The organism is Streptomyces cyaneochromogenes (genome assembly GCF_003963535.1).
Lineage (GTDB): Bacteria > Actinomycetota > Actinomycetes > Streptomycetales > Streptomycetaceae > Streptomyces > Streptomyces shaanxiensis.
Window position 1 is genome coordinate 1,427,439 of record NZ_CP034539.1, and the last position, 56,995, is coordinate 1,484,433.

The following is a 56,995-nucleotide window of genomic DNA, read 5'->3' on the forward strand; positions in this document are numbered from 1 at the left end:
GATCTTGATGGCTTCGCGCACCACCGCCCTGCTGGTGTCCAGTGTCCGGGCGAGGTCGATCTCCGTGGGCAGCCGGTCACCCGGCGTCAGTCGCTCCTCGGCGATGTACGCGAGGATCCGCTCCGCCACGATCTCGTACCCGGGACGGTAGTCACGCCGCACGTCCGAGCCGACCACCCCCGCGGGCACGGCAGCAGGGACTTGAGCCGGCAAGGCCGCTTGGATCGCTGGCGTGTCGTCCATCCGCACTGCCTCCCGAGTGACTTCTGCTCACGCGACTGATCGCGGTGGAGCCGCATCATCGTAGCGCACAGAAGATATAAGTCGTACTCATTCTGACCAAGATCCATGGTGAGAGCCATGACCATCCGAGTGAAGAAACAACCCTTATCGGGCATGGATAGCGCAACTGCTCGCCCCTCACCGGAAATTCAGCCAAGGAACGCTGCACGCACCCTTGACGTACCACTCGATAAGGCGGCTAATTTCTTCCACGCCGGTCGCAGCACAGCCGCCTCTTCCGTTTCCGTCGAGTTTCCGGGCCGCCCAGCGTCGTCCCGGCTCGCGCCACTCGCCCACCCGCTCGAGCCGCCTGCCCCCCATCTGCTCGGGGCACCCGCACACCCAGTGGAGTGACTCATGACCGTCAACCAGTCCTCGTCCAGCCCGAAGAGAGCCCTCGGCAGGAAGCGAGCGGCATCGCTGGCCGGGTGCGCGGTCACGGTGCTGCTGACCGTGACGGCCTGTGGCGGCGGCACCGCCGGTACGACCACCAAGGACGGGTTCGCCCAGGCGCCGCAGAAGGACGGGGCGTTGACCGTCTGGGTGGACGCGACCCGTGTGGAGGCCGCGAAGCTCTACCAGCAGCAACACCCGGACGTGAAGCTGGACATCGTCACCTACGACGGCAACGCCAACGGCTCGAACTACCTCCAGACCAAGGTCCAGTTGTTCAACCGCACCGGCAAGGGGTGGCCGGACGTCGTGTTCAGCTCCCAGAACAACGAGGTGACCTGGGCCGTCGACGCGAAGTTCGCCGCTCCGCTGAACAAGGGCCTGATACCCGAGTCGACCCTGGGGAAGTTCGCCAAGGGCGCCAACGACGTCTGCACGGTGGACGGGACCCTGTACTGCCTGCGCAACGACCTCTCCCAGACGGTGCTCTGGTACAACGCGCCGCTGCTGAAGAAGTTCGGTTACACGGTCCCGACGACCTGGGAGGACTACCAGGCGCTCGGCGAGAAGGTCGCCAAGGAGCACCCCGGCTACCTCGTGGGCGACGCGGGTGACTCCTTCACCCCCGAGATCTACCTGTGGGCGAGCAAGTGCGGCGCCAACGACATCACCGGCCCCAAGTCCGTGTCGGTGAACACCACCAGCGAGGCCTGCACCAAGATGGCCAAGCTCATGGACGTACTGATCAAGAACAAGTCCATGTCCATCAGCGGCGTCTTCAGCACCGACTTCGGCAAGAACCTCGCCGACAAGGTCCTGCTCATGCCCGGCCCGGCCTGGTACGGCGGCGCGGTGTTCAGGGACACCTTCAAGACCCCGGCCAAGCAGATCGGCGCGGCGCCCATGCCGCAGTGGCAGGGCGAGACCTCGCCGTCCACCGGCAACGTCGGCGGCGGCACCTGGCTGCTGTCCCAGCACTCCACGCACATCAAGGCCGCCACCGACTTCCTGAAGTGGGTCACCACCGACAACGCCTACCAGGGCGAGAAGGCGCCGGGCTTCCCCGCCTACGCGCCGGCGGCCGAGGCCTGGCTGAAGGGACAGGACGCGGCCGGCTACTTCGCCACCGACCTGAGCGCCCTCAAGGACGCCTCCTCGCAGGTCTGGAAGGGCTGGGGGTCGGGCCAGTTCAGCCAGGAGGCGATCTGGGCCGCCACCGTCAAGCCCGGCCTGACCCAGGGCAAGACCATCGAATCGCTGCTGCCGGCCTGGCAGGACTCCATCGTCAAGTACGCCCAGTCCAACGGATACAAGGTCTCCCAGTGACCCTCACCCACTCCCAGGCCGGCTCTGCCAACCGGCGCCCTCGCGGCGCCGCCCGGCAGAGCCGGGCCGGCATGGCCTTCGTCGCCGCCTACGTCGTCCTGCTGATCGCCTTCGGTGTCCTTCCGACCGGCTACGCCATCTACTTCGCCTTCACCGACGCCGGGGGCACCTTCACCGGCTTCTCCAACTTCGTCACCACGGCGCAGGACTTCCGCTTCCTGGACGCGGTGGGCCATGTCGCCGTCTACCTCGTCTTCTGGCTGCTGTCCCTGGTGGTGTTCGTGGTGGCCCTGGCGCTGCTGCTGCACCGCCTGTCCTCGGGTTCCACCAGCAGGACGCTGCGTTTCTTCTACTACATCCCGGGAGCGCTCGCCGGCGCGGCGAGTGTGCTGGTGTGGCTGTTCATGCTCGACCCGACGGTCAGCCCGGCCAGTTCACTGCTCGAAGCACTGGGCTTCCACACCTTCGGCGAGGTGATCGCGCCCGGCAACCTGCCGGTGCTGTTCACGATCATCGCGTTCTGGACCGGTGCGGGCGGCTGGATCGTCGTCATGTACGGCGCACTCAACAACATCCCCACGGACATCATGGAAGCCGCCCGTATCGACGGCGCGAACGCCTGGCAGACCGCCTGGCACGTGCAGATCCCGATGCTCCGCAAGTGGATCGTCTACATGGTGATCCTGGCGTTCGCGGGCGGCGCCCAGCTCTTCGTCGAGCCGCAGCTGCTCTCCCTGGCCAGCGTGGGCACGGCCGGACGCGACTACTCGCTCAACCAGCTGACGTTCGACTTCGCCTTCCAGATGAACAACATCAACGGCGCCGCCGCGGTCTCGGTGGAACTCCTGGTCGTCAGTGTGTCGGCCGCCGCCCTCTTCGTCGCACGGTCAGGGTTCTTCGATGCCGACTAAAACCCCTGGTGGTCGAGTCGCCACCACAGCGAGCCGGGAGCGGGAAGCGCCCCGCATGAGCCGATCTCACCATCACCACGACCAGCCGCCGCACCGCCGCAGGCCCGTAGGGCACATGGCGTCCCGGCTGCTCACCGGATCCGTACTGGCCGCGTTCCTCGCCTTCTTCGTACTGCCAGTGCTGTGGCTCGTCCTCGCGGCGACCAAGACCGACCAGCAGCTCGTCCACGACAACCCGCTCTCCTTCGGCTCGTGGCACGCCTTCCAGGCCAACTGGGACGCGCTCACCGCCTTCCAGGACAACGCCGTCATGGAGTGGCTGGGCAACTCCGCCCTCTACGCGGTGATCTCACTGGTCATCACACTCGTCGTCGCCATTCCCGCGGGATACGCCCTGGCCATGACCGAGTTCCGCGGCCGGCACAGCCTGCTGATCGCGACCCTGGTCGTGATGCTCATGCCGAACGCCACCCTGGTGGTCCCGCTGTTCCTGGAGATCAACGCGGTGCATCTGATCGGCACCATGTGGTCGATCATCCTGCCGTACTCGTTCTACCCCTTCGGCGTGTACCTGACGTACATCTACTTCACCACCGCCGTACCCAAGGACCTGCTGGCCGCGGCACGTATGGACGGCTGCTCCGAACTGCGCGTCTTCTGGCACATCGCGCTTCCGCTGGCGACGCCGGTCATCGCACTCGTGGGCTTCTTCAGCTTCGTCGCCAACTGGACCAACTACTTCCTGCCCTACGTCATGCTCCCCGAGAGCAGCCAGATGCCCATCCAGGTGGGCGTCGGCACCCTGCTCAGCAACGTTCCGTCCTTCAACCCGGCCGTCGGCACCCTCGCGATCGAACGGCCGCAGCTGGCCCTGGCGACGCTCGTGGCCATCACACCGGTGCTGATCGTCTTCCTCTTCGCCCAGCGCTTCCTGGTCAGCGGGATGCTCGCCGGCGCCACCAAGGAATAGGCGCCAAGGAATAGCGGCTCGTCCCGGCCGTCGTCCCCGGCGTGCGCCGTCCCGCCACCCACCCCGAACGGAGATCCCCCATGCCCTACAGCTCCGCCGACCCCTCTTCGGCCGAGGCCACCCCCTGCGACCAGCCGGCCCCGCCACCCGAGATCGAGGCGGGGGTGCCGCTGCTCGAACCACCCGGTTGGGCCGTGGCCCAGAGGTCCCTGTTCGACCTCCTCGACCACGCCTGGCGGCGCTTCGCCCGCGACTTCACCGGCCCGGACGGACGGCTGAACTACACCGGGGCGCTGACCACCCGCGACGGCGTGGACGACTTCTACGAGGTGTTCTTCAACTGGCCCCAGCTCTACCTCCTCGGCGGCGCCGACGACCTGCTGCCCGCCAGCGAGAAGCACTGGGAGGGCGTGACCAAGCAGCTCACCGAACTGGACATGCTGCGCGTCGAGTTCGAGCGCGGTTACGACTGGTTCCACCAGGGAGAGAGCCTGCTCCTGCTCTACTTCCTGTGCATGGCCGCCCCCGACCGCTGGCATGAGCGCGCCCTGCGCTTCGCCGAGTTGTACGTCGACCCGGCCCACGGCAACTACGACCCCCAGCACCGCATCATCACCCGCCCGCACAACGGCAGCGACCCCGACCGCACGGGCCTGTTCGACGGCGACGTCTACCCCTGGCTCCAGAAGGAGGCCGACACCTACGGGTACCCGCTCGAGTGGATCCCCGAGGCGCAGGGCGGCCCGTTCCCGCTCTCCTCCGACCCGCGTCTCGGGGCGCAGATGCGCGACCGGATGGGCGTCGGCGACACCGCGATGAACCTCGCCGCGGCCGGTCTGGTCCTCAACGCCTGGATCCTGACCGGCGACGAGCGCTACCGCGACTGGATCGTCGAGTACGTCGGCGCGTGGCGGGAGCGCACCGAGGCGAACGACGGTGTCATCCCCGACAACGTCAGCCCGGACGGAGTCGTCGGCGGCCTCCTCGAAGGCCGCTGGTACGGCGGCCACTACGGCTGGTCCTGGCCCCACGGCTGGCACAGCATCGGAACCGCGGCCTGCGTGGCGGCGCTCGCGGCGGCGACGGTCACCGGGGACGACGACTTCCTGTCCATGGTCCGCACCACGCTCGACTCGCTCATCGCCCGCGGCAAGGTGATGCCCCACACCGAGGCGGACTCCAGCCTGCCCGCCAAGTGGGCGGTCGAACTCGGCCCGGACGCCGACATCCCCACGCTCCACGTGCCATTCCGGCACAACGACACCGGCTGGTTCGACTACAACCCGATCACCCCGCCCGTACCGGTGGCCCTGTGGCACCACTCGGCCTCGGACGCCGACCGCAAGCGGCTGGAGAACCTGCGCGAGGCCGAGGCGATCGACTGGCGCACCCTGCGGCCGTTCCGCTCCAAGGAGGAATCCGGCCACGAGAAGGCATGGTTCGCCTTCCTCGCCGGCGACGACCCCGGCTACCCCGAGCGCATCCTCGCCACCGCCCAGGCCCAGATCCGCCACCGCCTGCGCCGCATCGACCGCCACCGCGACCTGGACGTGCCCGAGGCCGACATCCACGTCTGGCAGCAGTCCAACCCCGTGGTCACCGAAGCCCTCGTCCAGCTGACCTGGGGCGGCTCCCAGGTGCTCTACAACGGCGGCCTGCAGCAGGCCCGGCTGCGCTACCACGACGCCGAGGCACGCCGCGCCGGCCTCCCCCAGGACGTGGCCGCGCTGGTCACCTCCATCGACCCCGAAGCGACCACCGTCGAACTGGTCAACCTCGCCCCCGAGACCGACCGCACGGTGATTGTCCAGGCCGGCGCCTTCGCCGAGCACACCATCACGGCCGTCCGGTACACCACCTGCCGGGACGACGGCTGGATCGGCGACATGTACGACTACGGCCACACCGAGCCCGTCGTCACCGAGGAAGAACTGTCCTGCGACAGCCCCTTCCTGACCGTCCGGCTGCCCGCGTCCACCCGGATCAAGCTCGTCCTGCGACTGGACCTGCGCGCCAACACCCCCAACTACCGCACCCCGTTCGACACCGACGCGGGCGAGCGAGCCCCCGGTACGGAAGAGAGCACGGCGTGAAGCGCATCGCCCAGACCATCAGGCTCCGGCCCGAGCACCGGGAGAGGTACCTCGAACTGCACTCCGCCGTCTGGCCCGGGGTGGAGGCGGCCCTGCACCGGGCGAACATCCGCAACTTCGGCATCTTCCTCCACGGTGACGTGCTGTTCGGCTACCTCGAGTACCACGGCGACGACTTCGAGGCCGACATGGCTGTCCTCGAAGCCGACCCCGAGACGCAGGAGTGGTGGAAACTCACCGACCCCTGCCAGGAGCCCTGGCCCGACCGGGGCGACTCCCGCCAGTGGACGGAACTGACCGAGATCTGGCACCTCGGCCCGCCCGGCGAGGACGCCACCGTCTGACACGGACCGCGCCGGACCGACCCGACTTGGAACCCGCCATGACCTCCGCCCCCGCCCCCGTTCTCATCGACGCGCACCACCATCTGTGGGACCTCGACCAGCGTCCGCAGCCCTGGCTCGACGACCCCGGCCTGACGTCGATCCGCCGCACCTTCACCCCCGACGACCTGCGTTCCACCGCGACCCGCTCCGTCGCGGGCCGTCACCTCCACGGCACGGTGGCCGTGCAGTGCGTGCCGGAGGTGCCCGAGACGGAGGACCTGCTCGCCCTCGCGGAGCGGGAGCCGCTGATCGAGGCGGTGGTCGGCTGGGCGGACCTCACCTCGCCGGCGATCGGCGACACGCTCGACCGACTGCTCGCCGGACCGGGCGGCCGCTATCTGCGTTCCCTGCGCCACCTCGTCCAGGGCGAGACGGACCAGGCCTGGCTGCAACGCCCCGATGTCGAACGAGGGTTGGCGGCGGCGAGGGACCGCGGGCTCTCCTACGACGTCTTGGTCCGCAGCCACCAGCTCGACCAGGCGATCCGGCTGGCCGTACGCTTCCCCGACCTGCCCCAGGTGCTGAACCACGCGGGCAAGCCGGACATCGCCGGGCGCCAACTCGCCGAATGGCGAGAGCAGGTGCGACGGCTGGCCGCGCACGAGCACGTGGTCTGCAAGCTGTCGGGCCTCATCACCGAGGCCGACCACGGCAGTTGGACCACCTCCGACATCCGCCCGGTCTGGGACGTGCTGCTCACGTCCTTCGGCCCGGACCGGCTGATGTTCGGCTCCGACTGGCCGGTCGCCAACCTCGCGGGCGGCTGGAACCGCTGGGCCGCCACCGTGGACGAACTGCTCACCGACTGCGCGGAGAGCGAGATCCACGCGCTCCTCGCCGGCACCGCGACCGCCTTCTACCGCCTCCCCGCCCGCGGCTGACGTACGGCGCTCGTGCCGAGAGGACTTTGGAGAAAACTGATGACACTTGCCGTCCACTACACGGCCGCCCGCAACCTGGACACGGCTCCCGCACCGAGTGTGGAGCCGGGCCCCGGCGAGGTGGAGCTGGCTCCCGCCTACGTCGGTATCTGCGGGACCGACCTGCACGGTGACCATGATGCCGCTGCGCTGGGACGGCACCTGCCCCGCCCGCCGTGCCGGTCACCAACACGTCTGCCAGCAGCTCGACTTCATCGGCATAGACTCCCCCGGCGCCATGCAGCAGCGCTGGACCGTACCCGCCTCCACCCTGATCCGCCTGCCGGAGTCGCTCGCACTGGACCGGGCTGCGCTCGTGGAGCCCACCGCGGTGGCCGTCCGCGACGTCGGCCGGGCGCAGGTCACCGAGGGCGAGAAGGTCGTGGTCGTCGGCGGTGGGCCGGTCGGGGTCCTGATCGCACTGGTCGCGCAGGCTGCCGGGGCCGAGGTGCGGGTGGTGGAGCTGAGCGCTCACCGGCGTTTGCCAGCCGAGGAGTTGGGGCTGACCACGTGGGATCCGGCCGCCGACGACATCGGCGCCCTGGTCGGCGCGTGGACCGGCGACACGGGCGCCGACGTCGCGTTCGAGGTGTCCGGTCCGGCCGGCGGTGTGGAGACCGCCGTGGAAGTCCTCGGGGTGCGGGGGCGGCTGTGTCGGGTCGCCATCCGCCCCCGCCCGCGCGAGGTGAACCCACCATCCCCGCCGACCGGCTGATCAGCAAGGTCGTCCCCCTCACCCAGGCACCCGCCGCGTTCGAGGCACTGGAGGGCGGCGGCGACGTGATGAAGATCCTCCTCGACTGCACCCACGACACCGACCACTCCGACGACACCCAGGGAGCCGCCGTATGAGCGCCTTCGACCTCACCGGGAAACTCGCCGTCGTCACCGGCGCCCGCCGCGGCATCGGCCGGGCCATGGCCCGCGCCCTCGCCGAAGCCGGAGCCGACATCATCGGAGTGAGCGCCTCCCTGGAGGAGTCCGGCAGCGACGTGGAGAAGGACGTCACCGCCGTGGGCCGCACCTTCGAAGCCATCCGCACCGACTTCGCCGACCCCGAAGCCGTCCGCGCCCTCGGCGCCGACCTCGCCGGACGCGAACGCCCCGTGGACATCCTCGTCAACAACGCGGGCACCATCCGCCGTGCCGCGGCCGCCCAGCACAGCGACGCCGACTGGGAGTCGGTGCTCCAGGTCAACCTCAGCGCCCAGTTCGTCCTCTCCCGCGCCGTCGGCGCCACCATGGTCGCCCGCGGCCACGGCAAGGTCATCTTCACCGCCTCGCTGCTCAGCTACCAGGGCGGCATCACCGTCCCCGGCTACACCGCCGCCAAGCACGGCATCGCCGGTCTGACCAAGGCCCTGGCCAACGAGTGGGCACCGCACGGCGTCAACGTCAACGCCATCGCCCCCGGCTACATCGCCACCGACAACACCCAGGCCCTCCAGGACGACCCCGTCCGCAGCAAGGCGATCCTGGACCGCATCCCCGCCGGACGCTGGGGCAGTGCCGACGACCTGGCCGGCGCCACCGTCTTCCTCGCCTCCGATGCCGCCGCCTACATCCACGGCACCACCCTGCCCGTCGACGGCGGATGGCTCGGTCGATGAGCGGCGGCCCCGACTCCGTACCGGTCCACGTCGACGTCCGCGTCCACGAGGAGGACGTCATGCGACGCCGGAGCGTCGCCCGCACGTCCGTCGAACTCACCGCCCTCGGGTTCGGCGCGTCCGTGATCGGCAACCTGTACCGCACCACCTCGGCGGCCGACGCGTCGGCCGCCGTCGACGCCGCCTGGGACGCGGGCATCCGGTACTTCGACACCGCGCCGCACTACGGCCTCGGGCTCTCCGAACAGCGCCTCGGGGCGGCCCTGCGGCAGCGCCCTCGGGACGAGTACGTCGTCTCCTCCAAGGTCGGCCGGCTCCTCGTCCCCAACGAGCGTCCCCAGGGCGTCGACAGTGAGGGCTTCGTCGTCCGGGACGACCTGCGCCGGCAGTGGGACTTCAGCCGCGACGGCGTGCTCCGCTCCATCGAGGACTCCCTGCGCCGCACCGGCCTCGACCGGCTCGACATCGTCTACGTGCACGACCCCGACGACCACTGGCGGCAGGCCGCCGACGAGGCCATGCCCGCTCTGGCGGAGCTGCGCGACCAAGGGGTCGTCGGGGCCATCGGCGCCGGCATGAACCAGTCGGCCATGCTCGCCCGTTTCCTGCGGGAGACCGCCGCCGACGTCGTCATGCTCGCCGGGCGCTACACCCTCCTCGACCAGTCGGCGCTGGACGACGTGCTGCCCGCCGCGCGGGAAGCGGGCAAGAGCGTCGTCGCGGCCGGTGTCTTCAACTCCGGGCTGCTCTCACGTCCGTGGCCCGCCCAAGGCATGAAGTACGACTACCAGGCCGCTCCCCGGGAACTGGTCGCCCGCGCACGGGCGATCGCGGAGGTCTGCGAGGAGCACGGCACCAGCCTTCCCGCCGCCGCCATCGCCTTCCCGACCACCCATCCCAGCACCGTCAACGTCACGTTGGGCATGCGCGACCGCGCACAGGTGACGCAGAACGTGGCACTCCAGCGGAGCGCCGTACCCCGGGCGCTCTGGGACGACCTCCGCGACCGAGGGCTGATCAGGCAGGACGTCCCCATCACCACCGGCGGTGTCCCTTGATGCCGCTGAGGGGCGAGGGCGCACCACGTCCGGTCGCTCGCCCTCCACCGACCCGACCGATCACCCGGGCCACTCCGCGTCCGCCGCCAGGGAAACCCGTACCGCATCTGCCACTGAGGAAGCACTGAGGAAGCACTGAGGAAGTCGCCCCCGTCCGCGAAACCGCACCGACCGCACCCCCGGAGCCGCCGCATGAACGCTTTCCCGACCGACCGATCCAGCAGGAGGGGCAGACGATGAAGCCCTTCCCCTCCACCGTCCGCAGGCTGTCGGCCGTGCTGGCCATGGCCCTCTGCGCGACGCCGCTGACCTCCCTCACGCTGGCGGCCCCGGCCTCGGCCGCGACCCAGGCCACCTACTACGTCGCCCCCGACGGCAGCGACACCAACGCCGGGACGATCTCCGCGCCGTTCAAGACCCTGCGGCACGCGCGGGACGTCGTACGCACCGTCAACGACGACATGACCGGCGACATCAACGTCTATCTGCGCGGCGGCAACTACCCCGTGAGCAGCACCATCGACTTCACGTCGGCCGACTCCGGGACTAACGGCCACCGTGTCGTGTACGCCGCCTACCAGAACGAGAAGCCGGTGCTGAACGGTGGCGTCCCGGTGACCGGCTGGACCCAGCACAGCGGGAACATCTGGAAGGCGTCGCTGGACCGCGACGACAAGCTCCGCGCGCTCTACGTCGACGGCAAGCGTGCCCAGATGGCCTCGAAGACGATCGACTCGGCCGGATGCCAAGGGACCTACTCCGTCACGGCCGGCCAGGCCCCCTGGGCCTGGGAGTCGGGTTCACATTGCGACGGGGCCAAGTACAGCCTCTCCGACCTGCCGGCCATCGCCGCCAACCAGGACGACGTCGAGATCAAGTCGGCCACGACCTGGACCACGGCCATCGTGGGCGTCCGTCAGATCACCACGAGCTCGGACGGCGCCAACCGCGTGGCCCAGTTCCAGCAGCCGGGTGCGGCCATCGCCCAGGCGCCGCCGTACGGCCCGTTCAAAGCCGGCGGCAGTCATACGTTCATGAACGCGTACGAGTTCCTGGACAAGCCGGGCGAGTTCTACTTCAACAAGACCACCCACACGCTGTACTACTACAAGTCCGGCTCCGAGGACATGACCACGGCGGAGGTCTTCGCGCCGAACAACGTGACCACCCTCCTCAAGATCGCCGGCACGTCGAGGACCGACCACGCGCGGAACATCACATTCTCCGGGCTCACGGTCGAGCACTCCGACTGGAACCTGGTCAATGTCGCGGGCTCCGTCTTCCGGCAGTCAACGCAGGGCAACACCATCTCGAAGGTGTACGCGAAGAAGAACTTCCACGCGTACACCTACCGGAACGTCGACCTGCCGCCGGCCGCCGTCCAGATCGAGAACGCCGACGGCATCACCCTGCAGCGCAACACGGTGCAGCACACCGGCGCCGACGGGATCACCCTGGCCAACGACGTGACGGACTCGCAGCTGACCGGCAACGTCACGAATGACATAGCCGGTTCCGCGATCACCGTGGGGCACCCCCAGCACGTGTACATCGGGGACTACACCTCGACCAACAACGAGAAGTACCCGGTGAACGTCGAGGGGCTCTGCAAGAACATCTCGATCACGAACAACTACCTCTACGACAGCGGGGCGTTGTTCGAGGCCTCCAGCCCCGTGTCGGCGTACTTCGTGGACTCCCTGTCCGTGGAGCACAACCGGATCGAGAAGTCCCCGTGGGCGGGCATCACGCTCGGCTGGGGATGGTGGAACTTCGACGGTTCGACGAACTCCATCAATCCCGGGAACCCGACCACCACGGCGAAGAACAACACCATCAAGTACAACGAGCTCTTCGACACGATGCAGGTGCTCGGCGACTCCGCTCCCATCTACACGCTGGGCAGCCAGCCGGGAACGGAGATCAGCGGCAACTACATCCAGGGCGTTCCGGCCGGCCACAAGTACGGCCTGCACCCCGATGAAGGCTCCGCCTTCATCAACTACCACGACAACGTGTTCGACGTCGACCCGGGCCTGGCGTACACCGTCAACTCCGGCACCTGGGGCCGGCAGCACGACCTGAGCATCACCAACAACTACGGCACCCTCAACAAGATCGCCGGCAGGAACGTCCCGAACAGCACGATCCAGGACGTGCGGGGGTACGGGGACAACGTCTGGCCGTCGCAGGCGTACGCCATCGCCCTGAACGCGGGTCTGGAGGAGGCCTACAAGGACCTCCTCCCCACCGCCGTCACGGCGCCGCAGGACTACGCGCTGCCCGCGAGCACGTTCGCCGGCACGGGCGTGATGACCATTCCGGTGCGCAGCCCCAAGGACGCGACGAAGACGCTGTGGCTGGCTCCCGCCGGTACGACGACGTTCGCCGCCGGTCCCACCAAGACCAGCGCGAGCGGCACCTCGACGAGCATCCGCGTCCCGCAGACGGCGGGTGACTACCGGCTCTACGTCGTGAACGCCCAGGGCAACGCGTCCCCCGCGTCGAAGGCCCTGGTGCGGCAGCGCTGGAGCCACGTCGACGACAAGGCCGCGGGCGTGACCTACTCCGGGACCTGGTCGAACTGGAACGACTCGAGGGACATGAACGGGTCCGAGAAGGTCACGAGCACCGCGGGCAACTACGCCGAGTTCTCGTTCACCGGCACGGGCGTCCGGTACCTGAGCATGACGCAGCCGAACATGGGCAAGGTGGACGTCTACATCGACGGCACCCTGACCCAGGCGGGCATCGACGCCTACGCCCCGACGGTGACGAAGCAGGTGCCGCTGTTCGAGAAGACAAACCTGGCCGCGGGCCCGCATACGATCAGGGTGGTGTGCACCGGGACGAAGAACGCTTCCTCGTCCAACACCGTCTGCGCGCTGGACGCGTTCGCCTCCATCTCGTTCCCCGCGACGAACGCCAACTACAAGTTGGTCAACAAGAGCAGCAACAAGGCCATCGATGTGTCAGGCGGATCCCTGACCGCCGGAGCCAACGTCATCCAGTGGACCGACTCCGGAGCCGGGAACCAGAACTGGCGCTTCGTCCCGGTGGGTAACGGCAGTTACGAGATCGTCAGCCGCAACAGTGGCCTGCTCATGGACGTCAGCGGTGCCTCCACCGCGGACGGCGCGACCGTCATCCAGTCGTCCGACACCAACGCCGCGAACCAGCGCTGGACACTGGTCGCCGACGGAAACGGCTACTACAAGATCAAGAACGTGAACAGCGGCAAGCTGCTCTCGGTGCCCAACTCGACGGCGGGCACGCAGCTCGTGCAGACGACGGACACGAACGCCGACGGCCAGCTGTGGCGGGCGGTGAACGTGGACTGACCCTTCAGCCACCGCGACCCGCGGCGCGCGGTGCGCCGGCGGGTCGCGGGGCCGTTGGTGGAGGCCGTCGTCACGGCACCTCCTCGGGTTCGCGGTCTGTCGGCCCCAGCCGATCACGACCGTCCCCGGGGCATGCCAGCGAGCCCGGCCGCCGGGCGGCGGTTCAACCGTCAGAGGCCCTTAGAGAGCACCTGATCAGTGTTCACGCCGATGCGAGTGGGATGTCCGTTTCGATTCGCCAGATTGGTGCGGATTCTCCGGCCAGCTCGCGGGACATTTTGTTAGCCATTGCCCAGTGGATCATCGTGCGGGATCTCTGCGGGAGGGCTTCGTAGTCCCGCGCCAGGCGACGGTGCTGCATCAGCCAGCCGAAGGTCCGCTCGATCACCCACCGCTTCGGCAGCGGCTTGAACCCCTTCGCGGCCAACGCCAGACCGAGCGTGTCCGTGATAGATGCCGCTTGCGTCCTTTGATCTTCTTGCCGGCGTCGATGCCCTGGCTGGTCTCGGCGACGTTTGCCGAGGTCTTCAGACCTGCTGTGTGGTGCCGTCGGCTTCCCACTTCGCGTAGTAGTCGTAGACGGTCTTGTACGGCGGGAAGTCGTGCGGCAGGCACTCCCATGGGATGCCGGTGCGGTTGACGTACAGGATCGCGTTGACGATCTCCCGCAGGTCGTGCACCCGACAGTCGAGGCGTGCGGATGCAGGACAACGTGATCGATCTTGCCGCCCACGACGGTCCGCACGTACTGGAACCCGTAGGAAAGCTTCCCCTTCGGGCGTCCCGCTGCCCGCGCCTTCTCCGTAGCGCTGCGGTTTCGGCACTGGATGGCCCGCAGTTCCATCTGCGCGCCCCAGGCCTCCATAGTGAAGCGGTTCTCGTCGACCTGGTCATCCAGATCCCACGGACCGTCATGCCCGCAGGTGACGAGCAGCTTCCTTCGTCACGCATCTTGTAGCCGGTGTTCAGGCAGTCCACGACGTTGCGGCCGAGCCGGTCCACGGCTGCGGCCACCAACCCGTCGTACGGACCCTTCTCATCGCGAAGCCGCGGGCCCAGTTTCGGCCGGGTCATCGGGCCGGTGGCGCCCGACACCTCCCAATCGTCGGCCCAGCCGATGATGTGGCCCCCGACAGACGCGGGCGGCGGTCAGCACGTCCTCGCGTTGCCGCTCCGGCGACGACGTGGCGAGTTTCATCCGCGACAGCCGTCGCACGCCGAGCAGGCACTTCCCGCATCCGTCGTAGGGACGTTCGATCATGTTCAGGTCCGTACCGCGCAAGACTTCTCCGTTTCGAACACGCAAGGTACGGAGATTTGGCGGCCGCGCCCAGGACGATCTTGCTCAGCCCAGGAAGCTCAGTCGAACCTGACGGTTGACATTGTCTTTATTGGTGTCGACGAGGCACACCGACTGCCACGTCCCGAGCTCCAGCCGCCCGCCCAGGACCGGCAGCGTCGCGTGGGGCGGGACGAAGGCCGGGAGGACGTGGTCGCGGCCGTGGCCGGGACTGCCGTGCCGGTGCTGCCAGCGGTCGTCGGCGGGGAGGAGGGTGTGCAGGGCGGCGAGGAGGTCGTCGTCGCTGCCGGCGCCCGTCTCGATGATCGCGATGCCGGCCGTGGCGTGCGGCACGAAGACGTTCAGAAGGCCGTCGCGGCCTGCCGCCGCCTCCCGCAGGAAGGCCTCACAGTCGGGGGTGAGGTCCACGACCCGCTCCGAGGAGCCGGAGGCGACGTTCAGAACTCGGGTGGTGAAGGCGTCTGACATGCCGTCCATCCTCGCCCATGCACCGGAGTTCGCAGGCGAGGAGACGGCCGGGCGGCGGGTCGAGGCGTGATACGCAAGGTCCACTCCGCGAGACACCGTTGACCGCCGCCGCGCCATCTGGCTACTTTCGGCGACATGTTGCGTTCAGTCCTGCTCACCACGCGCGGTCACATCGACCTGCTGCGGGTGGCCTCCGCCGCGTGTCGCCGCGGCCGCTGACGCCTTCTCCCTCTCTCCCGGCTGCCACCTCCGCCGCTACGGCACCGCTCCACCCGCACGTCTGACCTCGCTGTGAGACGTGGCGGCGCCGAAGCGCACGCCCCCGTCGGCCGCTCTCCTCGTGGAGCACTCATGAGCATCAGTCATGCCCCGCCCGGCTCTTCGGAGCCGGATATTTCCGATATACCCGACGGTGCCCTCGTCAAGGCCACCGCCGCCACCCCCTCCCCGCCCGACCTCGAACCCCTCCTCCCCGCCTCCTCCCGCCGCACCCGCATCCCCCGCTGGCTGCGCCGCACCACGGGCCCGGTCCTGCTCCTCATCCTGTGGCAACTGCTCAGCGCCACGGGTGTGTTGACCGCCGACGTCCTCGCCTCGCCGGGCCGCATCACCCAGGTCGCGGGCGATCTGATCGCGGACGGCTCGCTGTCCTCGGCCATGGCGACGTCCCTGACGCGCGTCGCCGCCGGACTGGCACTGGGCACCCTCGTGGGCACCGGACTCGCCCTCGTCTCGGGCCTGTTCCGGATCGGCGAGGACCTGGTGGACGCGCCCGTGCAGATGCTGCGGACCGTGCCCTTCGTCGGGCTCATCCCACTGTTCATCATCTGGTTCGGCATCGGCGAGGCGCCCAAGGTCGCCATCATCACGCTCGGCGTGACGTTCCCGCTCTACCTCAACGTGTACGCCGGTATCCGAGGGGTGGACTCCCAGTTGATCGAGGCCGGGGAGTCCCTCGGCCTGTCCAGGTGGGGCCTGGTGCGGCATGTCGTGCTGCCCGGTGCGCTGCCCGGAGCCCTGACCGGCCTGCGCTACTCGCTCGGCATCGCCTGGCTGGCCCTCGTCTTCGCCGAGCAGGTCAACGCCGACTCCGGCATCGGGTTCCTGATGGTGCAGGCGCGGGACTTCCTGCGCACCGACGTGATCGTGGTCTGCCTGATCGTCTACGCCTTCCTCGGTCTGCTCGCCGACTTCATCGTCCGCTCCCTCGAAAGGCTGCTGCTGCAATGGCGACCGACGTTCACCGGCCGGTGAGCCCCGAGGCCGTACCGGCCTCCGAGACCTCCCAGGCCACGCCGTCCACGCAGGCCACGCAGGCCGTTCATGTCGCGGGCCTGACCCGCGCCTTCGACGGCCGTGCCGTCATCGACCGGCTCGACCTCGACGTCCGCCCGGGCGAGTTCGTGGCCCTGCTCGGCCGCAGCGGCTGCGGCAAGTCCACCCTGCTGCGCATCCTCGCCGGCCTCGACCGCGACATCGAGGGCACCGTCCTGGTGCCGCGCCGCAAGGCCGTCGCCTTCCAGGCACCTCGGCTGATGCCGTGGAAGAAGGTGTGGCGCAACGTGCTGCTCGGCCTGCCGGGCAAGCCCGGGCGTGCCGTCGCCGAGCAGGCCCTGAAGGAGGTCGGCCTGGACCACCGTACGGACGCCTGGCCCAAGACCCTCTCGGGCGGCGAGGCCCAACGTGCCTCGCTCGCCCGGGCGTTGGTCCGTGAGCCCGATCTGCTGCTGCTCGACGAGCCGTTCGGCGCGCTGGACGCGCTCACCCGCATCAAGGCCCAGCGGCTGGTCGGCGAGTTGTGGCAGCGGCGCGGCTGCGCGGTCCTGCTCGTCACGCACGACGTCGAGGAGGCCGTACTCCTCGCCGACCGTGTCCTCGTGATGGACGACGGGGTCATCGCGCACGAGCAGCGCATCGACCTCGACCGCCCCCGCGACATCACCGACCCCCGGTTCGCCGAACTGCGCGCCGGCCTCCTGGAACGACTCGGCGTCGACACGGCCGCCGAAGCCGCCTGATCACCCCCTCCTTCCATCCTCGGCTCCACCCATCCTCAGTTCCACAGAACGGATCCGTCATGCGACGTCGCCTCGTCCCCGCCGCGGTGCTTCTCCCCCTGGCCCTGCTCCTGTCCGCCTGCGGAGGCAGCTCGTCGGCCTCGACCGGCGGCGACACCGACGGATCGGGCTCCCTCACCCTCAACGTCGGTGATCAGAAGGGTGGTTCGGAGGCCATCCTGCGCGCCGCGGGCGAGCTGAAGAACCTCGACTACAAGATCAAGTGGTCGACCTTCACCTCCGGTCCGCCGCTGCTGGAGGCCGTCAACGCCAAGGCCGTCGACATCGGCGCGGTCGGCAACACGCCGCCGGTCTTCGCGGCGGGCGCCGGCTCGAAGATCACGGCGGTGGCCGCGTTCAAGGGCACCTCCAAGGGCGACGCGATCCTCGTGCCGAACGACTCGAAGCTGACGAAGCCCGAGCAGCTCAAGGGCAGGTCGATCGCCGTGGCGCAGGGCTCCTCCGCCAACTACCAGCTGATCGCGTCCCTCAAGGCGGCCGGGCTGGGCCTGAGCGACGTCGACGTCAAGTACCTCCAGCCGGCCGACGCGCTGGCCGCGTTCACCGCCGGCAAGGTCGACGCGTGGGCGGTGTGGGATCCGTACACCTCGCAGGTGCTCCAGTCCGAGCAGGGCCGGATCCTGACGACCGGCGACGGGATCACCAACGGGCTCACCTTCCAGGTGGCGGCGCCCTCCGCGCTGAAGGACAAGGAGAAGGCCGTCGCCATCAAGGACTACCTGGAGCGGCTGCGGCGCGCCACGGCGTGGGTGCACGACCACCAGGAGGAGTGGGCGAAGGTCTGGGCGAAGGACACCGGGCTGCCGTACGAGGTCGCGCTGGCCTCGGTGAAGCGCACCAACTCCACCCGGATCTCGGTCGCGGTGGACAAGCCGCTCATCGCCTCCGAGCAGGAGATCGCCGACACCTTCACCGAGCTGGGGCTCATCCCGAAGAAGGTGGACTTCGGCCAGTTCGTGGACACGCGGTACAACGGCGACCTGCCGCCGTCGACCTCCGAGGCGCATGCCTCGGAGGGTTCGTGACATGTCGCACCTCGGGGAAGATCCGCGCCACCTCGGCGGTTAGTAGAAGCGTGAACGATATCGAGGTGGTCGAGGAAGTCGACGTGGTCGTCATAGGCGCTGGTCAGGCAGGTCTCTCCAGCGCCTACCACCTGCGGCGCACCGGTTTCGAACCGGACCGCGACTTCGTGGTCCTCGACCACTCCCCCGGTCCGGGCGGCGCCTGGCAGTTCCGGTGGCCGTCCCTGACGTACGGCAAGGTGCACGGGATGCACTCACTGCCCGGGATGGAGCTGACCGACGCCGCGCCCGAGAGGCCGTCGTCCGAGGTCATCGCCGAGTACTTCGACAGGTACGAGCGGACCTTCGACCTGCGTGTCCGGCGGCCCGTCGACGTGCGTGCCGTGCGGGAGGGCCCGGGCGGGCGGCTGCTCGTGGAGACTTCTGCGGGGACCTGGGCGACACGGGCGCTGATCAACGCGACCGGCACCTGGGACCGGCCGTTCTGGCCGCGCTACCCCGGCCAGGAGACGTTCCGGGGGCGGCAGTTGCACACCGCGCAGTACCCCGGGCCCGAGGAGTTCGCCGGACAGCGGGTCGTGGTCGTGGGCGGCGGCGCCTCCGGCACCCAGCATCTGCTGGAGATCGCCCCGTACGCGGCCGCCACGACGTGGGTCACGCGGCGTCCACCGGTGTTCCGCGAGGGCCCGTTCACCGAGGACGTGGGCCGGGCGGCCGTCGCGCTCGTCGAGGAGCGGGTCCGGCAGGGACTGCCGCCGAAGAGCGTCGTCTCGGTCACGGGGCTGCCCCTGAACGACGCCGTCCGGCAGGGGCTCGCGGACGGGGTCCTGGACCGGCGCCCCATGTTCGACCAGGTCACGCCGGACGGGGTGCAGTGGCGGGACGGACAGCGCGTCGAGGCCGATGTCATCCTGTGGGCGACGGGTTTCCGCGCCGCCATCGATCACTTGGCGCCGCTGCGCCTGCGCGAGCCGGGTGGCGGGATCCGGGTGGAGGGGACGCGCGCGATCGCCGACCCCCGTGTCCACCTCGTCGGTTACGGCCCGTCCGCCAGCACGATCGGCGCCAACCGGGCCGGGCGCGCGGCCGTGCGGGACATCAGGCGGTTGTCGGCGGAGGAGCCGCTCGCCGCCTGACGTACCGGCCGCCCGACGGCCGTGGGTCACCGCGCCGTCGGCTCACCTCGACGGCTTGGGGCTCGCCTTCCGCTTCTGCTCGGCGTTGAACTCGGCGACATTGCGCTGGTGTTCCGCATAGTCGGCGGTGAAGCGGGTGTCGCCGGGCTTGACCGTGACGAAGTACAGCCAGTCGCCCGGCGAAGGGTTGATCGCGGCGCGCATCGCCTCCTCACCCGGGTTGTCGATCGGTGTGGGCGGCAGGCCCATGCGCTGGTACGAGTTGTAGGGGCTCTCGATCCGGGTGTCGGCCTCGGTGGTCCGCAGCGTGGAGCGGCCCAGCGCGTAGTTGATGGTGGAGTCCATCTGCAACGGCATCCCGCGCTCCAGCCGGTTGAAGACGACCCGCGCCACCTTGCCCATGTCGGCCTTGCTGCCGGCCTCGGCCTGGACGATGCTCGCGATGGTCACCGCCTGATAGACGTTCATGGCGTTGCGCTGCGCGCCCGCGGCGATCGGGGCGCCGCTGAACTTCTTGTTGGCGGTGTCGACCATGGCCGACAGCAGGGACTCGGGCGTTACCCGCTTGCCGTTGCGCTCCAGCGGATACGTCGCCGGGAAGAGGTAGCCCTCGGGATTGCCCTCGGCGTCGTTCGGCAGCTTGAGGTCGAGCTTGTGGAGGGACTTCTTCGTGGCACCGTTCGGCAGGGCGAGGGCCTTGTCGACGGCGGCGTAGATCTGGCTCGCGCGCCAGCCCTCCGGGATCACCAGGGTGGTGGGCCTCGGCTTTCCCTCGCCCGGGCTCAACAGCGGCACCGCCACGGCGGTACCGGCCACGACGGCGCCGGCGACGATGAGAGCGATACGGCCCCGGCGCGTCAGTCGAATCGTTCTCCGTGACGGAGTGTTCAAGTACATGCCGGAACGGTAACCCGCACATGGTCACAAACCCGGCATAACGTCACCCCGTCGGCTCCAGTTGGGCGTCTCGGCGGACCAGCCCCGCATACCGCCCCTCCTGCTCCAACAGCTCCTCGTGCGTCCCCCGTTCGGCCACGCGCCCCGCGTCGAGGACGACGATCTGGTCGGCGCCCCGAATGGTGGACAGGCGGTGGGCGATGGTGACCGTGGTGCGGTTGGCGGACAGGGCGTCGATGGCCTCCTGGACGGCGTGTTCGGTGCGGGTGTCCAGCGCGCTCGTCGCCTCGTCGAGGATGAGGACCGGCGGGTCACGCAGGATCGTGCGGGCGATGGCCAGGCGCTGCTTCTCACCGCCGGAGAAGCGGTGCCCGCGTTCGCCCACGACGGTGTCGTAGCCGTCGGGCAGCGCGGCGATGTGGTCGTGGATCTGCGCCGCCCGGGCCGCCGCACGCAGCTCGTCGTCGGTGGCGTCCGGCTTGGCGAAGCGCAGGTTGTCGGCGACTGAGGCGTGGAAGAGGTACGTCTCCTGCGAGACGACCCCGACCGCGCGGGCGAGGGTGTCGAAGTCGAGGTCGCGCACGTCGACGCCGTCGAGGGTGACCCGGCCGCCCGTCACGTCGTACAGCCGCGGCACGAGATGACCGAGCGTCGACTTTCCGGCGCCGGTCGGGCCGACGACCGCGAGGCTGCCGCCCGCCGGGACGGTGAGGTCGATGCCGTCGAGGATCGCGCCGCCCTTTCCGTCGTTCCCGTCGTACCGGAACTCCACGTTCTCGAAGCGGACCTCGCCCTTGACCTCGTCGAGGTGGACGGGCTCCTCCCGCTCGGTGATGTCGATGGGCAGGTCGAGGTACTCGAAGATGCGCTGGAAGAGCGCGAGCGAGGCCTGGATCTGGACGCCGGTGGACAGCAGGCTGACGGCCGGGCGGAACAGGCCCTGCTGAAGCGAGACGAAGGCGACGATCGTGCCGATCGAGACCTGGGGGCCGCCGAGTTGGAGGGCCATCCCCGCGGTCCAGTAGATGAAGGCGGGCATCGCGGCCATGACGATGCCGATGACGGACATGCGCCAGCGGCCGGCCATGTTCGACCGTACTTCGAGGTCGACCAGCCGCTCGGACTCGTCGGAGAAGGACTTGGTCAGCGAGTCGGAGCGGCCCATCGTGCGGCCGAGCAGGATGCCGCTGACCGAGAGCGACTCGGTGACCGTGGCGGCCATCGCGGCCATCTGCTTCTGGCGCTGGGTGGTGATCTTCTTGCGCTCGTTGCCGACACGGCGGCTGATCCAGACGAAGACCGGCAGCAGGAGCAGGGAGACGACGGTCAGGCGCCAGTCGAGGGCGATCATCGCGACGATCGTGGCGACCACGCTGGTCAGGTTGGAGACCAGGGAGGTCGCGGTGGAGGTGACGGTGGCCTGCATGCCGCCGATGTCGTTGGCGATGCGGGACTGGACCTCGCCGGTGCGGGTGCGGGTGAAGAAGGCGAGCGACATGCGCTGCAGGCGGCCGTAGACCGCGGTGCGCAGGTCGTGCATGACGCGTTGACCGACCGTCGTGGAGATCAGCGTCTGCAGCACGCCGAAGACGCCGCTCAGCACGGCGCTGAGGATCATGCCGAGCGCGAGCAGGCTGAGCAGGCCGGTGCGGCCCTCGGGGATCGCGACGTCGAGGATCGCCTTGAGCAGGAAGGGCGTGGCCACGCCGACCAGCGAGGAGGCGCCGACGAGCAGGCCGACGACGGCCAGGCGGCCGCGGTACGGACGGAAGAGGCTCAGGATGCGGCGCACCTGCCGGGGCTGTTCCTGCTGTGCGGCGGATGGCGTCCAGGTGGGTTCGTTGTCGGGGTGCATGGGCTCCTACGGGAGGTGTGATGATGCGGACTGACGGAGCTTAGCTCATTGTTACCTATGCTCACAATGAATGTCGTCCTGATATTGTTCCCGCATGACCACGCCCGATCCCGACGGCCCGCTCGCCGATCAGCTCCTGCGCTTCACCCGCCGGGTCCACCGCATCCAGAAACAGCACCTGCAGGAGTGCGGCCTGGGTGTCACCCCGGCCCAGTCCCGCCTGCTGCGCACGCTCGCGCACTACGACTCGCCGCCCCGGATGGCCGATCTCGCCGAGCGCCTGGAAGTGGTCCCGCGCGCGGTGACGTCGCTGGTCGACGGGCTGGAGGCGAGCGGGAAGGTACGGCGGGTGCCGGATCCGACGAACCGGCGGGTGATCCGGATCGAGCTCACCGACGACGGGCGGGCGGCCCTGCGGGAGCTGCACGGTGCGCGGCGGTCGGCCGCGGAGGAGATCCTTGCGCCGCTGACGGACGAACAACGCGAGGTGCTGGGCGAGTTGCTGGACACACTGATCGGCGGGGGCGGGGAGCAGCGCTGCTGAACGGCGCGGCGAACGGCGAACGGGCCGCGGCCACCCCTCCGTACTGCTGGAGGGGTGGCCGCGGTCTGTTTCAGGTGATCCGGCTCAACCGGCGTTGGAGGCGGCCCCCTTGCCCGGCTGAGCGGGAACGGCGACCGGCTCTGCGGACTCCGTCGCCTCGGGCTTCCGGAGCTCGGCCTTCTTGAGCTCCGCCTGCGCCGGCTCCTCGTCGTCCAGCTCGACCACGATCTCGCCGTTCAGGACCTTCCTCGCCCGCTCCTTGTCCAGCGCACCCTCCCAACGGGAGACCGCGAAGACGGCGACGCAGTTGCCGAGCAGGTTGGTGACGACGCGCATCGAGTCCATGATGCGGTCCACGCCGAGGAGCAGGGCGACCGCGCCGGCCGGGATGGCGCCCAGCGAGGAGGCGGTCGCGGACAGCGCGAGGAACGCCGAACCGGGGATGCCCGCCATGCCCTTGCTGGTCAGCATCAGCACCAGGATCACGGTGATCTGCTGGCTGAAGCTGAGGTCGACGCCCACGGCCTGGGCGATGAACAGCGTGCCGATGGACAGGTAGAGCGAGGCGCCGTCGAGGTTGAAGGAGTAACCCGTCGGCAGCACCAGACCCACGGCGTCGTCACGGGCGCCGGCCTTGCGCAGCTTCTGCATCACCCGCGGCAGGACCGACTCGGTGGACGCGGTGCCGAGCGCGAGCAGCATCTCCTCACGGATGTAGCGCAGGAACTTCCAGAGGCTGAGCCCGGTGACGACCTTCAGCGCGACGGCGAGGAGCGCGATGAAGAGCGCCGCGGCCGCGTAGCACAGGACGATCAGCTTGCCGTAGGTCTCGATCACGCCGAGCCCGTAGTTTCCGATCAGGACGGCCATGGCGCCGAACACCGCGATCGGGGCCAGTCGCATGACGAAGCCGACGATCGCGAAGATGATCTCCTGGGCCTGCTCGATGGCGGGCAGCACCTGCGGCACCTTGGTGTGCCCGAGGTGCAGCAGCGCGGCGCCCACCAGACAGGCCAGGACGAGCACCTGCAGCAGGGAGTTCTCGGCGAAGGCGCCGATGAAACTGGTGGGCAGGGCGTTCAGCGCGAACTCGGTCGTCGAGGGCAGGTGTCCGCCGCCCGTCTTCGCGTCGACCGCCGAGGCGTCGAGCGTGGACGGGTCGACGTTCATCCCGGACCCGGGCTGGACCACGTTGGCGGCGAGGAGCCCGATGAGCAGGGCGAGCGTGCTCGCGACCTCGAACCAGATCAGGGCCTTCAGCCCGATCCGGCCGAACGCCTTCAGGTCACCGGCTTTGGCGATACCGACGACGACCACACAGAACACGAGCGGCGAGATGATCGTCTTGATGAGCCGGATGAAACCGTCGCCGAGCGGCTGGAGATCCGCGCCGAATCCGGGCCACAGCTTCCCGACGACGATTCCGAGGACGAGCGCGCAGGCGACCTGCGCGAAGAGAGAGGTACGCAGCATGCGTGCGACGCGTCGCGGCAGGGACGGTACGGACGGCGGCACGGGCACTCCTTTGGGGACGGCGGCACGCAGAAGCCCCCAGGGGCGGTTGGGACTTCTGCCATACGGAAAGCGGATTCCGTGCCGATCACTTTGAAGGTGATGATGTCCTTACACAAGACCCCCGTGTTGCATCCGTGTAAATCGCGCCCCGGGTGACGCATCGCACACCATCCGCCTCAGCAGTCGCTGCGATCCTCGGTGAGCACCCCTTGGACGCTGGTCAGCGAGCGGTCGTAGCAGCCGTCCGAGCCGTGCAGCCGATAGCGCTCGCTCGTCGTTGCGACCGCGTGCCGCTGGTCGCGCGGGACGTTCGTCGTCCAGGCGGCGTCGCCGGTGTAGGTGTCGTCGAGCCGCGACCAGGCGATGCGCCGGCCGCCGTACGACGTGCCGGCCTCGGCGCGGTCACCGAGGGTCAGTACGGTGCGCAACCGGTCGTCCGCGGCGAGGGTGGTCGTGCCGTCCATGGTGTACGTCCGCTCGGTGCGCGTGATGCGGGCGGGTCCGCGCCCGTCGACCGTGACCGACTCGGCGTCCGTCCAAGTGGCGTCGAGGGCGTCGAGGTTCTCGCCGTCGGTCCAGCGGTGCACGGAGGTGTTGCTCAGCGCACGGCGGACCGTCGTCGCCACCCGGCCGTGCGAGGTGTCGACGTAGCCGGCGACGGTCAGCCGGTGACCACCCTCCGTGTCCACGCGGTGCTCCGAACCGGGCGTGTACGTCGAGGAGTTGGCGAGATCGCCGACCCGGTGAGCGGTGAGCTTCCCGGTGACGTGCGCGCTCTTCGCGTCCTGCCAGACCAGGACGTTCACGGGTGCGCTCCAGCCGCTCTGGCCCTCGGGGACGCCGACGACGGAGACCTCGACACGGTGTGGGCGGCCGTCGTTGAGGAGGCCGGCGAACGGCGTCAGGTCGTATTCGATGGGCTTGACGTCGAAGGCACGCGGTCCCGGGACGACGTACCAGAGGAACGGGTTGGACCAGCCTCCGGTCCACACGTGCGGGAACGGCGCGGAGATTCCGGCGAGCCGGCCGTCGACCTTGATCTGCACCTCGCGGTAGGGCCCGCCGGCGGCCTTGCAGGAGTAGGGCGCGGGGTCGGGCGCCGACAGGTACCAGTACTCCTCGCAGCCGCCGCCGGAGCCGGTCGCGTACACCTCGGCGACGATGCGTTCGCTGTTGCGCGGGGTGGTGAGGGTGCCGTCCTGGAGGGTGAGGACGTGGTCGGGGATGGCGGCGGGGGCGGCCGTGGGCTCGGGGGCCGGGGCAGTGGGGGCCGCGGGGACCGCCGAGGCGGAGTCGGCGTAGAACGTCAGCGTGACCTTGACGTCGATGACGCCGGTGTACGTGTCGTCGACGACGTTCCCGATGAGCATCTCGACGTCGTGGCCGTGACGGAGGGTGTCGCTGTAGCGCGTGACGTCCTTCTCCACGGACCACTCGATGCCGTCGGGCGACGGCTCCGGGGTCGACGTACGGAAGATCTCGACGCCGCCGACGTGCAGATAGCCGAGCCGGTCGTACTGGCGCCCCTTGACCTTGCCGTCCATCCGCAGCACGACCTTGCTCCAGCGGTCGCCGCAGCCTTCGGGCGGTGCGTAGGTGCCCTTGTAGGGGGTGAAGTCGCGGAACTGCGCCTCGGCGACGGTGACTTGGCAGGACTTGCCGGACGGTCTGGTGACGGGCGGGGCCGCGGTGATGGGGTCGTGCCAGTCGGTGCCGAACTCGGCGGGCACGTCGGCCGATCGGGCGGGGGTGGCCCCGAGGAGTGAACTCGCCAGGAGGGTCGCCCCCGCGAGCATGGACATGACGATCCGTCTCTTCATGGCCGTGTTCTATGGGGAGTTGGGCATCCGCCGCAATGACGCCTCCTGCATCAGTGCGAGCTCTTCAGGTCGGCCCTGTCCCCCATCACCACCACGGGATGCCGGTCCGGATCGAGCGTGCGCAGCAGGTACTCCATCGCCGATTCGGACAGACTGACGCACGCCGACGTGCCGCTGCCGTGGTCCATGTGCAACCAGATGCCACCGCCCTTGCCCTCACCCTCGGGGCGGGTCGGATCGTTGGGCGGGGTGCCCTTGACCCGGTTGTAGTCGATGGCGATGACGTAGTCGAAGTCGTGCCAGTACGCCTTCCCCCACCAACGCGGCGCCGCGAAGCCCGCGGACCTCGTGTACGGCAGTCTGGACCCCGGGTCCTTCAGTACGCCGCCCGCGTCGCTCAGCGTGAACACGCCGACGGGGCTGCGGTCGTCGCCCTCTCGGTGGTCGGTCGTCCAGCCCTTCTTGCCGTTGTGCGCGGGCCAGCTGCGGATGCGGTCCCAGGTGGCGCCGTGCCCCGAGCCGCGCCTGGTGTAGAGCACGACCGTGGAGTCCGGGGAGTCCTTGCCGTCGCCGTAGACCGCGACGACCTGGCGGGAGTCGGTGGGGATGCGTCGCTGCCAGTGGTCGCCGACGTCCGGGATGCGGGTCGCATCCGCGGTGGCGGCCGGGCTTGTCGGGGCGCCCTTGCCGCCTGCTCCCGCCCCCGCGCCGTGCCGCGCGTCCTCGCACGCGGTCAGGGTGGTCATCGCCGCCAGGAGGGATCCGAGTGCCGCCGCCGCGACCGCCGCACGCCATGCTCCGCCGTTCCGCATCGCTCCATGGTGGCACCACGTTCCCGGGAGACCGGGATGGGACCGGATCTGTGCGGCGCGTCGGAAAACCGTTTGCGTACGACCACGCTGCGACGCGAACCTGTCACGGTTTGCTGCCGCCGTGCGCGCCCCCACTCCACGCCTCGGCACCCGACCGCCTCATCACACCCGACCCTGATCCCCCCACTGACACGAGCCACTGGGACGTCATGCAGATTCAAGACCTTCCGTATCCCGATCCAGGTGTGCCGGACGCGCGCTCGGGTCCCCGATTCCTGTGGTGGCTCTTCCGGAACCAGCTGGACGGACAGCTGAAGTCCCTGGCCTGGGGGCTGCTGCACTTCCTGTCCGTCTCCGCCCTGCCGTTCTGCGTAGGCGTCGCCGTGCAGGCCGTCGTCGACCGCTCCGGCACGCGCCTCGCCCTCGCGGGCGGTCTGTTGGCACTGTGCTGCGCCGGGAACGCGGTCGGCGAGCTGTTCCTGCACCGCACCTCCATCACCAACTGGATCACGGCGGCCGCCCGCGTCCAGCAGGTGCTGGCCCGCAAGACCGCGCATCTGGGCTCGGCACTGACCCAGCGCGTGGCCGCCGGTGAGGTCGTGGCCGTCTCCACGGGTGACGTCGAGAAGATCGGCTGGTTCGTCGAGGCCTGGTCCCGGTTCACCGCGGCGGCGGTCACCGTCGTGGTGGTCTGCGTCGGCCTGGTCGTCTACCAGCCCGCGCTCGGTGTCGTCGTCGCCGTGGGCCTGCCCGTGCTGGCGATCGCCGTGCTGCCGCTGCTGCCCCGGGCGACCCGGCGGGCCGACTTCCAGCGCGAGAAGGCGGGCCGTGCCACCGAGCTGGCCTCGGACACCGTGGCCGGACTGCGCGTGCTGCGCGGCATCGGCGGCGAGGAGCTCTTCCTCGACCGCTACCGCAGCGCCTCCCAGGAGGTACGCCATGCCGCTGTGCGCAGCGCCCGGATGTGGTCCCTGATCTCCGCGATCCAGGTGCTGTTGCCGGGGCTGCTGCTGATCGCGGTGGTCTGGTACGGCGTCCACCTGGCCCGCGAAGGCCGCGTCACGGTCGGCGAACTCGTCGCCGTCTACAGCTCGATCATGATCCTCACCTATCCGCTCCGGCACTTCGAAGAGATCGCGATGGCCTACTCCTTCTCGCGCCCCTCGGCCCGGCGGGCCGCGCGCGTGCTGTCCCTGGAGCGGGTCACCGACACCGACGGATCGCGCGACGGGTCCGAGGTGCCCTCCGGGGACCTGTACGACCCGGCCACCGGACTGCTCGCCCCCACGGGCCGGTTCACCGCCGTGGTGTGCGGCGACCCGGACGCGGCAGGCCGCCTGGCCGAACGGCTGGGCGGACACGCCTCCGAGGAGGGCACACCGGTGCTCCTGGGCGGCGTCCCGCTCGACGAACTGCCGCTCGACAGCGCCCGTACGGCCGTCCTCGTGCAGGACAAGGACCCGGTGCTGCTCTCCGGCACGCTGCGCGAACTGCTCGACGTGCCGAGGTCGGGCGCCGTCGGTGCCGAGGAGGCGCTGGCTGCGGCGCAGTGCGAGGACGTCCTGGCCGCCCTGCTCCAGGGGTCGCTCGATGCCGAGGACCCGATGGACGCGCGGATCACCGAGCGTGGCCGGTCCCTGTCCGGCGGCCAGCGCCAACGCCTCGCGCTCGCCCGGTCGCTGATCACGGACCCGGACGTGCTGGTCCTGGACGAGCCGACCTCGGCCGTCGACTCGCACACGGAGGCGCGGATCGCGGAGGGCGTGCGGAATCTGCGATCGGGGCGCACGACGGTGGTGTTCACCTCGTCCCCGCTGCTCCTGGACCGCGCCGACCGGGTCGTACTCGTCCACGACGGCGAGGTCACGGCTGTCGGCGTGCACCGCGAGCTGGTCCACGCCGAACCGCGGTACCGGGCGGTGGTGACCCGGGAGACGGAGGAGGACCCCGCCCTCAACGGCGCGCGGGACAAAGGGACTTCCCTCAAGGACGTACTGAAGGAACTGGAAGAGATCGAGGAGTCGGCATGATCGGCGTGGCGCCACCGGCGTACGACCCGGCGGCCCCGACGACGGCGAACACCCTGCCGGTCGGCGCCCCCGCGACCGTACGCGCCTATGTGGTCGAGTTGTTCCGCAGGCACCGCCGTGCCTTCCTCCTCCTCGTCTGCGTCAACACGGTCGCCGTGGTGGCCTCGATGGCCGGGCCCTGGCTGCTGGGCGGGCTGGTGGAGCGGGTGTCGGACGGCGTCGCCGAGCGCGAACTCCATCTGGAGCTCACCGTCGGCCTGTTCGTGGCCGCACTCGTCGTCCAGGCCGTCTTCGTACGGCAGGTGCGGCTGCGCGGGGCGATGCTCGGCGAGCGGATGCTGGCCGATCTGCGCGAGGACTTCCTCGTACGGTCGGTCGGCCTGCCGCCCGGTGTCCTGGAGCGGGCCGGGACCGGTGACCTGCTGTCCCGGATCACGACGGACATCGACCGGCTTGCCAACGCCATGCGTGAGGCCGTGCCGCAGCTGGCGATCGGCGTGGTGTGGGTGATCCTGCTGCTGGGCGGGCTCGTCATCACCGCGCCGCCGCTCGCGGCCGCCGTGCTGATCACCGTGCCCCTGCTGGTGATCGGGTGCCGCTGGTACTTCAAGCGGGCGCCGGCCGCCTACCGCTCGGAGGCCGCGGGGTACGCCGCCGTGGCCGCCGCGCTCGCCGAGACCGTGGACGCCGGGCGCACCGTCGAGGCCCACCGCCTCGGCGAGCGCCGCGTCGAGCTGTCGGAGCAGCGGATCAAGGAGTGGACGGCGTGGGAGCGCTACACACTGTGGCTGCGCTCGGTGCTCTTCCCGTTCATCAACGTCACCCACGTGATGATCCTCGCCTCCGTCCTGATGATCGGCGGCGTGTTCGTCCTGCAGGGCTGGATCGGGGTCGGTCAGCTGACCACGGGTGCCCTCATCGCGCAGATGCTGGTGGACCCCGTCGGGCTCATCCTGCGCTGGTACGACGAGCTGCAAGTGGCCCAGGTGTCGCTGGCCCGGCTGGTCGGCGTCCGGGACATCGAGCCGGAGGCCGGGGACGCCGAGCTCGCGCCCGAGGGCCGCGACGTGCACGCCGACCGGGTGCACTTCGGCTACCTGGAGGGCGTGGACGTGCTCCGCAAGGTCTCCCTGGAGGTCGCACCCGGCACCAGGCTGGCGCTGGTCGGCCCCTCGGGCGCCGGCAAGTCGACCCTGGGCAGGCTGCTCGCCGGTATCTACGCGCCCCGGGACGGCCGGATCACCCTGGGCGGTGCCGAACTGTCCCGGATGACCGCCGAGCGGGTCCGCTCCCATGTGGCCCTCGTCAACCAGGAGCACCACGTCTTCGTGGGCGCCCTGCGGGACAACCTGCTGCTGGCCCGCACCGACGCGACCGACGCCGAGCTGTGGGCGGCGCTGGGCGCGGTCGACGCGGACGTCTGGGCCCGTGCGCTCGACGACGGCCTGGACACCGAGGTCGGCTCGGGCGGGTTCTCGCTCACACCGGCCCAGGCCCAGCAGATCGCCCTGGCCCGCCTGGTGCTGGCCGACCCGCACACGCTGGTTCTGGACGAGGCGACCTCGCTCCTCGACCCACGCGCGGCCCGCCACCTGGAGCGCTCCCTGGCCCGCGTCCTCGACGGCCGCACCGTGGTCGCCATCGCCCACCGCCTCCACACCGCCCACGACGCGGACGTCATCGCCGTCGTCGAGAACGGCCGCATCACCGAGCTGGGCAGCCATGACCACCTGGTCAGGGCCGACGGGGCGTATGCGGCGCTGTGGCGGTCGTGGCATGGGTGAGCCGGGGGTTCGGGCGGGGGCGGCCTACGGCGGTTGGGGGCGGGGTTCCGGGGTCGGCCGGCCGACGGCGGTCGGGGCCGGGGGTTGGGGTCGGGCCCGACCGGGGGTGCGGGCCGAAGGGGTTGGGCTTGGGGCCGCCACGGGTTGGGTGCCGGGGTCGTAGGGCTCGGGCGCGCCCGGGGTTGGGGCCGAGGGGCGGGGCAGCCCCCCGGGGTTGCGAAGCCGACGGGGTCGGGCTTGGGCCCGCTCGCGGTTGGGGGCCGGGGTAGTAGGGCTCGGGCCCGGCCGGGGTCGGATGCCGGAGTAGCAGGGCTCAGGCCCGGCCGGGGTTACGGGCCGAGGGGGCAGGGTCGGGCCCGGCCGGGGTTGGAGACCGAGGTGGCAGGGCTCAGGCCCGGCCTGGGGTGCGGCCGAGGAGCCAGGGTCGGGCCCGCCCGGGGTCGCATGCCGGCGTAGCAGGGCTCAGGCCCGGCCAGGGTTACGGGCCGAGGGGGCAGGGTCGGGCCCGGCCGGGGTTGGAGACCGGAGTAGCAGGGCTCGGGCGCGCCCGGGGTTGCGAGCCAAGGGTCGGCTCGGGCCAACCCGGTTTGCGACCGGAGGGAGTCAGGCTCGGGTCCGCCCAGGCTTGCGAGCTGAGGGGGCCGGGCTCGGACCGCCCGGGGTCGGATGCCGAGGTAGCAGGACACGGGCCCGGCCGGGCGTGCAGGCCGAGGGAGGGTGAGCTTGGTTCCGCCCCGGGTTGGGTGCCGGGGTGGAAGGGTCCGGGCGCGCCCGGATTGCGGGCCGTGGGTCGGGCTCGCGCCCACCCGGTTTACGACCCGAGGGAGACAGGCTCGGGTCCGCCCAGGCTTGCGAGCTGAGGGGGCCGGGCTCGGACCGCCCGGGGTCGGATGCCGAGGTAGCAGGACACGGGACCCGCCGGGCGTGCAGGCCGAGGGAGGGTGAGCTTGGTTCAACCCCGGGTCGGGTGCCGGGGTGGAAGGGTCCGGGCGCGCCCGGATTGCGGGCCGAGGGTCGGGCTCGCGCCCACCCGGTTTACGACCCGAGGGAGACAGGCTCGAGGTCCGCCCGATATCGGATGCCGGGCAGCGGGGCTCGGCCGACGGCGGTCGCCAGCCGGGGTGGCCGGGGTCGCCGCCCGCGGTGCGGAGGCAGAGGTGGTTGGGGCTCGGCCGCCCGCCACGGAGAGGCAGGCATGGCGGGACTTGGCCGACCAGCGTTGGTAGCGGGCCTCGCGGGACTCCGCCGACATCGACTGCGAGCCGGGATGAGCGGGCCGAGCGTCACGGGGCGCCGTTGGCCGGCCGTAGGGGGGCCCGTGCGGCTTGGCCCGGCCGGGTCTTGCCGAGGAGCCTGCCTGGCGTCCCCTCTGGGGTCGGCTCGGCCCCCCGCGGCGGCACGGATCCAGGCCTGGCCCATCCGGAGTCCTCGCCGTGGCCTCGTGCCGTTGCGCCGGGGCGAAAAGGGGTGGAAGGCTGGATAGCGGCACCGGTTCGGGGGCACCCGGAAACCACGCGATTCTCCCCGGGTGCGGCCTGTGCCCCGCGCCGCGGCACCCCGCCGCCGATCGCGGTGACTTCGGGCCCGTCCCCACCACCTGGAGGTACCCGTGAACAGCGCCGACGGATGGGGGGACGACGTCTACCAGCCCGACGCATCCGACCAACGGGAGGACACGGGGCTGCTCGACGCTGAGGACACCTTGATGAACGACGGCGTCGACGACCCCCTGGACCGCGGCTGGTCCCCTCCGGAGCGACCGTGGGCGGTGGAGCACAGCGGTGTCACGGCCGCCGAGCGGCGACAGGGCGAGACCCTCGACCAACGGCTCGCCGAGGAGTTGCCGGACCCTGTCCCGCCGGACGGCGACGGCCTGGGTGACGCCGACGGCACCGACGGGGAACTCCTCGACAACGAAGTCGGCGCCATGCGCTCCGGACGTCTCGTGGCTCCCGACGAAGGGGCCCACGAGGACGAGGAGAGCGCGCTCGTCGCCACGGACGTGGGCATCGACGGCGCGGCTGCGTCCGCCGAGGAGGCCGCCATGCACATCGTCGACGAGGACGCCCTGTCCGGCTGACCGCCGCACGGCAGCCCGGCGCACGTCAGAGCGTCGCATGGCAGACCACGCTCCCTGTGCCCCGGCCCGCGTGTCTTCGGCCCCACACCGTCGGCCCTTGCCGATGCCTCCGGAGGAGGAGTTCGCATGCAGCAGGACAAGCACCCCGACTACCACCAGGTCGTCTTCCGCGACCGCGCCGCCGGCTACGCCTTCCTGACCCGGTCCACCGCGACCAGCGATCAGACCATCGACTGGGACGACGGCGAGACCTACCCGGTCGTGGACGTCGAGATCTCCTCGGAGAGCCACCCGTTCTACACCGGCAAGGCGAGGACCGTGGACTCGGAGGGCCGCGTCGCCGCCTTCGAGCGTCGCTACGGCGGCGGAGCAGGACAGGGCGGCTGATCCGGCCGGCGGTTCTCCGGCGAGTGGACCAGGGGTCCAGGGCGTCCGACGGGTCGCTCCCGGGGCGCAGGAGGAGCGGATCGCCGACGTGAGGACATACCGGGACGCGTCCACCACGCCGATCCCGAGCGAATCGCCCGGGCCCTGGCCCGGGCGTCGGCCCTGGCCCCGCCCCTGACCGGTGCTCCGAGGCCCCCGCCCCCTCAGATGACGTTGAGCGCCGCCGCGCAGCCCACCCCGCCGAGCACCATGAACACCGGCATCAGCACCTTGAGCTCGACCCAACTGCCCGCCCGGAACCGCATGGCCTTCGGCGGCCCCACCGGATACCAGCGCTTGCGGCCGACCGGGATCGGCCACAGGATCGGGCAGCCGGACACCGTCAGCGCGTCCCCGATGTCGTGCACCAGCGCGCCCAGCACGATCGGCAGCCCCAGCCACAGGTACTCCTGGCCGGGTGCCGTGAAGAGCCAGTCCGAGCCGTTGCCCGGCTTGTCCAGGACCCCTGCGAGGATCCACGAGCTGGTCGCGGCCAGCAGCCAGACCAGGACATCGGCGCTGGAGCCGCGGGTCGCGCGCCACAGCAGGCCCTCGATGGCCAGCACCATGTGCGCGAACAGGATCGCCAGCACCGCCCAGCGGCCACCGGTGATCGCCAGGACGGAGGCTCCCCCGCCGATCAGGACCGCCCACAGCCAGGTGTGCGTGAGCGTGCGGTGGCCTCCGGAGCGACGCGGGTCGCCCTGCTTCTTCGTCGCCTTGTAGACGGCGTACGACAGCCTGTCGACGATCTCGCACAGCCAGCGCGACAGCGGCCCGAAGGCCCGCGAGATGGTGGCCGCCTTGTGGTCGAGGTCCGGGGCCAGCGCGGCCCCGGCGCAGATCAGCGCGCCGGCGAGGAGGACCGGCCAGGGCATCCCGTGCCCGGCCGCGGCGGCCGCCGCTCCGACGCCGAGCCAGGCGGCGGCGCCCGACAGTGAGTGTGCTGGTCCCATCATGGCCGTTGCCCGCCCCATTCCTCGTGTGCCGCTGTCCAGTTGACCGGGTTCGCTGACCTGTCGTCGGCGACACAGCGTAGCGTTCGCGATCTTCGCCCTCGCATCCGATTCCCCTGTGGGGCAGGAGGGCAGGCAAGATGGGTGGGTGACCCTCATCGATCAGCTGCCGCCGACCGCCGACCCCGACGCCCTCTACGAAGCCTTCGAGTCGTGGGCCGAGGAGCGCGGTCTCACTCTCTACCCCCACCAGGAGGAGGCGCTGATCGAGGTGGTCTCCGGCGCGAACGTGATCGTGTCGACGCCCACCGGCTCCGGCAAGAGCATGATCGCCGCGGGCGCCCACTTCGCCGCGCTGGCCCGCGATGAGGTCACTTTCTACACCGCTCCGATCAAGGCGCTCGTCTCGGAGAAGTTCTTCGAGCTGTGCAAGCTCTTCGGCACCGAGAACGTCGGCATGCTGACCGGTGACGCGTCCGTCAACGCCGACGCCCCGGTCATCTGCTGCACCGCCGAGGTCCTCGCGTCGATCGCCCTGCGCGACGGCAAGCAGGCCGATGTCGGCCAGGTCGTCATGGACGAGTTCCACTTCTACGCGGAGGGCGACCGCGGCTGGGCCTGGCAGATCCCGATCCTGGAACTGCCGCAGGCACAGTTCATCCTGATGTCGGCGACGCTCGGCGACGTCTCGATGTTCGAGCAGGACCTGACCCGGCGTACGGGCCGCCCGACGGCGGTGGTCCGCTCCGCCACCCGCCCGGTGCCGCTGTCCTACGAGTACAAGCTCACCCCGCTCACCGAGACCCTGACCGAACTGCTGGAGACCAAGCAGGCACCGGTCTACATCGTGCACTTCACGCAGGCGCAGGCCGTGGAGCGGGCGCAGGCGCTGATGAGCATCAACATGTGCACGCGCGAGGAGAAGGACCAGATCGCCGAGCTGATCGGCAACTTCCGCTTCACCACCAAGTTCGGCCGCAACCTCTCCCGTTACGTGCGGCACGGCATCGGCGTCCATCACGCCGGCATGCTGCCGAAGTACCGGCGTCTGGTGGAGAAGCTCGCGCAGGCCGGTCTGCTGAAGGTCATCTGCGGTACGGACACGCTCGGTGTCGGCGTCAACGTCCCCATCCGCACGGTGCTGTTCACCGCCCTGACCAAGTACGACGGCAACCGTGTCCGCACCCTGCGCAACCGGGAGTTCCATCAGATCGCCGGCCGCGCCGGGCGGGCGGGCTTCGACACGGCTGGCTTCGTCGTCGCCCAGGGGCCCGAGCACGTCATCGAGAACGAGAAGGCGCTCGCCAAGGCCGGCGACGACCCGAAGAAGCGCCGCAAGGTCGTCCGCAAGAAGGCACCGGAGGGCTTCGTCGGCTGGACGGAGAACACCTTCGAGAAGCTCATCGCCTCCGAACCGGAGCCCCTGACCTCCCGCTTCCGGGTCACCCACACGATGCTGCTGTCGGTGATCGCCCGTCCCGGCAACGCGTTCGAGGCGATGCGGCACCTCCTGGAGGACAACCACGAGCCGCGCAAGCAGCAGCTGCGGCACATCCGGCGCGCGATCGCCATCTACCGCTCCCTGCTGGACGGCGGCATCGTCGAGAAGCTCGACGAACCGGACGCCACCGGCCGCATCGCCCGTCTCACGGTCGACCTCCAGCAGGACTTCGCGCTGAACCAGCCGCTGTCCACCTTCGCCCTGGCCGCGTTCGAGCTGCTGGAGCCGGAATCGCCGTCCTACGCCTTGGACATGGTGTCCGTCGTCGAGTCCACCCTCGACGATCCTCGGCAGATCCTCGTCGCCCAGCAGAACAAGGCCAAGGGCGAGGCCGTGGCCGCGATGAAGGCGGACGGTGTCGAGTACGAGGAGCGCATGGAGCGCCTCCAGGACATCACCTACCCGAAGCCCTTGGAGGAGCTGCTCTTCCACGCGTACAACACGTACCGCAAGAGCCACCCGTGGGTCGGCGATCATCCGCTGTCGCCGAAGTCCGTCATCCGGGACATGTACGAACGGGCGATGTCCTTCACGGAGTTGGTGTCCTTCTACGAGCTGGCCCGCACCGAGGGCATCGTGCTGCGCTACCTCGCCAGTGCCTACAAGACCCTCGATCACAACATCCCGGACGACCTCAAGTCCGAGGACCTGCAGGACCTGATCGAGTGGCTCGGCGAGATGGTCCGCCAGGTCGACTCCAGCCTGCTCGACGAGTGGGAGCAGCTCGCCAACCCGGAGGAGATGACCGCCGAGGAGGCCCAGGAGAAGGCCGACGAGGTCAAGCCGGTCACCACGAACGCGCGCGCCTTCCGCGTCCTCGTCCGCAACGCCATGTTCCGCCGCGTCGAGCTCGCCGCTCTCGACCAGGTCGAGGAGTTGGGCGAGATGGACGCCGAGGCCGGCTGGGACGCCGACGCCTGGGGCGAGGCGATGGACAAGTACTGGGACGAGTACGAGGATCTCGGCACCGGCCCCAACGCCCGTGGCCCCAAGCTCCTGGTGATCGAGGAGGAACCGGCGAACCGCCTGTGGCGGGTCCGTCAGATCTTCGACGACCCGAACGGCGACCATGACTGGGGCATCAGCGCGGAGATCGACCTCACCGCCTCCGACGCGGAGGGCCGCGCGGTGGTCCGCGTCACCGACGTAGGCCAGCTGTGAGCACAGGAGAATCCCACCCATGACGACGAACCCGGCCGAAAGGCTCGTCGACCTGCTCGACCTGGAGCAGATCGAGGTCAACATCTTCCGTGGCCGCAGCCCGCAGGAGTCCTTGCAGCGGGTCTTCGGTGGCCAGGTGGCCGGCCAGGCGCTGGTCGCCGCCGCGCGCACCACGGACGGCGACCGCCCCGTGCACTCGCTGCACGCGTACTTCCTGCGCCCCGGCAGGCCTGGCGTGCCGATCGTGTACCAGGTCGAACGGGTGCGGGACGGCAGGTCGTTCACGACCCGCCGGGTCACCGCCGTGCAGCAGGGCCGCACGATCTTCAATCTGACCGCCTCCTTTCACAAGCCTGAGCAAGGGAGCTTCGAGCACCAGCTGCCGCCGGCCCGCAAGGTCCCGGACCCGGAGTCGCTGCCGTCGGTCACCGACGAGATCCGGGAGCACCTGGGCACGCTGCCCGAGCAGTTGGAGCGAATGGCGCGCCGTCAGCCCTTCGACATCCGGTATGTGGACCGGCTGCGCTGGAGTGCCGACGACGTCAAGGACGCCGAGCCGCGCAGCGCCGTGTGGATGCGCGCGGTCGGGCCACTGGGCGACGACCCGGTCGTGCACACCTGCGCGCTGACGTACGCCAGTGACATGACCCTCCTGGACGCGGTCCGCATCCCGGTCGAGCCGCTGTGGGGCCCGCGGAGCTTCGACATCGCGTCGCTGGACCACGCCATGTGGTTCCACCGGCCGTTCCGCGCGGACGAGTGGTTTCTGTACGACCAGGAGTCGCCGATCGCCACCGGTGGGCGGGGCCTCGCCCGTGGGCGGATCTACGACCTGGAGGGACGCCTGCTGGTGTCCGTCGTCCAGGAGGGTCTGTTCAGGGCGCTGTAGCCCGGCGAGTTCTGCGCCGGAGCCGGCTCAACAGGCCGCGGGGCGGCTCCGGTTCCTCGGGTGTGGGCGCGGGCGTATCGGCGGGCACCGGATGCACCGGCGCCGGGGCCCGACTCGCCCAGGGGCGCGGCGCGGGCCGCCGCTCGCGTGCCTCCTCGAGGACTGCCGTCAGGTCCGCCCGCAGCAGGCCGATCTCGTCCGGGTCGTCCGCCGTCATGATCCGCTCGGCGATGTGCGCGGCGGGTGAACCCGGTGCCCCGGATGCCGGCGGTCCTGGTCGGAAGCGGTTCAGGTGGGAGCGCTCGTAGGGGTCGGGGACGATTTCCGCGATCTGGACGGGATCGAGGAAGGCGGCCAGCGCACCCGCCCTCTCCCAGGGGTCGTCGGCCTGTCGCAGCAGGAAGCCCCGGTGACGTCCGCGCCAGGTGCGTGGACGCAGATCCACGCCCGCGTCCAGCATGCCGCGCAGCCCCTCGGGCGTACGGCGGGCGTTCAGCAGCGGGGCGCTTTTCTCGTCGGCGGCGAACTGCTTCAACTCCTCGGCCAGATACAGCCAGACCACGGCTCGATAGCGGTTCAGATACCAGTTCACCGGCACGATCAGACCCAGGCGGGCCAGACGGGTGAACCTGCCGGCGGGCACATCCATGAGGTCCGCGCCCTCGGTCGTCCCTACGGCCTTCACGCGCTCCAGCAACGAGTCGGGGAACCCGGCCCCCGAGCGCAGCCGGTCGATCTCGGACCGTGGGACGCGCAGGTCCCCGCCTCCTTCGTCGGGCACGGTCCGGATGAGTCCGAGGTGGACCGCGAGCTCCAACTCCCTTCGCTTCAATCCCAGTTCCCGGGCCGCGCGACTCGGCGTACAGGACGGGTGGTGCGGCTTCGTGATGGTGTCGCCGGGCATGGTCGGTCTCCCCCGTGGAGTCAGTGGTTCACGCTCGGTGCGCTCGCCGTGACAAAAACCGTAGCCAATCCGCCAGATCTCGTGGCGAGCCTGTGGATAACTCCCCGGGGGACGATGTTTCAGCAGGTCAGAGGTCTGTGAGCGGCGCCCGTTCGGGCTGGCGGGCGTCCACGTCGAGATGCTCGCCGACCCGGTTGACGAGCAGCGTCATCTCGTAGGCGATCTGGCCGATGTCGGCCTCCGAACCGCTGAGCACACACAGACAGCTGCCGGTACCGGCCGCGGTCACGAACAGTACGGCGTCGTCGAACTCGACCATCGTCTGGCGCACTCTGCCCGCGCCGAAGTGCCGTCCCGAGCCCTTGGCCAGACTGTGCAGTCCGGACGAGACGGCGGCGAGGTGCTCGGCGTCCTCGCGTCGCAGCCCCGTGCTCGCACCGGTCACCAGGCCGTCGTTGGACAGCACCAACGCGTGTCGCACATGATCGACGCGCTCTGTCAGGTCGTCCAGGAGCCAGCCAAGTCCCTGGTTCTGCGCCATGATCCGGTCTCCCCGTGTAGATGTCTCCCCCTGCACCGGAGGAATCGTTTGTCACCCTTCCCGACAATCCCGCCCACGGGCAAGGAGGATGGGGGCATGGCGCAGAAGATGACCGATGAGGAATGGCGCGCGTTCGTGTCGCAGGGCACGCGCACCGGCAAGCTGTCGACCGTACGAGCCGACGGGAGCCCGCATGTGACCCCGATCTGGTTCGTGCTCGACGGGGACGACGTGGTGTTCAACACCGGCAAGTCGAGTGTGAAGGGGCGCAATCTCGCCCGTGACGGCCGGGTGGCGCTGTGCGTGGACGACGACCGGCCGCCGTACGACTTCGTGGTGCTGCGGGGCCGTGCCCGGATCTCGGAGGATCTGAAGGAGCTGAGGCACTGGGCCGGGCGTATCGGAGCCCGGTACATGGGCGAGGAGCGCGCGGAGGAGTTCGGGGACCGCAACGGCGTCCCGGGGGAGCTCCTCGTCCGCGTCACCATCGAGAAGGTGTTGGCGGAGAAGGGCGTCGCGCAGTGAGCGTGGTCCGCTCTCCGGGCGAGGGCGGCTGAGAACCGGTCAGCCCACGGAGTCGAGCAGCCGGGCGGTGTGCATCCGCCCCGCGTACTCGACGAGCCGGATCAGCACTTCCTTCCCCGAGTCGCGGTCCCGGGCGTCGCAGAGGACCACGGGCGTTCCCCGGTCCAGGTCGAGGGCGCGTGAGACGTCGTGGGCGCCGTATGTGCGGGCGCCCGCGAAGCAGTTGACGGCCACGACGAACGGGATGTGCCGGTGCTCGAAGTAGTCCACCGCGGGGAAGCAGTCCTCCAGGCGCCGGGTGTCCGCGAGGACCACCGCGCCCAGGGCTCCTTGTGACAGCTCGTCCCACAGGAACCAGAAGCGGTCCTGCCCCGGGGTGCCGAAGAGGTAGAGGGACAGGCCGGACCGGATGGTGATGCGTCCGAAGTCCATGGCGACCGTGGTGGTGACCTTCTGGTCCACGCCGTCGGTGTCGTCCACCAACTGCCCGGCTTCGCTGAGCAGTTCCTCGGTGCGCAGGGGGCGGATCTCGCTGACCGCGCCCACCAGGGTGGTCTTGCCCACGCCGAATCCACCGGCGACAAGGATCTTCAACGCCAGGGCGGCCGTCTCGCCGTCGGACGGGTCGGACGCGTCGGAGTGCTCGGAGACCATCGATCACTTCTCTCTGGAGTGCCGGCATCGGTCGACGTCACGGTGCGAAGTCAGCATCATGACAACCGCAGCCGACTTTCGTGGGGTTGTACCGCTTTTTGCCCGAGGCGACCGTTTCTTTCCTAGAAGTGTCATCTACAGCACCCGCAATCCTTCGATGACCTCACGCAGAATCCGTTCGTCCGGAAGCTGCGCGGGCGGTACCGGACGGCTGACGGTGACACAGCCCAGGTCCAGGAGGTCGCCGAGGAGCACCCTGACGACCCCCACCGGCAGATCGGCGCCCGCGGCGAGTTCCGCGACCGACTGCGTCTCCGTACGGCACAGCTCGATGAGCGTCCGGTGTTCCGGTCCGAGCGCGGTGTCGTCGGTTCGGGGCGCGGCGGCGTCCAGCGTGACGAGGGCGATCAGGTCGAAACGCACCCCGGTGGGGCCGGGTCTGGTGCGTCCGCCGGTCATGGCGTACGGGCGCACCAGGGGACCGGCCTCGCTGTCGTACCACTGGCTGCCCTGCTCGCGCGGGGCGCCCGTCGTGTCCTGCGTCATGTGCGCGGACCGCCCTTCCGTCTCATCCCGCGGCGGGCGGGCGCGCTGCGGCACGCGTCGGTGTGTGGAGGTGCTCACCGACGCGTTTGACCAGCCGTGCCATCTCGTACGCCACCAGCCCGATGTCGGCGGTCACGGCGGTGAGGACGGCGAGACAGGAGCCGTCGCCCGCGGCCGCCACGAACAGGAAGGCGTCGTCCATCTCCACCATGGTCTGGCGCACTCCGCCGGCGCCGAAATGCCGGCCCGCGCCCTTGGCCAGGCTGTGGAAGCCGGAGGCGACCGCGGCGAGGTGCTCGGCGTCCTCGCGGCGAAGCCCGGTCGACGCGCCCACGGCGAGTCCGTCGTTGGACAGCACCACGGCGTGCCGCACCTCGCCCACCCGCAGTACCAGGTCGTCCAGCAGCCAGTCGAGTTCGCCGGACCGCTGAGCGGCCCTCATGTCCGGATCCTGGATCATGCGAGGTCTCCTTCGCTGCTGTCGCTGCGCGCTGTGGAATCGGGAGTGGCACCACGGCCGGGCTGCCTGCCGCCGCCGCGCGCCCAGCCGTCGCGGTACGCCGCCATGCGGTCCCTGACGATGTCCGGGGTACGCCCGTCGTCGTCGCGGGAGGCGGCCGTCCCCGGTGGTTCCTCCGGGCGCCCTTCGCGCAGTTGGGGGGCGAGGCTCGCCTGCCGTACGCGGCGTGGGAGGTCGTCGGAGGCCTCGGAGTCGTCCTGGGGGCGGTGCAGTCGCAAGGTGGTGACTCCGGGAGGTGGGTGGTCGGTCGTGGCGCCGGCCGCGGGCGGGGCGGGAGCCACCAGCGCCGGCCGGTCGGCGGGAGCGGGGACGGACTCCTGGTGCCGGTCGGCGACCATGCGGACGGTTTCCCGGTGCCGGTCGGCAGCGGGCACGCGCGCGTACTCCCGTTCGGCGGGCCGCTCGGGCTCCGTCTCCTTGCCGGGGGAACGTTCCGCCGTGGCGCTGTGCAGCAGGGCGGTGGGCAGCAGGACGACCGCCGTGGTGCCGCCATAGGGAGAGGTGCGCAGGTGCACCTTGATGCCGTGCCGGGACGCGAGCCTGCTCACCACGAAGAGGCCGAGCCGGTCGCTGTCGAACAGGTCGAGCGCCTCGGACTGCTCGATGCGCCGGTTGGCCTCGGCGAGGGTTTCCTTGCCCATGCCAAGGCCGCGGTCCTCGACCTCGACGGCGTAGCCGTTGCCGACGGGCTCGCCGGTGATGCGCACGCGCGTGTGGGGAGGCGAGAACTGGGCCGCGTTCTCGACGAGTTCGGCCACGAGGTGGGTGAGGTCGGCGACGGCCGCGCCGATGACGGACGCCTCGGGGAGCTGCCGTACCTCCACGCGCGCGTAGTCCTCCACTTCGGAGACGGCCGCCCGGACGACGTTGGTCAGCGAGACCGGCATGCGCCAGGCCCGGCCGGGCGCCGCCCCCGAGAGGATGATCAGGCTCTCCGCATGGCGTCGCATGCGGGTGGTGAGGTGGTCGAGCCGGAAGAGGTCACTCAGTTCGTTCGGGTCGTCGGAGCGCCGCTCCATGCTGTCCAGCAGGCTCAGTTGGCGGTGCACGAGGACCTGGCTGCGGCGGGCGAGGTTGACGAAGACCCCGGAAATGCCGCTGGCGAGCTCGGCGCGCTCCACGGCGGCCCGGAGCGCGGCGCGGTGGACGGTGCCCAGGGCCTCGCCGACCTGACCGGTCTCGTCCTCTGCGGGCGGGCCGGGCGGCGCCTCGGCCCGGATGTCGATCTCCTCGCCGGCTCGCAGCTTCCGCATGGCCTCGGGGAGTTTGCGCCGGGCGATCTCCAGGGCGCTGTTGCGCAGGCTGACCAGTTCGACGACAAGGCCGCGTCCGATGCGTACGGAGATCACGAGGGAGGCGGCTACGGCGGCGAGGCCGAGCAGAACGGCGGCGCCGGCGGGGGTGAGCATCCCGCGGGTGAAGGGGTCGGCGCGGTCCGCGACCTCGCGCCCGGCGTCCTGCTCGATCGACCGCATTCCGCCCTGCACGCGTGCGTGTGCCTTGCTCCAGGTGGCTTCCGGCACCGCGTCGATCGCCCGTACGCCCGGTGCGGTGGCGAGGACCTTGTCCTCCGCGGCGGCCACGGCGGCGTAGGCGCTGCCGTCGGCGAGGCTCTGCCAGGCCGCGCGTTCGGGGCCCCGCAGGTCGGCGACGGCCGACTCGGTGAGGGTCCGGCGGGTGTCCACGGCGCCGGTGAACAGCCGCAGCCGCTCTCCGTCGAGGCGCCCGGCGAGGCGTGCGCTGTCCAGCACGACGTCCTCCTGGGCCAACGCCTCGCCCGCGCGGGCGAATTCGAGCAGCACGCGCGTGTCGGAACCGAGCTCGGCGTCCTGGATGCCGCTGAGCGCACCGCCGACCGAGAACGCGCTCGCGATGGTCTTCGTGTACCGCCCGTACGCCTCGTCCCAGCCCGATCGGCCGTCGAGGACTGCGCTGCGTACCGTGCTCAGCTGCTCCGCGCCGGTGACGAAGGCTTCGAGCCGCCGGGCGACCCCGGCGGGGAGTTCCTCGGCGTCGGCGACAGTGCTGCGGTCGTCGAGCCGAAGCCGGGCCACCGCCCGGTCCGTGTCCTGTGCGAGCTTCTCGTAGTCGCCGCCCTGTTCGGCGGAGGGATCGCCCGCATGGCGGACCGCGGCCGCGCGTTCGGCCTGGAGGGCGGAGACGGCGGCCGCGACGGGGGCCCTGATCTCGGAGTCGACGCGCTGCAACTGGCGCAATCTGGAGACGTCCTGCGCGGTGGTGACGGTGGCGTTGGCCCACAGGGCCAGCAGCGAGACGACCGGCACCATGAGCAGGCAGACGATCTTGGCGCGGACGGTGCGTGGCCGTATGCCCCAGCGCTCCGCTTGCGGAGGCGGGGCGTCCGGCGCCACGCCGGTGGGCACTTCAGGGCCTTCGTCGGCCGGCGGTCCGGCATGGGCGCGGCGGCCGCGCACAGGGGGCGGGGACGGTGTCCGGCCGTCGGCCGTGGTGGTCCTACGGGGTGTACGCATGGCCTCCTCGCTCGGAAAGTGGTTCGGGGCGCGCCTTTCCCGGCCGTCGGCGACCGGGGCCCACCGCTAGCCGACGGCGCCCTCCACGGGCCGCTGGGCGGACGCCGACGCCTCGCGTTCCCCGGCCGTGGGCGACAGTGCGACGAAGGCCGAGGTCAGGAAGAGGTAGGACCCGAGGCCTACGGCGAGGGGGAAGATGAACTGCATCGCCGTGGCCCCGGGCAGGACTGCGCCGGAGGGCGTGACGTCGACACCGACGGCGAACATCCCGGTGTAGTGCATGCTGCTGACCGCGGCGCCCATGATCAGGGAGGCGACGGTGACCGCGACCGGCGATTTGATGTTGAGAGCCGCCCACAGGGCCGCCGTCGCCGCGACGACCGCGATCAGGACGGAGAGTCCGACGAGGACGGGATCGTAGGTGACGTCGCCGTGGAGCCGTACCGCGGCCATGCCCAGGTAGTGCATGCTCGCCACGCCGAGCCCGGTGGTGAGCCCGCCGAGGAAGAGCGCCCGGGTGCGGTCACGGCTGTAGCCGACGGCGAAGACGCCGGCGCACACGACGGCCATGGCGACGAGGAGGCTCACGATGGTGAGCGGCACGTCGTAGCGGATGTCCGTGCCGCTGACGCTGAAGCCCAGCATGGCCACGAAGTGCATGGTCCAGATGCCGGTTCCGATCGCCGAGGCCGCGGTGATCAGCCAGTTGCGGCGCGACCGGCCGGTGGCGCCGAGCGCGCGGACGGTGCAGCGCAGTCCCAGCGCGGCGCCGATGCACGCCATCGCATACGACAGTACGGGGGTCAGCCAGCCCAGGGCTGCGTGGTCCAGGTGTCCCATGGCCCCGGGACGCTAGCCGGGGCACGGGCGCATGAAGGGGGCGCATTTCGAAAGCTGTTGCAATATGACACACCGGTGCACCGGAACGATCGCGTCACGCTCGAACGTGTGCGCAGCGGCGTCATCCGTGCCGGTGAGGAATCATGCGGAGCATGAGCGACGACCACACGCATGTGCAGGAGTTCTTCTCGGCCCGCGCCGCCGCCTGGGACAGCAGGTTCCCCGACGACGGGCCCGCCTACGCGGCCGCTGTCGCCGAGCTCGGGCTGCGCGAGGGCGATCGTGTGCTGGACGCGGGCTGCGGCACGGGACGGGCCCTGCCGCCGCTGCGTGCCGCCGTGGGGCCCTCGGGAGTGGTCGTGGGGGCCGATCTGACCCCGGCGATGCTGGAGGCCGCCGTACGGGCCGGACGGGACCGGGACGGGCGGCTGCTGCTCGCCGACGTGGCCGCGCTGCCGCTGCGGTCGGAGTCGCTCGACGCGGTGTTCGCGGCCGGCCTCGTCGCGCACCTGCCCGATCCGGCCGCGAACCTGCGGGAGTTGGCCCGTACGGTGCGGCCGGGCGGCGTGCTCGCCCTGTTCCACCCGATCGACAGGGCGGCCCTCGCGGCACGCCAGGGTCGCCAGATCACGCCGGACGACCTGCGGGCCGAGCCGAATCTCCGGCCACTGCTGGCCGGTTCCGGATGGCGCATGACGTCGTACGTGGACGAGGACGACCGCTTCCTGGCGCTGGCCGTGCGGGAGTCCTGAGGTCTCAGGCCCGCCCGACGACCGCCGCCACGAAGGCGTCGGGGTTGTCGAACATGACGTTGTGGCCGGCGCCGGGCACGGTCACGACACGCACGCCGGCCGCTTCCAGACTCTTGCTGCCGGGGAGTTCACCGCTGAGCTCCCCCTGGAGGTACACGCGGTCGAGCGTCAGCCCTTCGAGGATGTCACGCATGATCGGCTCGGAACCGCGTCTCAGCCATGTGGCGCTGCGGTGCAGGGCTCGCGGGTCGGCCAATCGCATGGTCGCCGCCCACAGGGGCCCGACTGCGTCCAGCACGCGCGCGTACGCGCCGTCGACGAACTCCTCCTCGTCGTAGGCCGTGATCCACGCGCTTCCCGCGGCGGGCGGAGGTGAGGCGTCGAGGTTGGCCTCGGTGAGAACCAGCCGGGAGACGAGGTCGGGCCGACGGCGGGCGAGCACGATGGCGACGGAACCGCCCATGCTGTGCGCGATCAGCTCCGCTCCGCTCAGGCCTGCCGCGTCCAGGGCCGCCGCCAGCGCGTCGGCGTGGTCCTCCAAGCGGTAGCCGAAGTCCTCGGGCCGGTCGCTGATGCCGTGCCCCGGCAGATCGACGCACAGGCTGCGGCGTCCTGCGAGTTCGGGCCGGGCCGCGATGTGCGCGTGGTACACGGCGGAGACCGACCCCAGTCCGTGCACGTACACGCGCGCGGGTCCCTCTCCCGGCGCCTCAGTCCAGCGGATGCAACTGCCCTTGCCGTCGAACTCGGCCTGCCTCATCGCGTCCTCCCCTTGGTGCTTCGGTCGACGTCGGAACGATATACCTCGGACCCGATGTATAGGTAGACCGATGTATAGCATCCAGGATGTACAGCGGACCTGAGTGAGAATGGGTGCATGCTGGAGCTCGCCATCCTCGGATTCCTCTACGACACCCCGCTCCACGGCTATGAGCTGCGTAAACGCATCGCGGCGCTGACCGGGCACGTGAAGCCGGTCGCCGAGAGCACGCTGTACCCCGCGATCAAGCGGCTGGAGAAGGCGGGCCTGCTGGACCGGGCGACGGAGCCAGGATCAGTGGCCGCTCCGCGTCACGTCCTGTCGCTGACCGAAGCCGGCCGCCGGGAACTGCACCGCCGACTCGCCGAGCCCGACCCGCGCGACATCAGCGACGAGAACCGCTGGTTCACGGTGCTCGCCTTCCTGCGCCACCTGGACGACGCGGCCGCCCAAGCAGGCGTACTGCGACGCCGACTGGCCTTTCTCGAAGAGCCCGCGAGCTTCTTCTACGACGGCGACCGGCCGCTGCGCGCCGAGGAGTTGGACGACCCCTTCCGGCGCGGCGTCCTGACCATCGCGCGGGCCACGTCCCGGGCCGAACTCACCTGGCTGCGCGAGACGATCGCCTCACTCGGCGGCTGAGCCGTCGATGTGCCGCACCGGGCAGCCCCGGATGCCGGGCACGGGGCTGGTGCCGAGTTCCTCCAGCCGGTAGCCGTCCGGGTAGCCCTTGATCTCCCGGTTCTGGCGCGCGTAGTGCGGTGCACGACGCGGCGGCAGCAGACGCACCACACGCCCACGCGTGCGTACCGCACGCCGGACGAGCGCGCGGGTGGTGGCGCTCGGCGTCGGGTAGCGGAAGGCCTTCAGCAGCGATTCGTCTAGCAGGGCGAGCGTCGATTTGCGCAGGAGGGGCGCGAGGGGTCGCGGATACCAGGAGGCCATCAGGTCGATGGTCGAATCGGAGACCCGCCGGGCGCCCTCGTCCCAGCCGAAGTGGGCCTCCTCGTAGGCGTCGAGGCAGGCCTCGAACTCCTCGTAGGTCTCGGGTGCCCCCTCGATGCCCATATGCCGGCCCAGCGTGCGGTAGTGGACGGCTGAGGCCACGATCTCGTGGCGCGACAGCCTGCGCCAGCCGTAGGTGTCGATCCACCGCTTGGGCATCACGACGAACGTGCACAGCACGTAACGCATGTCGTCGTTGCTGATGTCGTAACTGCGGTGCATCTGGTTGATGCGACGGATCGCCGTGCGGCCCTGCTCGCTGCCGAAGCCGTGCTCGACGACGGCGTCGAGGAGCAGCGAGGTGTCGTCGTAGCGTTTCTGCGCCCGGTCCGTGAGTTCAGCCGTCTCGGCGAGGAGCCGGCCGATGGCGGGTACGGCGTAGGTGCGGTAGAGCGCCAGCTCGAGTGCCCTGGTGAAGTCCCAAGGGAACTCGTACGTCGCGGTGAGCCGGTAGATCTCCGAGGCCTCGCGCACCGGGTCCATCAGCCGGATCTGTTCGAGCCGCTCGAAGCGCTTCACAGCGCCGTCCCCCTTCTGCCGCCGAGACTCCAACTCTACGTTGATTGAGGGAAGATGAATGATCAGTCAGGTCACCCACACAGGGGGAAGGCGGTCAGTATGTGGGGCAGGGTGCGCAAGTCGAGTGCGAGATTCCTCCGTTCCTTGCGCGCGGAGTCGGACACCGTCAAGGGCAAGGACAGGCGCACGCACAATCTGTTCGAGGCCGCCGCCGTGTACGTTTCGGCCTGCGCGGAGGACGATCAGGAGCAGATCGACGAGGCCGCGGGCTGGGTGTCTCCGGAGGCGCTCTCGTTCGGGGTGAGCGAGCTGGCGTGCCGGGCCGTCATCGCACTCGCCCGGGAGCGCGACGAGTCGCCGCAGACGGTCGCCAGGTCCCTCCTGGGGCTCCCGGCGGCCTGACACCGCGCACATTTCACGGTCGATTCGCCCCGTCCGGTAGGAAAACTGCAGCTCCGAGTGTGTCCGGGAGTCGTGACAAGCGGCTTCCGCGCGCACTAGGGTGCGCGCCGATGGACGAACCGATGGGGAGGCTGGGATGGCCGGGACGGACGAGGAGGCCGTCGCCGCCGCGGACGATGCGCTGTACGTGCTCACGGCGGTGCTGCTGACGCCGGCGCAGTTCCCGAGCGTGCTGGGCGACGACTATCCGGAGGCCTGCGCGGCGCTCGGCCTTGCGCCGCTCGCCGACGGATACGGCCTGGTGCTCGGCCAGGACGGCGAGGGCGCACGGTGGACGGTCGTCATCGACGACGTCTCCTTGGTCGCCGTCGCCATCGCGTCCTGGGACTGCGGCATGGAGTACGACCTGTCGCCGGACGAACGCACGGTCGTGGCCGCTCTGCCCGGATGGCCCCTGGCGCTCGCCGTCGCCGCTCCCAACGTCCCCGCGCCGCACGATCCCGACCCGGAGGCGGCGGACGGCCCGCTGCTCGCGCCGCCGGACACGAGCGTCTGGGGCCCCGCCCAGCGACGCCTGGGCGCCGACGAGATCGCCCTGCAGTGGGCGACATGGCGGGATCAGGTCAACGACGCCAACTTCGCGAAGCCGGGCGACAGGACGGAGGCCGCGGCAGACGAGGTCGAGGGCGACGTCTCGACGGACCAAGGCGAGAGGTCAGGCGAAGGCAAGGCCCAGGACCAAGGCCCGGGCCAGGGTGAAGACGCCGAGAAGGCCGGGGGCCAGGGAGGCCACAGCGGCATCCGGCGGGTCCTCGCCGAGGCACGCGCGTACGTGGAGTCTCCGCCGCCCCTCGGCCGCGTCCGGTCCGCCTTCGCCCCGGGCGACGCGCGGACCCTGCGTGCGGACGGCCCCGGCTGGTCGCTCGTCGCAAGGACCGACGACATCGCGTTCGTACTCCTCGACGACGAACCCGGCGAGGTACTGCCGGTGGGCCGTGGACCGGAGCTGCCCGGGCTTCTGGAAGCGCTCGACAAGATGGCCGTACGGCCGAGCTGAGGCACAGGCCCGGGCGACAGACACCGGCCCGGAGGCGGCGGCCTGGGGCCGGCGAGATCGAGGGCGTGCGGGGCGGCAGGGGCGCCCATAGCGGCAGGGTGTGCGAACCCTGACGCCTCGCCCCGGCAGCCCCGCCTGGGTCGAACCCCCATCCGACGGCGACGTTCCATGTGGCCCCGACCCATGGAAGGCACGGAACCAGACCCGCACCATGAGGCAGCCCGCGGCTCGGCTCTCTCTGCTGTGCTCCGTCCCCCGCCTTCCAGGAGGCCGCCATGCGCCTGTCCCGAGGTGTCCCGTTCGTCGCCGCCACGCTGCTGGCCGGCGCCTTGAGCTGGCCGACTCCCGTAGCCGCCAAGGGAGTCGTTGAGCATCACTGCACCCGCCAGGAACGCGTACGGGTACCCGGCGCGGCATTCCAGCAGAGCGCCTGCCTCGCGGATCTGACCACGGCCGGACTCGCCGGGACGCCCTACACGGACGTGGCCGACCAGGCCGGACTGACGGCTCGGGGCACCCGGACACCGACCGGGGTTCCCGGGATCCAGATCGACGGCTACTTTCCTGACTCCTCCCGCTTCAACGCGACGCACGGCTGGCGCCACGACGCGCAGTTCGTGATCCGGCTGCCGGACCGCTGGAACGGCGGCCTGGTCGTCACCGGCGCACCTGGCACCCGCAGGCAGTACGCGACGGACACGGCTATCTCCGACGAGGTGCTCGCGCTGGGCTACGCCTACGCCGCAACCGACAAAGGCAACAGCGGCGCCGACTTCTACCGCGACGGCAAGCGCCCCGGAGACGCGGTCGCCGAGTGGAACGCACGGACCACCGAGCTCACCCGGGCCGCCCGTAAGGCGGTGGCCCAGCGCTACGGTCACGCTCCCCGCCGTACGTACATGACCGGTATCTCCAACGGCGGCTACCTCACCCGCTGGCAGTTGGAGAACCACCCCGACCTGTACGACGGCGGCGTGGACTGGGAGGGCGCCCTGTGGACCCCGGACGGCCCCAACCTGCTCACCTCCTTGCCCACGGCAGTGGCACACGTCCTCGGCAGCGCGCGGGACGAGGACCTGTACGCGGCCGGTTTCGCGCGTGGCTCCGAGTTCCTGTGGCCGTACCACGAGCAGGCCTACTGGGGAGTCACGCAGAAGATCTACCGCGCCGAGTTCGACCCGGCATACGACCCCGACTGCCCCGGCCCGTCCGCCGGGAGCACGCCGGAGCGAATCCTGGCGCCGTGCGTGTCCGATGCAGCGTACGACTACGCGTCGCGGCCGGCGTCCGTCCGTCGCGCGGTGGCCCGCGTCGCTCTGACCGGGCACATCGGCAGACCGCTGATCACGCTGCACGGTGATCTGGACGCGCTGCTGCCGAAAGCCGTCGACTCGGACGTGTACGCGCGCATGGTCGACGCAAGCGGACGGGGACCACTGCACCGCTACTTCACGATCGCGGGTGGCACCCACGTCGACGGGCTGTACGACACCTACCCGGACCGGCTCCGGCCGATCCTGCCCTGCTACCGATCGGCGTTCGACGCGCTGGTGTCCTGGGTGGAGCGAGGCACCCGACCGCCCGCGGACCGTACCGTCGGCAGGCCCGCGAACGGCGATGTACTCAACTCCTGCGCGCTCTCCACCCCGGTCGCACCGACTGCCGGGTGAAGGTCAGCGACCGAGTTCCTTGCGCGTGGCACGGCGCAGCCTGCGCCGCTGGGACGGGTCGAGCGCGAGGTACGCGGCGGCCGGGACTCCCAGGACTATCAGGAGCGCGGCCCACCAGGGCAGCCAGATCAGCAGAATGATGCCCGCCGCCACACCTCCCGCGGCGATCTTCGCGTTCTTCGACATGTGCGTCGCCTCCTTCGCGGCCACTGCCGCTCTCTGTCCTGAAAACGGGTCCGCGCTCCCCGCGGTTCCGGACCGCGCCCCTGAGACGACCCTGAGGTGCGGCCCCTACTGGTCACGGAGATCCGGCGACGGACGATGTGCGGTCGCCGGACGGAGTGCCGCCGTCCGGACGGGACACGGGCACCGGGCTCCCGGCCCCGGCCTTCGACCACAGGGCTCCCGGTTCCGGGCTCCGGCACCCGCTCCGGGCTCCACAGGCGAGATACCCGCACCCGCCATTGAGTGACCCAAGTCACGAGGTGAAGATGCCTGGTATCGCGTCGACGTCCTGTACCCTCGGCCACTCAACCGCGAGTAGTCAAATTTGAGGAGTGTCACAGAGCTGTGCCGAGGCTTTCCGAGGCAACACCGTCCGAGATCTCCGAACTGGCGTCCTGCTGTGCCGTTTTCGTACCCGGCGATCCTGCCCGCACCTCCCGGTTCGCCTTCTGGCGAGCCGATGGCGACGCTGCTGCGTTCGTCGGGTCCGGATCCGTCGACGAGCGGGCCGTCGCCCTGCCGGTCGAGGACCTGACCGTCGCGCTGCCCGGCGAGGACGGTGCCGAGCTGGTGAGCGTGCCCGCCGTCGTGTTGCCGGTGCGCGCCGCGCTGCCTGTGCTCACGCGTGCGCGTGCCGACGCGCAGGCTCACCGAGCGGCCACTTTCTGGGGCGCCGCCACGGTGCTGGCCCTGCAGTTCGTGGCACGCGGTCTGCTGTTGCCCGGCCTCTCGGCGACCGATCATGACGCCTGGCGCGCCGGTCCCCTGCGGCCGGAGGACGTCGAACGCGTCCGCGCCCTTGCCGCCGCGATGCCGCCGGAAGCGCACGCCATGCCGCTGGACGGCGTCGAGCCACTGCGGCTGCCGAACCCGGAGCGACTGCTGCGGGCCTTCCTGGACGCGGTTGCCGACGCGCTGCCCCGCTCCCCCGCCGCGCCACTGGTGACGGGCGGGCCCGCCTATGCGGCACAGGAGCCGCAGCGGCTCCCCGAACAGCGCGCGTGGGCCGCCGATGTCGCCGCCGGCCACGACGCGGGCGTACGGCTCTCCCTGCGGCTCGAGGTCCCTGGCCTCGCCACCGCGGCGGCGGATGATGCGGCACTGTCCTTCCGGGCGGTGCTCCAGGTGCACAGCGTGAGTGATCCGACGCTGGTCGCGGATGCCGGCGACGTGTGGTCGGGGTCCGGCGCCTTCGGCCCACGCGCGCGGATGGACGCCCTGTTGGCGCTTCGCCGGGCTGCCCGCGCGTGGAGCCCTCTCACGCCGTTGCTCTCGGCGGCCGTACCGGACGCCGTGGAACTCGCCGACGAGGACGTGACCGACCTCCTGGGCGAGGGTGCTCGGGCCCTCTCCGGGGCCGGCGTCGAGGTGCACTGGCCCAAGGGGCTGGCTCGCAAACTGACCGCACGCGCGGTGATCGGCCCGCCGGACGACGAGTCCGCCCCGGGCAGGGTCTCCTCGGACACGCCCTCGTTCCTGTCCGCCGACGCGCTGCTCGCCTTCAACTGGTGGTTCGCGCTGGGCGACCAGCGGCTCACACGTGAGGAGCTGGACCGCCTCGCCGAGTCGAACCGCCCTGTGGTGCGGCTGCGCGACCAGTGGGTCCTCGTCGATCCTCAGGAGGTGCGGCGCGCCCGCGCGCAGCAGGACCACAAGGTGACGCCCATCGATGCGCTCGGCGCCGCCCTGACCGGCTCCACCGAGATCGACGGCCGCCAGGTCGAGGTCCGACCCACGGGGTGGCTGGCGGCCCTGCGCGAGCGGCTCGCGGAGCCCGAGGGGCAGGAGTCGGTCGGTCAGCCCGCCGCGCTCGCCGCCTCGCTGCGTGACTACCAGCGACGGGGTCTGAGTTGGCTGGCCCGCATGACATCCCTCGGCCTGGGGTGCTGTCTGGCCGACGACATGGGCCTCGGCAAGACGATCACGCTCATCGCGCTGCATCTGCACCGGCAGTCGGACGCCTCGTCCGCCGGTCCGACGCTGGTCGTGTGTCCGACGTCCCTGATGGGCAACTGGCAGCGCGAGATCGAGAAGTTCGCGCCCGGCACGCGCGTGCGTCGCTTTCACGGGTCGCGGCGCGACCTGGCCGCCGTGGCGGACGGGGAGTTCGTGCTCACCACGTACGGCACGATGCGCATGGACGCGCGCCGGCTCGCCGGGGTGCCGTGGGGCATGGTCGTGGCGGACGAGGCACAGCACGTGAAGAACCCGTACTCGGCGACCGCGCGGGAGCTGCGCTCCATCGGCGCACGCGCGCGCGTGGCGCTCACCGGCACGCCCGTCGAGAACAACCTGTCGGAGCTCTGGGCGATCCTCGACTGGACGACCCCCGGACTGCTGGGCCGGCTCGGCACCTTCCGCACACGCTACGCGCAGGCCGTCGAGGGCGGCCAGGACCCGGCCGCCGCCGAGCGCCTCGCCCGGCTCGTGCGCCCGTTCCTGCTGCGCCGGCGCAAGTCGGATCCGGGGATCGCGCCGGAACTGCCGCCGAAGACGGAGACCGATCGTGCCGTGTCCCTCACCACGGAACAGGCGGGTCTGTACGAGGCGGTGGTCCGCGAGACGCTCGCGGAGATCTCCGGTGCTGACAGCATGGCGCGCCGCGGTCTGATCGTGAAGCTCCTGACGGGCCTGAAGCAGATCTGCAACCACCCTGCGCAGTTCCTCAAGGAGGAGCGGCCGCGGATCGCAGGGCGCTCGGGGAAGCTGGAGCTGCTGGACGAACTGCTCGACACCATCCTCTCCGAGGGGGCGAGCGTGTTGGTCTTCACGCAGTACGTGCGCATGGGGCGCCTCATCGAACAGCATCTGGCGGCGCGTGGCACACCCTCGCAGTTCCTGCACGGCGCAACACCTGTGGCCGAGCGGGAGACCCTCGTGCAGCGATTCCAGGACGGTGAAGTGCCCGTCTTTCTGCTGTCGTTGAAGGCGGCGGGCACCGGCCTGAACCTCACCCGTGCCGAACATGTCGTGCACTACGACCGCTGGTGGAACCCCGCCGTCGAGGCACAGGCCACGGACCGTGCCTATCGCATCGGCCAGACCCGGCCCGTGCAGGTGCACCGACTGATCGCCGAAGGGACCATCGAGGACCGCATCTCCGACATGCTGAGCCGCAAGCGGCAGCTGGCCGACGCGGTGCTCGGCGCCGGCGAGGCGGCATTGACCGAGCTGACGGACGCGGAGCTGGCCGATCTGGTGGAACTGCGAGGGGGCGCGCGATGACTCGACACGAAGGTGACCTGGAGCGCACGTTCGACGCGCTGCCTCCCGCGCACGGGAAGGGGTTCGCGCAGACGTGGTGGGGCCAGGCCTGGCTGAAGGCGCTGGAGGAGACGGCGCTGGACAATGAGCAGCTCAAGGCGGGCCGCAGGCTCGCCCGCGCGGGCGCGGTCGGCGCGGTGTCGGTGCGTCCCGGGCGGATCACGGCCGTCGTGCAGGGCCGGGACCGTACGGCGCACCGGGCCGACGTACTGCTGGAAGAGCTGTCCGCGCAGCAGTGGGACCGCTTCCTGGACATGACCGTCGAGCGGGCGGGGCATGTCGCGGCGCTGCTGGACCGCGACATGCCCCCGCACCTGGTGGAGGACGCGGCCGCCACGGGCATCGAACTGCTGCCGGGCATGGGCGATCTGGAGCCGGAGTGCGGCTGCGGTGCCTGGGACCACTGCGGGCACACGGCAGCCCTCTGCTATCAGGTGGCGCGGCTCCTGGACCAGGACCCGTTCGTCCTCCTCCTGATGCGCGGGCGCGGCGAACGCGACCTGCTGGACGACCTCCAGTCCCGCAGTGCGGCGCCCGTCGACACGCCGCCCGATGCGTCCACGTCGGCCGAACCGGAAGGTGTCGATGCCGCTGAGGCGTACGCGACCGGCGACATCCTGCCGCCGCTGCCCGCCCTGCCCGAGCTGCCCGCCGAGCCGGGAGTGCCGCCGTCCCTGGACACGGAGACTCCTCCCGCGCCCGGCGTCGATCCGGCCGCCCTGGAGTTCCTGGCCGCCCGGACAGCCGCCGAGGCGCACCGCCTGCTCGCGCAAGTGCTGCGTGCCGGCCCGGAACTGCAGCCCGTGGACGAGGAGTTGACGCCCGCCGAGGACGCGGTGCGCCTCGCCGCCGGTTCCCCTGCCGAGCGCCTGGCGGAGCGGCTGGCCGACGGCTCCGGGCGCGGCCGGGAAGGGATGGCGACGGCCGTACGCGCCTGGCAGCTGGGCGGGGTCGCCGCGTTGTCGGTGCTGGACGAGGAGTGGATCGTCCGGGGCGAAACGCTCGCACGCGCGCGTGCCGCTCTGGAGTCGGCCTGGGACGAGGACGAACGGCCGTCCTTGCGGGCGAAGGGCAACCGCTGGACGGTCACCGGCGCGCCACGCCAACTGCGTCTGGGGCACGACGGACGCTGGTGGCCGTACTGCAAGGAACGCGGACGCTGGGTGCCCGCCGGAGGACCTGCGCAGGATCCGGCGACGGCGCTGGCCTCGGCGGAACTTCCGTCCGAGGAGAGGACGTTGTAAGGGCGGTAGGCCCGGGAGACCGCCCGGGGTTCGCCGGACAGGCCGGGGGGACGACGGCACCCGCCGCCGCGCGAACGAGCGCCGAATCGCGGCTGGGTTGCCCCGGCATGAGGTACTGCGGTCCGGACGGGACCCGGAGGAGTCCCGGACGGCGTTCCGGGAACGGCTGGAGGCGGACGCGCCCGCCCCAGCCTCCGGGCCCTGCCGGCGCAGTCGGAGTGCGGCCGGGTGGGCGGCTTTGTCAAAGGCCGGACCACCTCGGCCTCGGCCAATTGCATGTCGGCTCGACGAGCGCTCGACTCGCCGCGTTCACCTCGCGGCCGCATGCTGTTCCGCGCGGGCTCCAAATCTGACCACTGTCATCGAACTTGGTCCTCAGGAGGCCCGATGTCCCCGCACGCCGCCGACCGGCGCCAGGCCCACCGTTTCGTCGCCGGGGCCGTACCTCTCGCCGTGACCGCGGCCCTCGTGACCGCCGCCGGGCCCGCCTCCGGCACCGCGGACGCGAACGGCAAGGCGCGCGTCGTGCGCACGGCGACGCTCGGAGACATCCCCCTCGGCACGTTCAGCAACGCACTGCTGCCCGGCACCGTCAGCGACGACCGGGGCGTGGACCTCGGCGGCATCGGCAGCGACATCTACCCGACGGGCCGCAAGGGCGAGTACTGGACGGTCACGGACCGCGGCCCCAACGGCCAGATCAAGGTGGACGGCACGAAGCGCCGTACGTTCCCCGTGCCGGGCTTCGATCCGGCGATCGTGCGGATCCGGGTGTCGAAAGCCACCGTGCGGGTGCTGGACGCGATCCCGATCACGACCAGCTCCGGGAAGCCCGTCACGGGGCTGTCGAACCAGCAGGGGCGCGACGAGGCGCCGTACTCCTACAACGCCCGAACCGCTCTGACCTACAACCCGAACGGACTCGACACCGAGGGCATCGTGCGGGCCGCCGACGGGAGTTTCTGGCTCGTCGACGAGTACGGCCCGTCCCTTGTGCACGTCTCCGCGCGCGGGAAGGTCCTCACGCGCTACGTGCCCGAGGGGCTCGGCCTCACCGGCACCGACTACCCGGTGGTGGAGGCGCTGCCGTCCGTTCTGCTGCACCGCAAGACCAACCGCGGCTTCGAAGGACTGGCCCAACTGCCCGGCGGCGACCTGGTGATGGCCGTGCAGAGCCCGCTGTCCCTACCGGACACCGATGCCGGGGAGGCGTCGCGGACCACGCGGCTGCTGCGGTTCTCGCCGAAGAAGAGGGCGGTCACCGCGGAGTACACGTACCGCTTCGACCCGGTGAACGTGGTGGACCCGAGCGAGGACGACACCTCCGAGCTGAAGATCTCGTCGGTCGTGGCCGTGGGCGGGAACCGGCTCCTGGTCGAGGAGCGCACCGACAAGGCGGCCCGGCTCCAGCTGGTACGTCTGGACCCCGCGTCGAACATCCTGGGCGGCCCCTGGGACGACGACACGACGTCTCCGTCGCTCGAGCAGCTCGACGACCCGGCCGCCTC

48 protein-coding genes and 2 pseudogenes (2 of these 50 only partly in view) are annotated in these 56,995 nt (G+C 70.7%); 31 read left to right on the plus strand and 19 right to left on the minus strand.

From position 1 onward, the window contains the following. Positions 1 to 243: the beginning of a FadR/GntR family transcriptional regulator gene (locus EJ357_RS06125; RefSeq protein ID WP_126389370.1), read on the minus strand. The gene continues 555 nt to the left of window position 1, outside the view; only the first 243 of its 798 coding nucleotides appear in the window; the start codon lies at positions 241 to 243; the stop codon falls past the left edge of the window. Between the two features lie 396 nt (positions 244 to 639). Here EJ357_RS06125 and EJ357_RS06130 point away from each other — a divergent pair, with 396 nt between their 5' ends. The 10 genes and pseudogenes from EJ357_RS06130 (at position 640) to EJ357_RS06175 (ending at position 13,290) form a co-directional block, all read left to right on the plus strand. Beyond that, a complete protein-coding gene (locus tag EJ357_RS06130) occupies positions 640 to 2,001 on the plus strand; it encodes an ABC transporter substrate-binding protein (protein ID WP_126389371.1) in 1,362 nt (453 codons plus the stop codon). Next, positions 1,998 to 2,912, plus strand: a complete 915-nt coding sequence (locus EJ357_RS06135; RefSeq protein ID WP_126389373.1) for a carbohydrate ABC transporter permease — start codon at positions 1,998 to 2,000, stop codon at positions 2,910 to 2,912. The genes EJ357_RS06130 and EJ357_RS06135 overlap by 4 nt, the downstream gene beginning before the upstream one ends. Before the next feature lie 115 nt (positions 2,913 to 3,027). Then, complete coding sequence (locus tag EJ357_RS06140) at positions 3,028 to 3,882, plus strand: carbohydrate ABC transporter permease (RefSeq protein ID WP_126399244.1); 855 nt, start codon at positions 3,028 to 3,030, stop codon at positions 3,880 to 3,882. Between the two features lie 80 nt (positions 3,883 to 3,962). Next, positions 3,963 to 5,975, plus strand: a complete 2,013-nt coding sequence (locus tag EJ357_RS06145; RefSeq protein WP_126389374.1) for a hypothetical protein — start codon at positions 3,963 to 3,965, stop codon at positions 5,973 to 5,975. Continuing rightward, positions 5,972 to 6,319, plus strand: a complete 348-nt coding sequence (locus tag EJ357_RS06150) for an L-rhamnose mutarotase (RefSeq protein ID WP_126389375.1) — start codon at positions 5,972 to 5,974, stop codon at positions 6,317 to 6,319. The genes EJ357_RS06145 and EJ357_RS06150 overlap by 4 nt, the downstream gene beginning before the upstream one ends. A gap of 38 nt (positions 6,320 to 6,357) precedes the next feature. Next, positions 6,358 to 7,242, plus strand: coding sequence for an amidohydrolase family protein (locus EJ357_RS06155; protein ID WP_126389376.1), 885 nt, complete (start codon positions 6,358 to 6,360; stop codon positions 7,240 to 7,242). A 39-nt stretch (positions 7,243 to 7,281) separates the two neighbouring features. After that, positions 7,282 to 8,133 (plus strand): annotated as a pseudogene (locus EJ357_RS06160) (zinc-dependent alcohol dehydrogenase). Continuing rightward, positions 8,130 to 8,891: an SDR family oxidoreductase gene (locus EJ357_RS06165; RefSeq protein WP_126389377.1), complete on the plus strand. Its 762-nt coding sequence runs from the start codon at positions 8,130 to 8,132 to the stop codon at positions 8,889 to 8,891. Before EJ357_RS06160 ends, EJ357_RS06165 begins: the two are co-directional and overlap by 4 nt. Positions 8,892 to 8,950: 59 nt before the next feature. After that, complete coding sequence (locus EJ357_RS06170; protein WP_126399246.1) at positions 8,951 to 9,949, plus strand: aldo/keto reductase; 999 nt, start codon at positions 8,951 to 8,953, stop codon at positions 9,947 to 9,949. Between the two features lie 236 nt (positions 9,950 to 10,185). Continuing rightward, positions 10,186 to 13,290 carry an RICIN domain-containing protein gene (locus EJ357_RS06175; protein WP_126389378.1) on the plus strand — a complete coding sequence of 1,035 codons (3,105 nt, stop codon included), beginning with the start codon at positions 10,186 to 10,188 and terminating at the stop codon, positions 13,288 to 13,290. Between the two features lie 202 nt (positions 13,291 to 13,492). Here the strand turns inward: EJ357_RS06175 and EJ357_RS50715 are convergent. After that, positions 13,493 to 14,114 (minus strand): annotated as a pseudogene (locus tag EJ357_RS50715) (transposase). A 521-nt stretch (positions 14,115 to 14,635) separates the two neighbouring features. Then, on the minus strand, positions 14,636 to 15,058 hold the full coding sequence (locus EJ357_RS06190) for a YjbQ family protein (protein WP_126389379.1): 423 nt from the start codon (positions 15,056 to 15,058) through the stop codon (positions 14,636 to 14,638). A gap of 135 nt (positions 15,059 to 15,193) precedes the next feature. Between EJ357_RS06190 and EJ357_RS50720 the strand changes: the two genes are divergently transcribed. The 5 genes from EJ357_RS50720 to EJ357_RS06210 all read left to right on the plus strand — a co-directional run bounded on the left by EJ357_RS50720 (position 15,194) and on the right by EJ357_RS06210 (position 19,297). Then, complete coding sequence (locus tag EJ357_RS50720; protein WP_352340592.1) at positions 15,194 to 15,277, plus strand: putative leader peptide; 84 nt, start codon at positions 15,194 to 15,196, stop codon at positions 15,275 to 15,277. Positions 15,278 to 15,409: 132 nt separating this feature from the next. Further along, complete coding sequence (locus EJ357_RS06195; protein WP_126389381.1) at positions 15,410 to 16,312, plus strand: ABC transporter permease; 903 nt, start codon at positions 15,410 to 15,412, stop codon at positions 16,310 to 16,312. Then, entirely contained in the window at positions 16,285 to 17,076 is a 792-nt protein-coding gene (locus EJ357_RS06200) for an ABC transporter ATP-binding protein (protein ID WP_126389383.1), read from the plus strand. Before EJ357_RS06195 ends, EJ357_RS06200 begins: the two co-directional genes overlap by 28 nt. A 59-nt stretch (positions 17,077 to 17,135) precedes the next feature. Continuing rightward, positions 17,136 to 18,161: an ABC transporter substrate-binding protein gene (locus tag EJ357_RS06205; RefSeq protein WP_126389385.1), complete on the plus strand. Its 1,026-nt coding sequence runs from the start codon at positions 17,136 to 17,138 to the stop codon at positions 18,159 to 18,161. A gap of 50 nt (positions 18,162 to 18,211) precedes the next feature. After that, positions 18,212 to 19,297 (plus strand): NAD(P)-binding domain-containing protein, encoded by a 1,086-nt coding sequence (locus EJ357_RS06210; RefSeq protein ID WP_126389387.1) that lies wholly within the window; start codon positions 18,212 to 18,214, stop codon positions 19,295 to 19,297. A gap of 42 nt (positions 19,298 to 19,339) precedes the next feature. On the opposite strand, the gene mltG is transcribed toward EJ357_RS06210, so the two are convergent. Next, complete coding sequence (gene mltG / locus EJ357_RS06215; protein WP_126389389.1) at positions 19,340 to 20,194, minus strand: endolytic transglycosylase MltG; 855 nt, start codon at positions 20,192 to 20,194, stop codon at positions 19,340 to 19,342. Between the two features lie 43 nt (positions 20,195 to 20,237). Further along, positions 20,238 to 22,049, minus strand: coding sequence for an ABC transporter ATP-binding protein (locus EJ357_RS06220; RefSeq protein WP_126389391.1), 1,812 nt, complete (start codon positions 22,047 to 22,049; stop codon positions 20,238 to 20,240). Positions 22,050 to 22,143: 94 nt separating this feature from the next. On the opposite strand from EJ357_RS06220, the gene EJ357_RS06225 reads away from it, so the two are divergent. Next, the gene (locus EJ357_RS06225; RefSeq protein WP_126389393.1) at positions 22,144 to 22,593 is read left to right on the plus strand and encodes a MarR family winged helix-turn-helix transcriptional regulator; all 450 of its coding nucleotides are present in this window, start codon (positions 22,144 to 22,146) and stop codon (positions 22,591 to 22,593) included. Between the two features lie 84 nt (positions 22,594 to 22,677). Here the strand turns inward: EJ357_RS06225 and EJ357_RS06230 are convergent, their stop codons facing one another. From EJ357_RS06230 to EJ357_RS06240, 3 genes are all read right to left on the minus strand, one after another. Then, a complete protein-coding gene (locus EJ357_RS06230; RefSeq protein WP_126389395.1) occupies positions 22,678 to 24,108 on the minus strand; it encodes a cation:dicarboxylate symporter family transporter in 1,431 nt (476 codons plus the stop codon). Between the two features lie 176 nt (positions 24,109 to 24,284). Beyond that, a complete protein-coding gene (locus EJ357_RS06235) occupies positions 24,285 to 25,928 on the minus strand; it encodes a peptide-N4-asparagine amidase (RefSeq protein WP_126389397.1) in 1,644 nt (547 codons plus the stop codon). A 50-nt stretch (positions 25,929 to 25,978) separates the two neighbouring features. Beyond that, positions 25,979 to 26,740, minus strand: coding sequence for a L,D-transpeptidase family protein (locus EJ357_RS06240; RefSeq protein ID WP_126389399.1), 762 nt, complete (start codon positions 26,738 to 26,740; stop codon positions 25,979 to 25,981). Between the two features lie 209 nt (positions 26,741 to 26,949). Here EJ357_RS06240 and EJ357_RS06245 point away from each other — a divergent pair, with 209 nt between their 5' ends. The 4 genes from EJ357_RS06245 to EJ357_RS06260 all read left to right on the plus strand — a co-directional run bounded on the left by EJ357_RS06245 (position 26,950) and on the right by EJ357_RS06260 (position 33,021). Continuing rightward, on the plus strand, positions 26,950 to 28,770 hold the full coding sequence (locus EJ357_RS06245; RefSeq protein WP_126389401.1) for an ABC transporter transmembrane domain-containing protein: 1,821 nt from the start codon (positions 26,950 to 26,952) through the stop codon (positions 28,768 to 28,770). Beyond that, the gene (locus tag EJ357_RS06250) at positions 28,767 to 30,554 is read left to right on the plus strand and encodes an ABC transporter ATP-binding protein (protein ID WP_126389403.1); all 1,788 of its coding nucleotides are present in this window, start codon (positions 28,767 to 28,769) and stop codon (positions 30,552 to 30,554) included. Before EJ357_RS06245 ends, EJ357_RS06250 begins: the two co-directional genes overlap by 4 nt. A 1,609-nt stretch (positions 30,555 to 32,163) precedes the next feature. Beyond that, on the plus strand, positions 32,164 to 32,634 hold the full coding sequence (locus EJ357_RS06255; protein WP_126389405.1) for a DUF5709 domain-containing protein: 471 nt from the start codon (positions 32,164 to 32,166) through the stop codon (positions 32,632 to 32,634). Between the two features lie 126 nt (positions 32,635 to 32,760). Continuing rightward, complete coding sequence (locus EJ357_RS06260; protein ID WP_126389407.1) at positions 32,761 to 33,021, plus strand: type B 50S ribosomal protein L31; 261 nt, start codon at positions 32,761 to 32,763, stop codon at positions 33,019 to 33,021. Between the two features lie 203 nt (positions 33,022 to 33,224). Here the strand turns inward: EJ357_RS06260 and EJ357_RS06265 are convergent, their stop codons facing one another. After that, positions 33,225 to 34,019, minus strand: coding sequence for a metal-dependent hydrolase (locus tag EJ357_RS06265; RefSeq protein ID WP_126389409.1), 795 nt, complete (start codon positions 34,017 to 34,019; stop codon positions 33,225 to 33,227). A 145-nt stretch (positions 34,020 to 34,164) separates the two neighbouring features. On the opposite strand from EJ357_RS06265, the gene EJ357_RS06270 reads away from it, so the two are divergent. Continuing rightward, positions 34,165 to 36,678 carry a DEAD/DEAH box helicase gene (locus EJ357_RS06270; RefSeq protein ID WP_126389411.1) on the plus strand — a complete coding sequence of 838 codons (2,514 nt, stop codon included), beginning with the start codon at positions 34,165 to 34,167 and terminating at the stop codon, positions 36,676 to 36,678. A 19-nt stretch (positions 36,679 to 36,697) separates the two neighbouring features. Beyond that, on the plus strand, positions 36,698 to 37,567 hold the full coding sequence (locus EJ357_RS06275; RefSeq protein ID WP_126389413.1) for an acyl-CoA thioesterase: 870 nt from the start codon (positions 36,698 to 36,700) through the stop codon (positions 37,565 to 37,567). Here EJ357_RS06275 and EJ357_RS06280 read toward each other — a convergent pair. Next, the gene (locus tag EJ357_RS06280) at positions 37,554 to 38,471 is read right to left on the minus strand and encodes a DUF6397 family protein (RefSeq protein WP_126389415.1); all 918 of its coding nucleotides are present in this window, start codon (positions 38,469 to 38,471) and stop codon (positions 37,554 to 37,556) included. The genes EJ357_RS06275 and EJ357_RS06280 overlap by 14 nt on opposite strands. Before the next feature lie 127 nt (positions 38,472 to 38,598). Further along, positions 38,599 to 39,012 (minus strand): roadblock/LC7 domain-containing protein, encoded by a 414-nt coding sequence (locus tag EJ357_RS06285; protein ID WP_126389417.1) that lies wholly within the window; start codon positions 39,010 to 39,012, stop codon positions 38,599 to 38,601. Positions 39,013 to 39,108: 96 nt separating this feature from the next. On the opposite strand from EJ357_RS06285, the gene EJ357_RS06290 reads away from it, so the two are divergent. Then, complete coding sequence (locus EJ357_RS06290) at positions 39,109 to 39,537, plus strand: PPOX class F420-dependent oxidoreductase (RefSeq protein WP_126389418.1); 429 nt, start codon at positions 39,109 to 39,111, stop codon at positions 39,535 to 39,537. A gap of 39 nt (positions 39,538 to 39,576) precedes the next feature. Here the strand turns inward: EJ357_RS06290 and EJ357_RS06295 are convergent, their stop codons facing one another. The 5 genes from EJ357_RS06295 to EJ357_RS06315 all read right to left on the minus strand — a co-directional run bounded on the left by EJ357_RS06295 (position 39,577) and on the right by EJ357_RS06315 (position 44,589). Continuing rightward, the gene (locus EJ357_RS06295; RefSeq protein WP_126389419.1) at positions 39,577 to 40,191 is read right to left on the minus strand and encodes a GTP-binding protein; all 615 of its coding nucleotides are present in this window, start codon (positions 40,189 to 40,191) and stop codon (positions 39,577 to 39,579) included. Between the two features lie 135 nt (positions 40,192 to 40,326). Beyond that, positions 40,327 to 40,737, minus strand: a complete 411-nt coding sequence (locus tag EJ357_RS06300; protein WP_126389421.1) for a DUF742 domain-containing protein — start codon at positions 40,735 to 40,737, stop codon at positions 40,327 to 40,329. A gap of 22 nt (positions 40,738 to 40,759) precedes the next feature. After that, positions 40,760 to 41,197, minus strand: coding sequence for a roadblock/LC7 domain-containing protein (locus tag EJ357_RS06305; RefSeq protein WP_126389423.1), 438 nt, complete (start codon positions 41,195 to 41,197; stop codon positions 40,760 to 40,762). After that, on the minus strand, positions 41,194 to 43,749 hold the full coding sequence (locus EJ357_RS06310; RefSeq protein WP_126389425.1) for a sensor histidine kinase: 2,556 nt from the start codon (positions 43,747 to 43,749) through the stop codon (positions 41,194 to 41,196). Before EJ357_RS06310 ends, EJ357_RS06305 begins: the two co-directional genes overlap by 4 nt. A 66-nt stretch (positions 43,750 to 43,815) precedes the next feature. Further along, positions 43,816 to 44,589: an MHYT domain-containing protein gene (locus tag EJ357_RS06315; RefSeq protein ID WP_126389427.1), complete on the minus strand. Its 774-nt coding sequence runs from the start codon at positions 44,587 to 44,589 to the stop codon at positions 43,816 to 43,818. 152 nt (positions 44,590 to 44,741) lie between these two features. Between EJ357_RS06315 and EJ357_RS06320 the strand changes: the two genes are divergently transcribed. After that, on the plus strand, positions 44,742 to 45,341 hold the full coding sequence (locus EJ357_RS06320; RefSeq protein ID WP_126389429.1) for a class I SAM-dependent methyltransferase: 600 nt from the start codon (positions 44,742 to 44,744) through the stop codon (positions 45,339 to 45,341). A 4-nt stretch (positions 45,342 to 45,345) separates the two neighbouring features. Here the strand turns inward: EJ357_RS06320 and EJ357_RS06325 are convergent, their stop codons facing one another. Then, complete coding sequence (locus tag EJ357_RS06325) at positions 45,346 to 46,101, minus strand: alpha/beta fold hydrolase (RefSeq protein WP_126389431.1); 756 nt, start codon at positions 46,099 to 46,101, stop codon at positions 45,346 to 45,348. Positions 46,102 to 46,218: 117 nt separating this feature from the next. On the opposite strand from EJ357_RS06325, the gene EJ357_RS06330 reads away from it, so the two are divergent. After that, entirely contained in the window at positions 46,219 to 46,743 is a 525-nt protein-coding gene (locus tag EJ357_RS06330) for a PadR family transcriptional regulator (protein ID WP_126389433.1), read from the plus strand. Here EJ357_RS06330 and EJ357_RS06335 read toward each other — a convergent pair. Further along, positions 46,729 to 47,625: an oxygenase MpaB family protein gene (locus EJ357_RS06335; RefSeq protein ID WP_175647320.1), complete on the minus strand. Its 897-nt coding sequence runs from the start codon at positions 47,623 to 47,625 to the stop codon at positions 46,729 to 46,731. The two genes, EJ357_RS06330 and EJ357_RS06335, sit on opposite strands and share 15 nt — an antisense overlap. 99 nt (positions 47,626 to 47,724) lie before the next feature. Here EJ357_RS06335 and EJ357_RS06340 point away from each other — a divergent pair, with 99 nt between their 5' ends. The 3 genes from EJ357_RS06340 (at position 47,725) to EJ357_RS06350 (ending at position 50,754) form a co-directional block, all read left to right on the plus strand. After that, positions 47,725 to 48,027: a hypothetical protein gene (locus EJ357_RS06340; protein ID WP_126389435.1), complete on the plus strand. Its 303-nt coding sequence runs from the start codon at positions 47,725 to 47,727 to the stop codon at positions 48,025 to 48,027. 136 nt (positions 48,028 to 48,163) lie between these two features. Further along, positions 48,164 to 49,084: a hypothetical protein gene (locus tag EJ357_RS06345; RefSeq protein WP_126389437.1), complete on the plus strand. Its 921-nt coding sequence runs from the start codon at positions 48,164 to 48,166 to the stop codon at positions 49,082 to 49,084. Between the two features lie 275 nt (positions 49,085 to 49,359). Then, complete coding sequence (locus tag EJ357_RS06350; protein ID WP_126389439.1) at positions 49,360 to 50,754, plus strand: tannase/feruloyl esterase family alpha/beta hydrolase; 1,395 nt, start codon at positions 49,360 to 49,362, stop codon at positions 50,752 to 50,754. 3 nt (positions 50,755 to 50,757) lie between these two features. Here EJ357_RS06350 and EJ357_RS06355 read toward each other — a convergent pair whose 3' ends face one another. Beyond that, complete coding sequence (locus tag EJ357_RS06355) at positions 50,758 to 50,940, minus strand: hypothetical protein (protein ID WP_126389441.1); 183 nt, start codon at positions 50,938 to 50,940, stop codon at positions 50,758 to 50,760. 384 nt (positions 50,941 to 51,324) lie between these two features. Between EJ357_RS06355 and EJ357_RS06360 the strand changes: the two genes are divergently transcribed. The 3 genes from EJ357_RS06360 to EJ357_RS06370 form a co-directional block, all read left to right on the plus strand. Then, positions 51,325 to 54,204 carry a DEAD/DEAH box helicase gene (locus EJ357_RS06360; protein ID WP_126389443.1) on the plus strand — a complete coding sequence of 960 codons (2,880 nt, stop codon included), beginning with the start codon at positions 51,325 to 51,327 and terminating at the stop codon, positions 54,202 to 54,204. Beyond that, positions 54,201 to 55,487 carry an SWIM zinc finger family protein gene (locus EJ357_RS06365; RefSeq protein WP_126389445.1) on the plus strand — a complete coding sequence of 429 codons (1,287 nt, stop codon included), beginning with the start codon at positions 54,201 to 54,203 and terminating at the stop codon, positions 55,485 to 55,487. The genes EJ357_RS06360 and EJ357_RS06365 overlap by 4 nt, the downstream gene beginning before the upstream one ends. A gap of 387 nt (positions 55,488 to 55,874) precedes the next feature. Further along, positions 55,875 to 56,995, plus strand: partial view of an esterase-like activity of phytase family protein gene (locus EJ357_RS06370; RefSeq protein WP_126389447.1) — the 5' portion only. It continues 229 nt past the right edge of the window; 1,121 of the gene's 1,350 nt are visible here — the first part of the coding sequence; the start codon lies at positions 55,875 to 55,877; its stop codon lies off the right edge, out of view.

Bases quoted from the DNA above. Each gene is read 5' to 3' on its own strand.
- EJ357_RS06130 (WP_126389371.1), top strand. From the start codon at position 640: ATGACCGTCAACCAGTCCTCGTCCAGCCCGAAGAGAGCCCTCGGCAGG.
- EJ357_RS06140 (WP_126399244.1), top strand. From the start codon at position 3,028: ATGGCGTCCCGGCTGCTCACCGGATCCGTACTGGCCGCGTTCCTCGCC.
- EJ357_RS06145 (WP_126389374.1), top strand. From the start codon at position 3,963: ATGCCCTACAGCTCCGCCGACCCCTCTTCGGCCGAGGCCACCCCCTGC.
- EJ357_RS06155 (WP_126389376.1), top strand. From the start codon at position 6,358: ATGACCTCCGCCCCCGCCCCCGTTCTCATCGACGCGCACCACCATCTG.
- EJ357_RS06165 (WP_126389377.1), top strand. From the start codon at position 8,130: ATGAGCGCCTTCGACCTCACCGGGAAACTCGCCGTCGTCACCGGCGCC.
- EJ357_RS06170 (WP_126399246.1), top strand. From the start codon at position 8,951: ATGCGACGCCGGAGCGTCGCCCGCACGTCCGTCGAACTCACCGCCCTC.
- EJ357_RS06175 (WP_126389378.1), top strand. From the start codon at position 10,186: ATGAAGCCCTTCCCCTCCACCGTCCGCAGGCTGTCGGCCGTGCTGGCC.
- EJ357_RS06190 (WP_126389379.1), bottom strand. From the start codon at position 15,058: ATGTCAGACGCCTTCACCACCCGAGTTCTGAACGTCGCCTCCGGCTCC.
- EJ357_RS50720 (WP_352340592.1), top strand. From the start codon at position 15,194: ATGTTGCGTTCAGTCCTGCTCACCACGCGCGGTCACATCGACCTGCTG.
- EJ357_RS06195 (WP_126389381.1), top strand. From the start codon at position 15,410: ATGAGCATCAGTCATGCCCCGCCCGGCTCTTCGGAGCCGGATATTTCC.
- EJ357_RS06200 (WP_126389383.1), top strand. From the start codon at position 16,285: ATGGCGACCGACGTTCACCGGCCGGTGAGCCCCGAGGCCGTACCGGCC.
- EJ357_RS06205 (WP_126389385.1), top strand. From the start codon at position 17,136: ATGCGACGTCGCCTCGTCCCCGCCGCGGTGCTTCTCCCCCTGGCCCTG.
- mltG (WP_126389389.1), bottom strand. From the start codon at position 20,194: ATGTACTTGAACACTCCGTCACGGAGAACGATTCGACTGACGCGCCGG.
- EJ357_RS06220 (WP_126389391.1), bottom strand. From the start codon at position 22,049: ATGCACCCCGACAACGAACCCACCTGGACGCCATCCGCCGCACAGCAG.
- EJ357_RS06225 (WP_126389393.1), top strand. From the start codon at position 22,144: ATGACCACGCCCGATCCCGACGGCCCGCTCGCCGATCAGCTCCTGCGC.
- EJ357_RS06235 (WP_126389397.1), bottom strand. From the start codon at position 25,928: ATGAAGAGACGGATCGTCATGTCCATGCTCGCGGGGGCGACCCTCCTG.
- EJ357_RS06240 (WP_126389399.1), bottom strand. From the start codon at position 26,740: ATGCGGAACGGCGGAGCATGGCGTGCGGCGGTCGCGGCGGCGGCACTC.
- EJ357_RS06245 (WP_126389401.1), top strand. From the start codon at position 26,950: ATGCAGATTCAAGACCTTCCGTATCCCGATCCAGGTGTGCCGGACGCG.
- EJ357_RS06250 (WP_126389403.1), top strand. From the start codon at position 28,767: ATGATCGGCGTGGCGCCACCGGCGTACGACCCGGCGGCCCCGACGACG.
- EJ357_RS06260 (WP_126389407.1), top strand. From the start codon at position 32,761: ATGCAGCAGGACAAGCACCCCGACTACCACCAGGTCGTCTTCCGCGAC.
- EJ357_RS06265 (WP_126389409.1), bottom strand. From the start codon at position 34,019: ATGATGGGACCAGCACACTCACTGTCGGGCGCCGCCGCCTGGCTCGGC.
- EJ357_RS06275 (WP_126389413.1), top strand. From the start codon at position 36,698: ATGACGACGAACCCGGCCGAAAGGCTCGTCGACCTGCTCGACCTGGAG.
- EJ357_RS06280 (WP_126389415.1), bottom strand. From the start codon at position 38,471: ATGCCCGGCGACACCATCACGAAGCCGCACCACCCGTCCTGTACGCCG.
- EJ357_RS06285 (WP_126389417.1), bottom strand. From the start codon at position 39,012: ATGGCGCAGAACCAGGGACTTGGCTGGCTCCTGGACGACCTGACAGAG.
- EJ357_RS06290 (WP_126389418.1), top strand. From the start codon at position 39,109: ATGGCGCAGAAGATGACCGATGAGGAATGGCGCGCGTTCGTGTCGCAG.
- EJ357_RS06295 (WP_126389419.1), bottom strand. From the start codon at position 40,191: ATGGTCTCCGAGCACTCCGACGCGTCCGACCCGTCCGACGGCGAGACG.
- EJ357_RS06300 (WP_126389421.1), bottom strand. From the start codon at position 40,737: ATGACGCAGGACACGACGGGCGCCCCGCGCGAGCAGGGCAGCCAGTGG.
- EJ357_RS06305 (WP_126389423.1), bottom strand. From the start codon at position 41,197: ATGATCCAGGATCCGGACATGAGGGCCGCTCAGCGGTCCGGCGAACTC.
- EJ357_RS06310 (WP_126389425.1), bottom strand. From the start codon at position 43,749: ATGCGTACACCCCGTAGGACCACCACGGCCGACGGCCGGACACCGTCC.
- EJ357_RS06315 (WP_126389427.1), bottom strand. From the start codon at position 44,589: ATGGGACACCTGGACCACGCAGCCCTGGGCTGGCTGACCCCCGTACTG.
- EJ357_RS06320 (WP_126389429.1), top strand. From the start codon at position 44,742: ATGAGCGACGACCACACGCATGTGCAGGAGTTCTTCTCGGCCCGCGCC.
- EJ357_RS06325 (WP_126389431.1), bottom strand. From the start codon at position 46,101: ATGAGGCAGGCCGAGTTCGACGGCAAGGGCAGTTGCATCCGCTGGACT.
- EJ357_RS06330 (WP_126389433.1), top strand. From the start codon at position 46,219: ATGCTGGAGCTCGCCATCCTCGGATTCCTCTACGACACCCCGCTCCAC.
- EJ357_RS06340 (WP_126389435.1), top strand. From the start codon at position 47,725: ATGTGGGGCAGGGTGCGCAAGTCGAGTGCGAGATTCCTCCGTTCCTTG.
- EJ357_RS06345 (WP_126389437.1), top strand. From the start codon at position 48,164: ATGGCCGGGACGGACGAGGAGGCCGTCGCCGCCGCGGACGATGCGCTG.
- EJ357_RS06350 (WP_126389439.1), top strand. From the start codon at position 49,360: ATGCGCCTGTCCCGAGGTGTCCCGTTCGTCGCCGCCACGCTGCTGGCC.
- EJ357_RS06355 (WP_126389441.1), bottom strand. From the start codon at position 50,940: ATGTCGAAGAACGCGAAGATCGCCGCGGGAGGTGTGGCGGCGGGCATC.
- EJ357_RS06365 (WP_126389445.1), top strand. From the start codon at position 54,201: ATGACTCGACACGAAGGTGACCTGGAGCGCACGTTCGACGCGCTGCCT.